Source organism: bacterium (assembly GCA_035559435.1).
Taxonomy (GTDB): Bacteria; Zixibacteria; MSB-5A5; order WJJR01; family WJJR01; genus JACQFV01.
In genome coordinates, this window is record DATMBC010000052.1 from 1 (window position 1) to 46,504 (window position 46,504).

Consider the following 46,504-nt stretch of genomic DNA (forward strand, 5'->3'; position numbering starts at 1 on the left):
CCGCCATACTGATCGCCACCGTCTATTACGCCATCCCCAATGCCTTCATCCCGCTGTGGTCCGATCCCTCGCGGCCGCGCGGCCAGGTGATTCGCGCCGCGCTGATCGTCACGGGTGCCGGCGCCCTGCTGGCAGTCGGCCTCGCGGTGCTGGCAATGCCGCTTTCCACGTTGCTGGTGAGCGGGTTTTCTCCGACCGATCAGCGGAGAACCGCCGATCTGCTGCAAATCGGGTCCGTCGCCGTCGTGTTCTGCGTCATCGAAGCCCTGCTGCGCGGGCGCTTGTTGGCCCGGAAAGTCTTCGGTTGGCCGAATTTCTCATCGGCTTGGCAGGGGATCGGGGTGATCGTCGCGGTCATCGGTTGGCCGCAGTCCGGCGCGATGGGAATGATGTGGGGCTTTGTGCTTGGCTCGGCGGTTTCCGCTCTCTGGAATGCGGCGATCCTCTTCGCGCGGTCGCGCCAACCCGTCGCCGCGACGGAGACGACACCCGCCGTGGTCCCGGCGGCCGCGGTCTGGGTCTGGATCGGCGTCGTCATCCTCACCGATTCGCTGGCGCAGCTCTACGGTGTCATCGACCGCCACTACGGTTCCTACCTCGATCCCGGCGCGCTCGCGGCGCTCAATTACGCTTCGCTTGTGGCCACGTTCCCCTCGGCCATCATCGGTGTCGCGCTCTCCACGGCGATCTTTCCTTTTCTCAGCGAGGCAATGGCCGCAGGAGACGCCGCGCGAACACGCTCCATCCTCGACCGCGCCACTTCGTGGTCGCTGATCATGGTCGTTCCACTCACGATTTGGTTGGCGGTTTTCAGCGGGGAGGTAACCGCGGTCCTTTTCCAACGCGGCGCCTTCGGCGACCGCGCCCGCGATCTGACCTCCGGCGCGCTCGCCGGTATCGCAGGCGGGATCTTGCCCGCGACGTTGGCGGCCGTCTGGTCGCGGCTGTTGTATGCCGCGCGTCAATGGCAGATCCTGCTGTTGACCGCGCTGGTGGTGCTCGTGATCAAATGGATCGCTGCCGCCTTCTGGGTCGGGCCGTTGGGGATCGTCGGGCTGGCGTTGGCGACCGTGGCCGCGCAAGTAAGCACCGGCGTCATGATCGCCATTGCCCAACGAACGTTGATCGCCGACCTGGCCGGGCACTGGCTGTTGTTGACACTGCGGCTAATCCTGCTGACCGGTGTGCCGGCTGTCGCGGCGGGTCTGATCGGACGGCTCTTGAGCCCTGAGGTGAGCATGCTTCGGCTGGTGTTGGCGGCAATCGGCGTGCTCTGCGGTGTTCTTCTGCCGCTTATGGCCACCGGCCGCTGGCGCATTGCGCCGCTGTCCGATCTGCTGGCGGGGTGGCCCTCCAAAGGCCGTTCGTCTTAGTGGTGAACTGATGCCAGTGCCCACCCACACCGTGATCCTCGTCCACTTGTCCGGACAGTGGCAGACATTCCACCGCCGGCCCATGCTGCTGGCGCTGGCCCGGGCTTTGCCGGATGGCGTCGCGCTCCTGGTGGTCGACCGCCCGATCACTCTGGATGTGGGCTGGTGGCGGCATCCGCGACGCTTCGTCCGTCACGTTTGGCGCTCCGGCCTCCGAGACGAAGACGGCAAGCTGCATGTGATCCAGACAAGAATACCATTCCATGATCACATCCTCTACCGATTGCCGGGACTGTCCAGTCTGAACGCCTGGCTTCTCGGAAGGCAGCTGCGTCATCATCTGCGCCGTCTGGGTCTCGCCGGCGCCCGTGTGATTCATTGGATATACCACCCGGTTCAGTTGTGGGTCACGCGGTCGCTTGCGGGACGGGCGCTGGTGTATGAATGCTACGATGAGTATGCGCACACGCCGGACGGTGAGTTCCTGCCCTGGATGTGGGAGTGTGACTTGCGCACGCTCGCCGCGGCCGACCTCTCCCTGGTCACCACGGCGGCGTTGTGTGAACGGCGCGCGCCCCATGCCCGCTCGATCCATGTTGTGCCCAATGGCATCCCTGACTCCTTCCTGAACGAGCCGGCGGACGTGCCCGATCCCGCTGACCGAATCCCGCATCCGCGCATCGGCTACGTGGGCGTGTTTCGCCGTCCGATCGATACAGAACTCCTGTGCGAGGTCTTTCGCGACAACCCGGAATGGCACTTGGTCATGATTGGTCCGGTCACAAGCGGCGCCGACGCAGCGCGGCTCCGGCGGTTGCCCAACGCGCACTTTCTCGGGGCGCGTCCCTTCGATGCGCTTCCGGCGATTTTGCGCAAACTCGATGTCGGGCTGATACCGCACCGCGTGACGGCGTTCACGGAAGGCATGCGCCCGCTGAAGCTGGCCGAGTACCTGTCGGCCGGGCTACCGGTGGCCGCGACACCATTGCCTGAATTGACCGCGCTACCCGACCTTGTGGCAATCGGCGAGAATGAGCCGTCATCGTTTACCGCCGCCATTGTGTTGGCCCTGTCCCGCCGCACGCCGGAATTTCGTCGGCGCGCTCAGCAGTGGGCGCAACTGCACACGTGGGACCACATCGTCGCTGACAGGGTCATGCCGCCGCTGCGGCGACTGTGGGAGAATGCGGACTAATGGCCGTCACGGACCAGTCATCCCCCCGCCGCCCCCGTGTCGCACTGGTGGCGCCCGACGATTCCGTGACTTTCATCGCGCAGGATCGGTCGCTCCTCAGCGACGAGTTTGAGGTCGAATTCGCTCCGGCGCGCGGGTTTTGGTCATTGAGGCATCTTCGCAGCGTGGTCTCACAAGCCGATATTGTCTTGATCTGGTTTATGGGACGTCATGCGCTCCCCGCGGTCATGGTCGCCGGCTTCCTTGGCCGACCGATCGTCGGTATCATTGGCGGTTTCGAAGTCGCCTGGGACGCCGACACCGGGCACGGGATCCGTCCGGGATCATTGAAGGAGAAAATTCTGCGCTGGATGCTGCGTCGCTGTCGCGCCATTGTGACGGTATCCGGCCACAGCCGTGCCGACACGCTGGCGCGTGTGCCGGAATTGGCCGAGCGAATCCGGCTGGTCCACAACGCCGTCGATACGAGCACATTTGCGCCCGATGCCAGTTGCGGTCGCGAAGGTGTCTTGTGTGTGGCGATGATTTCTGCGACCACCATCAAAGTGAAACGACTCGACCTCTATGCGGCGATTGCCGCCCGCATGCCGCAGACCCGGTTCACCCTTATCGGCCCCGCCTTGGATGGGACCGCCAGGAACTTTGTACGGGATCTTCCGCCCAACCTGATCTGGAGAGACGCCTTGCGCGGCGACCAGTTGGTCCGCGCCTATCAGTGCGCCTCGGTCTACTGTCAACTGTCCCGCTATGAGAGCTTTTCACTCGCCCTGGCCGAAGCAATGGCCTGTGGGTGCATACCGGTGATCTCCAAGGCGGCCGCCCTTCCCGAAGTGGGTGGACCGCACGCGATCATCGTCAATCCCCCGGAGCTCGAAACGGGAGTGCAAGCGGTCGCCGCGGCGCTCCAAGCGCCTGAGAGTCTGCGCGAGGACGTGCGCCGCCATATTGTCGAACGCTTTTCGACCGCCCGCCGCCAGGTCGCGCTGACGCAGATTCTGCGTGAAGCCCTTCGCAAGACTTAGTCCTGCGTCGTGCGCAGTCCCGCGCACCATTCCAGTCAGGGGATCAGTCTCCCGATAATCCTCTGGGGGAGTCCTGTATGCTTGGTCGTCCGTTGTATGTGAGGTCGGAATCCTGTCCGGGTCGCGCCCGGTCCGAAGCCCGACAGGATCCCGGGAGCCCGATTTGCAGTGGCCTTAATCTATCCAATTGACTATCATCATCCTGGGGGCGGAACTTGGCGCGGCAGGCAGCTCAATTCATGGCACGATACGTTTCCCGCTGGCGGTGGATTGTCTGGGACTTCATCGCCCTGCAGGGGGCGTTTGCCGTGGTGTTCTGGCTGCGGTTCCGTCTGGATTCCTCCGGCGCCGACTCGCTGATCACTCCGACGGAGTATCTGGGTCCGGCCTGGTGGATCACCGCCGGCTGGCTTGCGATCTTCATTGCCTTCGGCATGTACCGCGAAGGTGGATTCCCCACCCGCACCGCCGAACTGAGCCGAGTCACCTTTGCGGTCACCTTTGGCACGCTGATCCTCGCCATCGTCACCTTTGATCCTGCGCGTCCGCTGACCGATCGCACGTCGTTGGTGGGATATTGGGCGGCGTTGATGCTCTTTGTCGGCGGGTTTCGACTGCTGCCGGCTCTGACCGCGACGTCCAATGGCGCCGTGGAGGTGGGGGGGATCAATCGCCGCCGCATGGCGATCTTCGCCGCCGATGCGCTCGCCGTGGCGTCGTCGTACTACCTGGCGTTCTGGCTGCGGTTCGACGGCTCGATTCCCGCGGATGCCGTCGCCGCGTTCTGGAACACGCTGCCGCTGGTCTTCCTGGTGCGGCTCTCGTCGTTCACCTATTTCCGGCTGTATTCCGGGGTCTGGCGTTACGCGTCGATCAATGACCTGGTCTCCATTCTCAAGGCCGTATCGGTGGGCACCACGCTTCTGGTGCTGCCGTTTTTCTTCTTCGGCGTGCCGGGCTATCCGCGATCGGTTCTGATCATCGACTGGTTCCTGATGGTCTGCTTTCTCGGCGGCTCGCGCTTTGCCCTGCGCGCGCTGCGTGAAGCCACGCCCCGCTTTCTCCGCCGCGGACGTCGCATCCTGATCATCGGCGCCGGCGACGCGGGCGAAATGCTGGTGCGTGAGTTCGGCAAGGATCCCAGCGGACCGATGGTCCCCGTCGCCTTCCTCGACAGCGATTCCCGCAAGCATGGCTCGCGTCTGCATGGCCTGCCCGTGCTCGGCGATCTCGACCAGCTCGACGCCGCCATCAAGAAGTACAATGTGGCCGAAGTCCTGATTGCCATTCCCTCGGCAACCGGCGACCAGATGCGACGGATTGTCGCCGCCTGCAGTCAGACCGGCGTGCCCTTCCGCACCGCGCCCTCCTTGCGCGAGATGATCGAGGGCCACGCCAGCGTCCGTCAAATGCGCGCCGTCAAGGTGGAGGACATCCTGCGCCGCGCCCCGATCGACACCGCCCCGGTGCAGGTGGCCGAGTGGCTGCAGGGCCGCTCGGTGATGGTTACCGGCGGCGCCGGGTCGATCGGCTCTGAGCTGGTGCGACGCATCCTCCGCTTCGCGCCGCGGGAAGTGATCCTCGTCGACCGGGCCGAAAACGCCCTCCACGATCTGCTCGATGAAGTCTCGCGTCTGCCCAAACGCGCCCGCGTGGAAGGCGCCCTGGTCGACATCACCGACCGACCGCGCTTCCACCGCCTCTTCGGGCATCGTCCCCCCGACGTCATCTTCCACGCCGCCGCCTACAAGCAGGTGCCGCTGGCCGAGGAGTATCCCGACGCCGCGGTGCTCAACAACGTCGGCGGCTCGCGCTTCCTGATGGATTGGGCGCTTGAGCGCGGGGTGGAGACTTTCGTCAACATCTCAACCGACAAGGCGGTGCGTCCGTGCAGCGTGATGGGCGCGACCAAACGCGTCGCCGAATTGCTGGCGCTGCGCCGCGCCTCCGAAGGGCTGACCCGGTTTGTCTCCGTGCGATTCGGCAATGTGCTCGGCTCCGATGGATCGGTGGTGCCGTTGTTCGAGCGCCAGATTCGTTCCGGCGGACCGGTGACCGTCACCGATCCCAACGTCATCCGCTATTTCATGACCGCCGGCGAGGCGGCATCGCTGGTTTTGCATGCCGCCACCATCGGCGAAAACGGCCAACTGCTGGCGCTGGACATGGGCGATCCGGTGCGCATTTACGACTTGGCCCGCGATCTGATCCTTTTGTCCGGACTGCGTCCCGAAATCGACATCGCCATTAAGATCATCGGACTGCGGCCGGGAGAAAAACTCTCCGAGGATCTCTACGATCCCGGCGTGGTTCCGAAACCTTCCGGACACAACAAGATCTGGGTCATCGATGCGATCGACGATGCCGCCCCGGATTTCGAATCCCTGGTGACCGAACTTCTGGCCGTCGCCCGTGGCGGTGACCGCGAAAAGACACTGCAGATGTTGTTGCAGATCGTGCCGGGGTACCAGCCGGTGTCCGTCTACCGCCCCTTGGTGCGCCAGGAAGCGCCGGCAATCGAAAGTTACGGTCCGTTGTCCTGATTCTCACCGGGCGCGGACTCGGCTTGACCGGCCGGTTTTCCCGCTTACATTCCCAAGACCGTACGACACCCAGGACGGTGGAGAGGCATGCTGGATCTTAAGTTCATCCGTGACAATCCCGACCGTGTCCGCGAGGCGGTGCTCGCCAAAAACACGCCGGCCGCTTTGGTCGACGAATTTCTGGCCTGTGACGCCCGCCGGCGCGCCATCATCGCCGAAGTCGAAGCGCTCAAGCATGAACGCAACGTGATTTCGCAGCAGATCGCCGCCGCCAAGAAGTCGGGGCAGGACGCCGCCGCGGCGATGGCCCAGGGCAAAGCCATCTCCGACAAGGCGCAGGCGCTTGATGCCGAGCTGCGCGAGGTCGAGGAAAAGCAGCGCCAGATCCAACTGCGCATCCCGAACATCCCGCATGCCACCACTCCCATCGGCGATGAGTCGAAAAACCAGGTGGTGCGTTCCTGGGGCCAGCCGCCTTCGCTGGGTTTCAAACCCCTGCCGCATTGGGAAATCGGCCAGAAGCTGGGTATCTACGACGGCGAGGCCGGCGCATCGGTCTCCGGGTCCGGATTTTTTGTCCTGCGCGGCGACGGCGCCCGTCTCCAGCGCGCCCTGATCAACTTCATGCTCGACCGCCACATCGCGCACGGCTACATCGAGCACCGCCTGCCGTATCTGGTCAACTCAAAGACCATGCAGGGGACTGGCCAGCTGCCGAAACTGGCCGACGATATGTACCGCATTGAATCCGATGATCTCTGGCTGATTCCGACCGCCGAGGTGCCGTTGACCAATCTGGAAGCGGGCGCCATCCTGCCGCCCGGCACGCTGCCGCGGCGCTGGTGCGCCTACACCCCCTGCTTCCGCCGCGAGGCCGGCGCCGCCGGCAAAGACACCCGCGGCATGATCCGCGTGCACCAGTTCGACAAAGTCGAGCTGGTCAAGGTGGTCGAACCGGATACCTCCTACGACGAGCTGGAGTTGCTGACCGCCGATGCCGAGGCCATCCTGCAGGCGCTGGAAATTCCCTACCGGGTGAAACTCTTGGCCTCCGGCGATATCTCCTTCGCCGCCGCCAAGTGCTATGACCTGGAGGCCTACAGCGCCGGGATCGACGCCTGGCTGGAGGTCTCCTCCTGCTCGAACTTTGAGGACTTTCAGGCGCGGCGCATGGACCTGCGCGTACGTCCCGCCGCCGGCGGCAAACCGTACTTCCCGCACACGCTCAACGGTTCGGCGCTGGCGCTGCCGCGCACGATGATCGCCATCCTCGAAAACCGGCAGACCGAGAAGGGCACGATCCGTATTCCCGAGGCGCTGGTTCCGTACATGGGGGGCAGAACCGAGATCGGATGACCGTCCGGCTCGGAGGCACCGGCTTGCATGAAACGCCGTCTGTGGCGACTGATCCATGACCGGGCCGGATATTCCGGCCTCCCGCTGGCGTTCAAGGGTCTGATGATCCTGGGACTGGCGGCGATCGCGGCCATCCTGATCTATAGCACCCAAACCATGGTCGGCAAGCTGAAGGCCTCCGAGGCGCGGCTGGCCAACGCCTACGCCGGGCACTGGAAACGCGCCGCGGAGACCTCCGATCCGGCCGAAATCGCCTACCTGTTCGACCAGATCATCAGCCGCGGTGATTTCCCGATCGTTGTCGCCTCCCCCGACAGCCAGCCGCTCTATTGGCGCAGTCTGCCCGCAGTGGCCGACGATGACACCTCGCGTGCCGCGCGTGACCGTGTCATCCGGCTGATGCGGCGGATGGCCGACGAGTACCCGCCGGTGCCGATCCGCTACGAGGGACATCTGCTTTACAATCTGCACTACGGCAACATCGATCTGGTCGAGCAGGTCGAGCGGTTGCCCTACATCGGCGTGGCCGTGATGGTCCTGTTTCTGCTCATCGCCTACATCGGCTTCCGGAACATCAAGCGCGCCGAGCAGCGTTATATCTGGGTGGGGATGGCCAAAGAAACCGCGCACCAGCTCGGCACCCCGCTCATGTCGCTGATGGGCTGGTTAGAGCGGCTCGACGGCTTGTACGCGCCCGATCAGTCCACTCCGGTCGATCGGGCCAAGGTGGATGAGACGCTGCAGTACATGCGCAATGACATCGTCCGTCTCAACCGCGTCGCCCAGCGCTTCAGCCAGATCGGTTCGGAACCCGATCGCAAGCGGCAGCCGGTGGAGGCGGTGGTGCGCGAGGTTGTGGCTTATTTCCGCACCCGTCTGCCGCACAGCGGGCGCGGTGTGTCTTTGGTCGAAGAGTATCAGCCCGCGCCGGAAGTCCCGATCAATGCTGAATTGATCGCCTGGGTGCTGGAGAATCTGATCAAAAACGCCCTCGATTCGGTTGATCCCCGCACCGGTCGGGTGGACATCGCCGTGGCCCCACACCCCGAAGGCGGAGTTAAAATCGCCGTCAGCGACAACGGTCACGGGATTACTCCGGCGCAGGCGCGCAAGATTTTCAACGCCGGTTTCACCACCAAAAAGCGCGGCTGGGGACTCGGGCTGACGCTCGCCCGTCGCATCGTCATGGAGTACCACGACGGCGACCTGTATCTGGAAACCTCCATCCCCAACGTCGTCACCCGCTTTGTCGTGCACCTGCCGGACGCAAAGGGATAGGGGAGCGACCACGTACTCTTGCCACGGGGAGACTGATGCCGCCAGCCGCCAAACAAATCCTCTGGGTCGACGACGAGATCGATCTGCTCAAACCCCACTTCCTGCTTTTGCAGGAGCGCGGCTACGAGGTCACCGGCGTCCACTCCGGCGATGATGCGCTCGATCAGGTCCGTGACCGCCGCTTCGATCTGGTGCTGCTCGATGAGCAGATGCCCGGACGCGACGGCCTGAGCACCCTGGTCGAACTCAAGACGCTGGATCCCAACCTCCCGGTGGTCATGGTCACCAAAAGCGAGGAAGACCGGATCATGGACGAGGCGATCGGCAAGAAGATCGACGATTACCTCACCAAACCGGTCAATCCCTCACAGGTCCTCCTGGTGGTGAAAAAACACCTCGAGCGGCGCAAGATTCAGTCGGAGCATCTGGCCAAGCAGTACGTCGACGACTTCCGCCGTCTGCAGGAAGAGATTTCGCGCTCGTCGCATTGGTCGCAGTGGCTCGACGCGCACCATGTCATGTCGCGCTGGGACATCGAGCTCGACCGTTTCCCGGCATTGGGGCTCGATGAGACTCACCGCGAGCACAAGCGCGAACTGAACGCCGATTTCGGCAAGTGGATGGAACGCGAATACCCGCGCTGGCTGGCCGATCTGGAATCCCGCGACCGTCCGCCGCTGTCCATCGACATCGTGCCCCGCTGGCTGGCGCCGCACCTGCGCGAGGGCAAAAAGGTTTACTTCTTCGTCATCGATTGCATGCGGCTGGACCACTGGATCAACATCGAGCCCGAACTGGCCGAATCATTTCAGATCGAGCGCGAACATTACTTTTCCATCCTCCCGTCGGCGACGCCCTTCTCCCGCAACGCGATCTTCTCCGGGCTGTTTGCCGATGAGATTCAGCGGCTCTATCCCGAACTCTGGCAGATTGGCGACAAGGATGAGTTCTCGCGCAACCGGCTCGAGCGCCAACTGCTCGACCAGCAACTGGCCCGGCTCGGCATCCGCCTGCCCAGCGAGGCCAAGTACATCAAGGTCCTCGACTTCGCCGAGGGCGACAACCTGGCGCGCAAGTTTTCCAGTTACAAGACCACGCCGCTTCTGTCCGTGGTCTACAACTTCATCGACCATGTCTCCCACGGCCGCTCCGAGGACGAGATCCTGCATGAGCTGGCCGTCGACGAGGCCGCTTTCCGCGGGCTGATGAAGACCTGGTTTGTCAATTCCTCCTGGTCGAAGGTCCTGCGCAAGATCGCGCGCGATCCGAACGCCGTCTGCGTCATCACCACCGACCACGGCAGCATCCTCGGGATGCGCGGCGCGGTCGCGCATGGCCGCCGCGACACCTCGCCGTCGCTGCGCTACAAATTCGGCGACAATCTGAACGCCGACCCGCGCGAGGCGGTGGTCATCCCCGATCCCAAGGCCTGGCGGCTGCCGCGCTTCACCATGAGCACAAGTTATCTGCTGGCCAAGGAGGACTTCTTCTTCGTCTATCCGACCAATTTCAACGAGTTCCAGCGCAAGTTCGCCAACACCTTCCAGCACGGCGGCATCTCGCTGGCCGAGACCGTCCTGCCGATCGTCACCCTGCGTCCGAAGTGAGCCGCGCGATGCCTGCCGCCGATGTCCGTTACGAGCGCTATGTGGTTTGCGACAGCGTCGAAGAGACCGAGCGCGTCGCCGCCACCTTCGCCGCGCGTCTGGGCCCCGGCGATTTCGTCGCCCTCAGCGGTCCGCTGGGCGCCGGCAAATCGGTGATGGCTCGGGCCATCGGACGCGTCTTCGGCGTCGACGCACCGATGCCATCGCCGACGTACACATTGATGGCGGTGCACCAGGGACGTCTGCCCATCTACCACATGGACCTCTACCGGCTCAGCTCCATCGATGAACTCGAATTCGCCGGCTTGCGCGCCTACTTCGACTCCGATGGCCTCTGTCTGGTCGAGTGGGGCGAACGGGCCCGCGACGTCTGGCCGCCGAGCGGCTGGCAGATTCGCCTCGAGATGGGCGGAGGCGATCGCCGCGAGATCGCGATTGTGCCGTTCGGCTGATCCCCATGCGCGTGCTTGCCTTCGATACCTCCGGTCCGGTGCTCACCGTCGGCATTGCCGCCGATGGCCGCGCCGTGCTGCGGCGTGACTGCCCGGCGACCCGCGGCCGGGGCAATCTGCTGGAACGCGAAATCGAGGCGGCGCTGTCGCAATGCGACTGGCAGCGCGGCGATGTCGAGGGGCTCGCGCTGGTCACCGGTCCCGGTTCGCTCACCGCCATTCGCATCGCCTGGGCCACCGCCGCCGGCTGGGCGCAGGCGCAACAAATTCCCGTGACCGGGTGGACGGTGGCGCAAGCGCAAGCGCGCCGCGCCGCCCCCGACACGCACCATTGCTGGTGCGCCGTGCATTATCGCGGCAACGTCTTTCTTCTCTATCATTTGGATGATCCGACTCACACGCCGCGTCCGGTGGACCTTTCCGATGGTTCCGTCGCCGCGCACCCGCCGCGCGTGTTGACCGGCCCCGGCGTAATCGGCTATCGCGAACGCTGGCAGGCCTACATCGGACCGCAAACCGTCATCGCCGCTGATGCCGACGCCTTTGTCGGCGGCGACATCCTCGCGCTCTGGGGCGAGGCGGATCTCCGGACGGGGCATCGCCTGTCGTTGGCGCAGTCGCCGTTGGAATACGGCCTGCCGCCGGATTTCCGGAAATTGCATCAGCCGTGAGCGACGCCGGCACAATCCGCGACATGACCGCCGATGACATCGACGCGGTCGCCGCGCTCGAACGTGAGATCTTCAGCGATCCCTGGCCGCGCAGCGCCTTCCACGAAATCCTGACCGTCGCCAACCGCATCAATCTGGTTCTGATCGCGCCCGAGGGACACCTGGTCGGATATGTCCTCGGCCAGGTGGTGCTCGATGAACTGCAGGTGCAGAACATCGCCGTCGCGCCCGCGGCGCGACGGCGCGGGTGGGGCGCGCTGCTTTTGCGTGCGGTCGAACAACGGGCGAAGGACCGCGGCGCGCTCTGCGCAGTGTTGGATGTGCGCTCGCAGAACGCCCCGGCGTTGGGCTTGTATCAACGCTTCGGGTATCGTATGATTGGGCGGCGGAAGAACTACTATCGACGTCCCGTCGATGACGCGCTGGTGTTGTTCCGCCGCCTGGACCGGGACGACAAACTCCCGGCGGGGGAGGAGCCGGATCATGGAATGGTTCCGTAAGGCCAAAGCCGGTCTGACCGCCAAAGACAAACGCGAAATCCCCGATGGCCTCTGGACCAAGTGCGGCGGTTGCGGCGAAATCATCTACGCCCGCGAACTGGAGCGCCTCTACTGGGTCTGTCCCTCCTGCGATTACCACTTTCGCATCCGGCATTCCGACTACATCCGTCTTCTGCTCGACGACGGCGTGTTGGAGGAGTACGACCGCGGGCTGGTTTCGCGCGATCCGCTGAAGTTCCGCGACAAGAAACGCTATCCCGACCGGATCGCCGATTCGCAAAAAAAGACGGGCCTGGCCGACGCCATGGTCTGCGGCATCGGCAAGATCGGCGGACGCACCGTCTCGTTCGGCGTCATGGAATTCGCCTTCATCGGCGGCAGCATGGGATCGGTGGTCGGGGAGAAGACCGCGCGCGCCATCGAACGCGCGCTGGTGCGGCGCATCCCGCTCGTGCTGGTCTGTTGCTCCGGCGGCGCCCGCATGCAGGAGGGCATTCTCTCGCTGTTCCAGATGGCCAAGACCAGCTTCCTGCTGGCCGAATTGCACGAAGCCAAGATTCCTTACATTACGATCCTTACCAACCCGACCACCGCCGGCGTGATGGCCTCGTATGCCTCGCTGGGCGATGTGATCATCGCCGAGCCGCGCGCCCAATTGGGATTCGCCGGGCCGCGGGTGATCCGCGACACGATCCGCCAGGAACTGCCCGAAGGATTCCAGAGCTCCGAGTTTTTCCTGGAGCACGGGTTCCTCGACAAGATCGTCAAGCGCCGCGACCTGCGATCCACCGTGGATTCGCTGTTGACCTTCTTCTGCGGTCCGGGCTCCGGCGTCGCCGAGAAGACCGGCATGACCATCCCGCAACCGCCGGCCGAGTCGACGGGCGACAACGCTCCATTGCGCTGAACCGAAGAAGCGCCATGTCCCGCCCCGCGCTCTCCTACTCCGAGGCCCGGCGCCGGCTCTATGCCCTCGAACACTGGGGCATCAAGCTCGGGCTGGACAATATCCGCGAGTTCTGCGCCACGCTCGGCAATCCGCAGGACCGGTTTGTCTCCGTCCACATCGCCGGCACCAACGGCAAAGGGTCCACCAGCGCCTTTCTCGATTCCATTCTGCGCGCCGCCGGGTATCGGGTCGGGCGCTACACGTCGCCCCATCTGCGCGACTTTCGCGAGCGGATCCACATCAGTGGCCGCCCCGTGCCGATGTCCTGGGTGGCCGAGTTTGTCGGCGAGCACTGGGCGCGGATCGTTGAGAAACGTTACTCCTACTTCGAGGTGTCCACCGCCCTGGGATTCTGGGCTTTTGCGCGGGCGGGAATCGACATCGGCGTGATTGAAGTCGGCCTCGGCGGGCGTTTCGATGCGACCAACGTCATCCAGCCGGCACTTGCCGTCATTACCCGCATCGCGCGCGATCATGAACATGTCCTCGGCTACACGCCTGAGGCAATCGCCTTCGAAAAGGCCGGCATCATCAAGGAGGGGGTCCCGGTCGTCATTGGTCCGCTGGTGGCGGCCGCGGGCACCCGCATCCGGGAGATCGCCGACGCACGCGCGGCGCCTCTCTGGACGGCGGCGGAAATCCTCGCCGATCGAATAGCCTCCGGTTGCCTGCCGCCGGCACACGAATCCTGGCGCGTCCCTCTGCATGGGACCCATCAGTGCACGAATTTGTCCACCGCGCTGGCCTCCATCGCGGTATTGCGGACGCATGGGCTGGACATCCCCGCCCGGGCGGTCCGTGCAGGCATCGAGCAGGTCGCTTGGCCGGCGCGGTTTCAGATTGACCGCGGTCGGCCGACCGTCGTCTATGATGCCGCGCACAATCCCGACGGCATCCGCACCGTCGCGGATACCTGGCGGCGGATGTTCGGCCAACGCCGCTGTGTCTGTGTGTTCAACACCCGTCCCGACAAAGATCACGCCGAGATGCTGGAGGCGCTGGCGCCGATCGTCGGGCGCTGGGTCTTCACTCCGATGCCGGATTCACCGTACATCGCGCGGGAAGAACTGCTGTCACGCGCCGCCGGATCAGCACGGCCCGCCGAGTGGCGACCGTCGCCGTCCGATGCCCTGCGTCGCGCGCGTTCGTTGGCCGGCGCGTCCGGCGCCGTTCTGGTCACCGGGTCACACTATCTGGTCGGCGCGGTGATTCCCTCGCGCCTGGTGGCGAAGCCCACGGGACGGACCACGCAATCCCGGCCGATCACGCGTCGGCAACTCCTTGCGGCATCTCAGGATCGGGGCGCACCATTTTGACACGTTCCGGCGCATTTGACTCCGGATCGGGGAACGTTTGGACGATCTTCTTGTTAGGAGTCCGTGCGACGTCAAAGAATGGTTGACTGGGCACGACGCCGCCTGTAATCTCGCCCGGTGCGTAGAATGAAGAAGGAGACATGATGCAGACGACACACCCGGTAGAAGTCACCGACGCCACATTCAAGTCCGAAGTGCTCGACTCCAAGGTTCCCGTTCTGGTCGATTTCTGGGCCGAATGGTGCGGCCCGTGCAAGATGATCGCCCCGGTCGTGGCCGAACTGGCCGCCGATTATGAAGGCCGGCTGAAAGTCGCCAAGGTCGATGTCGACAAAAACAGCGACATCGCCGCCCAGTACCGGATCATGAGCATTCCCAGCTTGCTGTTTTTTAAGGGCGGTAAACAGGTCGATCAGGTGATCGGCGCGGTGCCCAAGCAGAGTCTGGTGAACAAGATTGAGACGATTCTCAGTTGATCGTTTCGCGCATCCGACACCGACAATCCGCGGCGGCCGGAACTTCTCCGGCCGCCGTTGCTGTTGCCGCGCCGAGACGCGAGAAGATGACCGAACAGATCGCCAAAAGCCGCGTACCATTCATGGCGCCGCAAGCCGCGGCGTTTTGAGCCGATAACAGGCAAGACGGACCATGCGACCATACACACCGCCACAGTGGGATGAGGAAGGCGCCGCACCGCAGAGCGCGCTGCCGCCGACGATCAAAGTCCTCCTGATCGCCAATGGTGTGTTCTATGTCGCCCAGGTCCTGTTGCAGGTGGCTGCCGGATTCAACCTGGTCGGCTATGGCGGACTGTCGCCGGCCATGGTGGCCAACGGGGCGGTCTGGCAGTTGGTCACCTATATGTTCCTCCATGGCAATCTCCTGCACCTGCTTTTCAATATGCTGGCGCTGTGGATGTTCGGACGCGACCTCGAGAATCTCTGGGGCGCGCGCGGCTTTCTCCGCTACTACTTCATTTGCGGCATCGGCGCGGGACTGGTGACGTTGCTGGCGCTGTGGGGCAAGCACACCTTTACCATCGGCGCCTCCGGCGCCATCTACGGCATCCTGCTCGCCTTCGGGATGACCTTCCCCAACCGTTACATTTTCCTCTGGTTCCTGGTGCCGATCAAGGCCAAGTATTTCGTGATCCTCTTCGGGGCGATCGAACTGTTGGCCTCGCTCTCCAGTCCCGGCGATGGGGTCGCGCATCTCACCCATCTCGGCGGTCTGGTGATCGGTTTCTTCTATCTGAGGTTCGCCGGCCAGCGCCTGCGCTTTCCCGCTCCGATGGCCTGGATCGGCCAATGGCGCGCGCGCCAGAAGGGACGCGCCCTTCGTCAGCGCTGGGATGAACACCGCGAACTGATGGAAGAGGTCGACCGCATCCTCGATCGCATCAATCAGGTCGGCTACGAGGGACTGACCGATGAGGAGCGCGCGACCCTCGAGCGCGCCTCGCGCCGTCTGTCGACCGAGCCGCGCCCATAATCCCCCCGATAAAAGGGTTGCATCACCGTCTCCGTCGCTGCACCCTACCGCTGTCACCCGTCGGCGGAGGCCCTTGATTGGCAGGAACTTCCCGCCGGATTGCGGGGTATGTGACACATACCGGAAACGGGAAAACCATCGCCATGCCCCAACCTCTGACGACTCGTCAACGCACCGCGCTGTTCTGCGCCCTGATCCTCCTCGGGATGGTCGCTCCGGCGGTGGCCGGCCTCGGCTTGCCGGAGAATAGCCCCTTTGGCGCCGAGTCCGGATCGATTCTGACGACCGCCACGTATGTGTCGAATGACACCGTGGCCGCCGGGGGGACTGTTTGGCTCGCGGTCCGCCTCGAGCTGGCCCCGGGCTGGCATGTCAACTCCGCCCACCCCCGTCAGGATTTCCTCATTCCCACCCGGTTGGAGATGACTTTTCCATCCGGTTTCGCCCTGGGCGGGTCGATCATCTATCCCGACGGCCATGATGTCCTGCTGATCGGCGACACGATGTCGGTCTATGAATCCGGCGACGTAATTCTTGTCCCCGTGCGTGCCGGCGCCGGATCGGGTCCGGCGACCATTACCGGAGTTCTGCACTATCAGGGCTGCGATGACAACTCCTGCATCGCTCCCGACAAGGCGTCGTTGACCTGGCGGGTCAATGTCGGCGCTGGCACCAGCGAGCTCAAGCACTCAGAGCTGTTTGGCGCCGTAGCGACCACGACCGGCGCGACGCCGGCGCCCAGTGTCGCACCGGATCTGTCTTCGGTTCAGGAGAAATCCGAACTTGAGGTCTTGGTCGAAAAGCACGGCTTCTGGGGATACATCCTCGCCTTCGGCCTGGCCTTTGGCACCGGATTCCTGTTGTCCTTTTCCCCCTGTACCTATCCGATGATCCCGATCACCGTGTCGATCTTCGCCGGACAGGCGCGCGGGCCGGGACGTGGCTTCTTCCTCTCGGTCATCTATGTCCTGACCATGGCCCTGATCTATGGGATCATGGGCGTGATCGTCGCCACCGTCGGCGGCGTCTTCGGCGCCTGGCTGGCGCACCCGGTGGTGGTGGCCGTCATCGTGGCGATCTTCGTCATCTTCGCGTTGTCGATGTTCGGACTCTACGAGTTGCAGGTTCCCGAGGGGATGCGCAACAAACTGGCGGCCAAGGGCGGGGGACAGGGAGTCGGCGGGGTGATTGTGCTCGGCGCCATCGCCGCGCTGGTGGTCTCTCCCTGTGTGGGACCGTTTGTCGCCGGCATCATGCTCTATGTCGCCACCAGCGGCTCGGCCTTCATGGGCTTTGCGATCCTGTTCACCTTCGCGCTGGGGCTGGGCACTCTGTTCGTCCTGATCGGGACATTCTCCTCGGCGATCCAGGCGCTGCCCAAGGCGGGGGTCTGGATGGAATCGGTCAAGCGCTTCTTCGGATTCGTTCTACTGTTGATGGCCTTGTATTTCCTGCGGACCCTGGTCTCGACCGAGCTGCTCGCGTTGCTGACCGGTCTGCTGTTTATCGGCGCCGGGGTCTTTGGCGGCGGTTTCGACCGTCTGACCGCCGAATCGGGCTTCTTTCCCCGCCTCAAGAAGGCCTTCGGGGTCCTCTGCACCGTGGTCGGCATCTACCTCCTGCTTGGCTATTTCATCTCCACCGGCCTGATCTGGCCGCCGGTCCGACTGGCCGGCGGGCCGATGGGCGCCGGCGCCGCCCATGCCGAGAAGATCCCGTGGAAGACCGATCTGAACGGCGCCCTCAGGCTGGCCCAAAGCGAGGGCAAGCCAGTGGTGATCGACACCTGGGCCACTTGGTGCGCCAACTGCCGCAAACTGGACCAGCACACCTGGTCCGATGACGCGGTGGCCGCCGAGGCGGCGCGGTTTGTGCCGGTCAAACTGCAGCTGGAAACCAACGATGCCCCGCAGACACGGGAATTCCTGCAACGGTTCGCCCTGAAGCAGTATTCGCTGCCCACCATTATCCTGATGGACTCCGGGGGACGTGTCCAGGACATCATCTTCGGCTTCGTTGACGCCAAAGAGATGCTGGCGCGTATGCGCACGGTCAGTTAGAATCCCTGTGTCACCAGTGGCGGAGGGCCCTCGGGGCTGTCCGGATTGACCATGCCGGAGCGCGCGCGACCACGGATTTTCCTCATCGACGGCACGGCGCTGGCCTACCGTAGCTACTTCGCCTTCATCCGCAATCCTCTGCGCGACAAGTCAGGCAAGAACACGTCGGCCATCTACGGCGTTGCCAATTCGCTTTTGAAGATCCGTCGCGAGGAGAATCCCGACTACTGGCTCTTCGTTTTCGACCGTCCCGAGCCGACCTTCCGCGATGAGCTCTTCGCCGCCTACAAGGCCACCCGTCCCCCGACGCCCGATGAACTGGTTGACCAACTGCCCCAGGTAAAGGATGTGGCCCGGGCTCTCGGCTGCGCGTTGATCGAGAAACCGGGCTACGAAGCCGATGACCTGATCGCCACACTGGCGCGGCGCGCCGTGAACGAGAATCTGGACGTTGTCATTGTCTCCGGCGACAAGGACCTGATGCAGTTGGTCAACGACCGCATCTCGATTTACAACCCGCGCAAGGCCGGGGCGGAGATCGAATGGCTCGATCCCGCCGGCGTCAAAGAGAAGTTTGGCGTGCCGCCCGCCCAGGTCCGCGATGTCCTCGCGCTTATGGGGGACACCTCCGATAACGTCCCTGGCATTCCCGGCATCGGCCCGAAGACCGCGGTCGAGCTGATTTCCCAGTTTGGCGATCTCGAATCGACGCTGGCCGCCGCGCCGAAGATCCCGCGCGCGGCGCTCAAGGAAAAACTCGAAAAATTCGCCGACCAGGCGCGTCTGTCGATGAAACTGGTGACGTTGCACGATAACTGCGATGTCGAGTGGACTCCGGAGCAGTGGCGCGCCGACACCCTCGACGAGAAGGCCGCCGCCCGGCTGCTTGCCGGGTTGGGGTTCAAATCGCTGGTCAAATGGCTCGCGCCCGACCTGACAGCCCCCGCGTCTCCCGCCGCCGCCGAAGGCGAATCGCCCGCGTCGGCTGCTCCCGACACGCCCGGCCAGTACCATCGCATTCGCAGCGTGGCCGAACTGCGCGAGCTGGCGCAGCGCATGGCCCGCGTCGACTGGCTGGCGGTCGACACCGAGACCACCTCGCTGTCGATTGTCGATGCCGAGTTGGTTGGCGTCTCGCTGTCCTTCGAACGCGGCATCGCCTACTACGTTCCGGTGGGACACGCCGACCCCGCGGTCAACCTGCCATTGGACGAAACGCTGTCGATCCTCCGTCCGATCTTGGAAGGAGAGAGGCCGCGGCTGATTGCGCAGAATGTCAAGTATGACGCGATGGTCTTCGCGCGGCATGGCATCACGCTGGGCGGAATCGGATTCGACCCGATGCTGGCCTCATACTGCCTTGACCCGGGCGCGCGCGCCCACGGCCTCGATGCGCTCGCCGAGCAGTACTGCGGCCACACCATGCAGCCGATCTCCGAATTGATCGGCTCCGGCGCGCGACAGCAGAGCTTCAGTCTCGTGGATGTCGACGCCGCCACCCGCTACTCCGCCGAAGACGCCGACTACACTTTTCGCCTCTTTGAGATTCTCGCGCCGAAACTCAAGCCCGCGGGGGTGGACCGTCTTTTCGAGGAGATTGAACTGCCGCTGGCGCCGGTCCTCGGACGGATGGAGCTCGCGGGCGTGAACATCGACCGCGACTATCTGCGCCGTTTGTCGGCGGAGATGGAGACACGCATCCAGGCGCTGGTGGTGCGCATCTACGACGCCGCCGGTGAGGAGTTCAATCTCAATTCCCCGGCGCAACTGGGGCACATCCTCTTTGACATCCTCAAACTGGCCCCGCAGCGCAAGACCGCCAAGACCGCCCAGCGCGCCACCGATGTCGCCGTGCTCGAAAAACTGGCCGACGCGCACCCCTTGCCGCGCCTGATGCTCGACTACCGCCAGCTGGCCAAGCTGAAGTCGACCTATGTCGACGCGCTATTGGAGTTGGTAAATCCCCGCACCGGCCGGGTGCACACCTCGTTCCAGCAGACCGTGGCGGCGACCGGACGACTCTCCTCCACCGATCCGAATCTGCAGAACATTCCGATCCGCACCGAAGAGGGCCGCCAGATCCGCAAGGCCTTCATCGCTCGCGACGCCGATCACATCCTGATCGGAGCCGACTATTCGCAGATTGAGCTGAGGCTGATGGCGCATTTCTCCGGCGATGCCGCGTTGGTGTCCGCCTTCCGCGACGCCGCCGATGTCCACGCCCGCACCGCCGCCGAAATCTTCGGGATTCCCGAGTCGTCGGTCACGCCCGAGCAGCGCCGCCTGGCCAAGACCGCCAACTTTGGCATCATTTACGGTGTTTCGGCGTATGGACTGTCGCAGCAATCGGATATGTCGGTGGGGGAGGCAAAGACCTTCATCGACACCTACTTCAAGCGCTATCCGGGGGTCAAACGTTTTATCGAGGCGACCATCGCCCAGGCGCGCCAGGACGGCATGGTGCGGACGCTCTTCGGGCGGCGTCGCTTCCTGCCCGACATCAATTCCTCCAATCGCCAGCGCCGGGAATTCGCCGAACGTAACGCCGTCAACACGCCGATGCAGGGCACTGCCGCCGATATCATCAAGAAGGCGATGATCGCCATCGACCGTCGATTGTATCAGGAAATGAGACGGACCGTCATGACCCTGCAAGTGCACGATGAATTGGTCTTTGATGCCCACCGCGGCGAGGCCGAGGCGGTCGCCGCGATGGTCAAAGACGAAATGGAGAACGCGGTCCAGTTGTCGGTGCCCCTGCTGGTGGATGTCGGCATGGGCGACAACTGGCTCGCCGCCAAGTAGGCCCTGTCCATGAAGACCGATACCTCTCGCCGCCGGCGCACGCGCGCGGTCCTATTCGTTCCGGTCCTGTTGTTCTGCTTGTTCCCGACCGCATCGCCGGCCTCACCGGCCGACGATCTGCATTGGCGCGCCTGGGACCAATGCCTCGACAGCGCCGCGGTTCTGCCCGCCGCGCGTCTGGCGTTCTATGTCCATCGCACCGTGGCGGTGCCGCATCCGGAAATCTACCTGCAGGCGGACGAGCTGATTTCCGGCATTCTCGAAAACCTCCCCGGCAGCCGCCTGGCCTACCGCTCGCGCGATGCGCGCGACATCGAGATGTACCTGCGCATTGCCCGCCGCGAAATGAAGGGCGGCGCGTTCGGTTGGGGGATGATGACGGTCACTCCCGACAGCGTCTACGACGCCCGGCGCCTCGACGAACCGCGGCAGTGGCTGGATCTGCGTGCTCCATCGGCTGCCGTCCTGCTCAAGTCGGCGGCCGAGAGATTGACCACCTTTGAATCCGCGCTCCTGCGCTACAACCAGCTGACCCGGACCGGGCGCTTCGGTGATGACTTATTCGTCGTCGTTGATAGAGATGGCCGCGGCTATCTGGCATCCGACTCGATCCTGTGGGAGGCCGGATTCTCCGACCGTTCCGTCAAGAAGCCGGAATCAGTCGCGCCTGTCTTGGTCTTTAACCGTCGCGCGGTCTTCTCCGCCCTGGTCAACCGGGATGATCGCTCCGCCGATTCGGCCTTGGCGCGGGTCATGGCGCGGCTGGGAACGCCGCGCAAGATATCGTTCGACGAGGCCGACGCGGCCCGAATCGAGCGGCTCAAGCAGGTGGGCGCGCTCACCGATCCGATGCTGGCCCGCGCCGCCATTCTGCATGCCGCCGGGCCGGTCGATCGCGCGCAGCCGCAGGTCGACTCCGCCTGGGCGGCGATCGGCGCCCCCGGCGACACGCTGCCGTCCTGCGCCACGCTGACGCTGTTAGAGACGCTTTACTGGGCCAATCATCTGAGCCCGTGGGCGGCGAAGCTGGCGGTGATCGCCGGCGCCGACTCGCTGGCAACGGCGCTGCCCGCCGTTCAAGCCGAATACCTGCGACAGGCCGGACGACCGATCGCGCCGCAGGACACGGCCGACCCGGTCCGAGAGGCGTGGGGCTGTCTCTGGTCCTATGACCTCATCATCACGACCATCGACGACATCGCGCTGACCCGAGCCGGGTCCTCGTATTCGCAGGCCGCCGCCATGTCCGCCGTTCTCGATCTGGCGGGGCTGCCATCCTTCCAGCTGTCGGTGCGCTTGGGGGACAAGCAGATTCCCGATCAGGAATGGGTCTTTGCCGGTGAAGGAAGATTCCAGTTCAATCTGGGGGTTTGGACCAGCGTCCCGCTCTCGCTGCCGTCCGGGGCCCGCCCGGCCGTGGTGTTGGTCTCGGGATTCGCCGCGCGCGGACGTCCGGTGCGCATCGGGCTTGGCGCCTTCTGCTCGGCGCTGGATGATCTGGGTGTGGGGCAGGAGATCGGACGCATCGCGCGCCAGATGCCGCTGGCGAGTCTGATGGTCCAGCCGCCGACCGGCGAAGTCTGCTCCATGCAACGATTCATTGCGGAACTCACCGAAGGCCGGCACCGCTCGCGCCATCCGATGTGGCCCGGTGCCACCGTGCCGTAGGCCGGACGCGTCGCTTTGCGCTTCCCTCACGGCATCCGTGGCGTTTCCTTCGCAGTGTGTCGAGTCGGTCTCCCAAACGCGCCATTCCGGTGATCGGTGTCACCGGGCCGATCGGCTCGGGCAAGAGCGCCGTGTCCGCTTGCTTTGCCGCCTGGGGCGGCGCCATTGTCTCCGGCGATGAGATCGGACATCGGGTCGTGGACCGCTCCCCGCAACTTCGCAATCGACTGGCGCGCGCCTTCGGCCACGACATCCTCACGGGGGGACAGATCGATCGCGGCCTGCTGGCCCGACGCGCCTTCGCCGGGCCGCGTCAGACCGCCACGTTGAACCGCATCGTCCATCCCGCGCTGGTGGCTGAGCTGAATCGCGAGGTTGCCCGTCTGCGTCGCCGACGCGGCGTGCGCGCCGTCGTCATCGACGCCGCCCTCTTGGTCGAGTGGGGTATTGGCCGGATTCACTGGGATTTCCTCGTCGGCGTCAACGCCCCCTACGAATTGCGGCTCCGTCGGTTGCGCAAGCGCGGGATGTCGCTGGCGCAAATCCGCCGTTTCTCCCGGGCGCAAATGCCGTGGAATCGCAAGCGCGCGTATTGCGATTTCATTGTCAAAAACGGTTCTTCCTGGGCGAATCTGCGCCGCGAAGCGAGACTTTGCTGGGAAAAAATGTTATCATAAAGTCCGACAACATTTTCGGAGATTCGCTCCACCCGATCTCCGGAGAAGGAGCCGATGACCAGACAAAATCCCTACCGATTTAGCGTCGAACGATTGGCCGACAAAGCGCTGGAGATTCGACGCGACATCATCACGATGCTGGTGGAAGCCAAGTCGGGACACACCGGCGGGCCGCTGGGGTTTGCCGATGTGGCCACCGCATTGTTTTTCCACGAATTGGTGTTCGATCCGAAGAACCCGAAGTGGCCCGATCGCGACATGTGGTTCTACTCGTTCGGGCATGTGACCCCGATCCACTACAGCGCATTGGCCGAAGCCGGGTTCTTCCCGCTGAAGGACCTGATGAAATTCCGCAAGTTCGATGGCCATCTGCAAGGGCACCCCTCCAACCTGGACTCGCCCGGCATCGAGGTGTCCTCCGGCTCGCTGGGGCAGGGGCTTTCGATCGCCTTCGGCGCCGCCTACGGCTCGCGTATGGATGGGCACCCGCGCCGGGTTTATGCGCTCATGTCCGACGGCGAGCAGCAGGAGGGATCGATCTGGGAGGCGGTGATGTCGGCCGGTCATTACCAGCTCGACAACCTCTGCGGCATCATCGATTACAACAACATCCAGATCGACGGCTGCGTCGAGGACATCATGGGTCTGGCGCCTCTGGCCGACAAGTACCGCGCCTTCCGCTGGCATGTGATCGAAATCGACGGCCACGATTTCCGTCAAATCCTCGCCGCCCTCGATGAGGCACGCGCCACTAAGGGCAAGCCCACCGTCATCCTGGCGCGCACCGTCATGGGACGGCCCGTGAGTTTCATGAGCGACAATTACGAGTGGCACGGCAAACCGCCGACCCGCGAACAAGGTGAAAAGGCCCTGGCCGAACTGGGAACCTCGTTGGCCGAATGGTCCGCGCGCCTGTTGAACAACTGACGCCAACGGAGACTCTCGCACATGCCGGAACTGAAGAAAACACGCGAAGGCTTTGGCCGCGCCCTTGTTGAACTTGGAAAGGCCAACCCCGACGTGGTCGTGCTGGTCGGGGACCTGTCGGAATCGACGATGGTCAGTTTCTTCGCGAAGGAGTTCCCCGAACGGTTCATCCAGATGGGTGTGGCCGAGCAGAACATCATGAACACCGCCGCCGGACTCTCGCTGGTCGGCAAGATTCCATTTCTGTCGACCTACGGCGCTTTCGCCACCTGCCGTTGCATGGACCAGATTCGCGTCACCGTCTGCTACTCCGATCTGAACGTCAAGATCGGCGGCGCCCACGGCGGCATCTCGGTCGGGCCTGACGGCGCCACGCACCAGGCGATGGAAGAAATCTCGATGTTGCGCGCCCTGCCGCGCATGAAAGTCGTCGTTCCCTGCGACTTTGAGGAGACGCGCAAGGCCACCCACGCCGCCGCCGAACTCTGGGGGCCGGTGTACATCCGCTTCGGCCGTGAAAATGTGCCGGTGGTGACCACGCCCGAGACACCGTTTGTCTTCGGCAAAGGACTGCCGCTGCGCGACGGCGGCGATCTGGCCATCATCGCCTGCGGGGTGATGGTCTACGAGGCCCTGGAGGCCGCCGATGCCCTCGCCAAGCGCGGCATCGAGGCGCGGGTGATCAACCTGCACACGATCAAGCCGATTGACCGCGAGATCATCCGGCAGGCGGCCGCTGACTGCGGCGCCATCGTCACCGCCGAGGAACACCAGATCAACGGCGGGCTGGGCGGCGCGGTTGCCGAGGTGGTGGTCCGTGGCAACCCCGTTCCCATGGAGTTTGTGGCCGTCGATGATCGCTTCGGGCAGTCGGGGACACCGGATGAGTTGATGACGGCCTTCGGGTTGAAGTCGCGCGACATCATCGCGGCCGGCGAGAAGGTCTTGAAACGCAAGACGGCCCGTGTCTTTTGACCCGCCGCTTGCCAACGAAGGAAGTGTGTGATCATGGCGACAGTCGTATCGACCCCCGTCCGGCCAAAACCCATGGCGGAGCGGCTGCGGAATCTCGGCACCGAGAGCGCCTTCGAGGTTCTGGCCCGCGCCCGTGAGATCGAACGGACCGGCCGGAGCGTCATTCATCTGGAAATCGGCGAGCCCGATTTTGACACCCCCAGGCATATCGTGGAGGAAGCCGTCAATGCGCTCCGCAGCGGCATGACCCACTATGGCCCCTCGGCCGGACTGCCCGAAGCGCGCGAGGCCATCGCCCGCTATGTCCGCGAGTCCCGCGGCGTCGATGTCACCCCCGACTGGGTCGTCGTCACCCCCGGCGCCAAGCCGATCATCTTCTTTACGATCTTCGCCCTCGTCGACCCCGGCGATGAGGTCATCTATCCCAATCCCGGATTCCCGATCTATGAATCGGTGATCCGCTTTGTCGGCGCCAAACCGGTCCCGATCGTTCTGCGCGAGGAGAACGGCTTCCGCGTCGACATCGACGAGCTGGCCTCCCTGGTCACCGACAAGACCAAACTGATCATCATCAATTCGCCGCAGAATCCCACCGGCGGCATGCTGACGCCCGGGGATCTGGCGACCGTGGCCCAGATTGCGCTGGAGCGCGGCATCTACGTCCTCGCCGATGAAATCTATTCCGAGATCGTCTACGACGGCAAGTTCACCAGCATCCTGCACGTGGCCCCCGAGGCGCGTGAGAATGTCATCCTGCTGGATGGCATGTCCAAAACCTTCGCCATGACCGGCTGGCGGCTTGGGTGGGGTGTCATGCCACCGACGATTGCCATCGCGGTCTCGCGCCTGCAAACCAACAGCAATTCCTGCACCGCCTCCTTCTCGCAGAAGGTGATCGGCCCGGCTCTGTTTGGCCGCCGCGATGAAGTGGTTGCCATGTGTCGTGAGTTCAGGGTGCGGCGGGACCTGGTGGTCGACGGCCTCAATCGGATTCCCGGCATCTCCTGTCTGAAGCCCGCCGGCGCCTTCTACGTCTTCCCGAACATCTCCCGTCTGGGGATGAAGGCCAAGGAAGTGGAGAGGGGGTTGCTGGAAGAGGCCGGTGTCGCCGCCTTGGCGGGCACATCCTTCGGGTCGGGCGGCGAGGGGTACCTCCGACTGTCATACGCCAACTCGCAGGACAACCTCCGCGAAGGATTGCGCCGCATGGAAGAGTGGGTCAAAAACCATACTCACTAAGTCGCCTTTCCCCTCTGAGAGAATGCCCCCCACGGATAGTAGTCGGGGGCATTTTTTTTCTTGACAGGGAACCGGATTGTCCGACCTTGAGTTACGTACGATGGAGGTCTGCAGTCTGGGACCGCCCATCGAGGGGGACAGGTACAGATGGGCGGGTTCCATGGCAGGCGACCCGATCCTCACACTCGTTGCCGCAGGCAGCGCCCCCAGTCGCGTCAGTACGAGTTGTCGTGTCCGCCGTTCTTTGCGGACCTGATTGTTTGTTTTGACAGCATCCGGCGCCGGCTTCATCATGGACCGATGCCCCCAAAGGGGGTGGCGTGCAAAGCTCAATCAAGAGTAACTGGTTCGGCGGGCGATTCTTGTAACCGTCTCGGACGCATCGAGTTGCGTATGAGGCGGGGTGTGCAGTTTTTGCACACCGCTGAGGGAATCGCCAAACCTGACGATAATCACAACGAGTTATGTGCGCACACAAGGAGGGACCCTTGCGCAAATTCGTGAACACACTCTGGGTGCTCAGCTTCGCGGCCTTGTTGCTGGCCGTGAGTGCCTGGGCCGGCACCACGGGCAAAATTGCCGGCGTGGTGACAGACAAGACCAACGGCCAGCCGATCCCCGGCGCGGCCATCTCTATCGTCGGAACGACATGGGGAGCCCTGACCGACGAAGAAGGCCGCTTCGTCATTCTCAACGTCCCCGTTGGCACCTATACCCTCAAAGCGACGATCGTCGGCTTCGCGCCGATGGAAGTCACCAACGTCGGGGTCAACGTGGACCTCACCACCATCCAGGACTTCGCGCTCTCGTCGGAGGCGGTGGAACTGGGCACCGTCTCGGTGACCGCCGAGCGGCCGCTGGTCAAGCAGGACCGCACATCCTCGCTGCGCATTGTCGGCGCCGAAGACGTGCAAAATCTCCCGACCCGCGGCTATCAGGATGTCGTCGGGCTGCAGGCGGGCGCGATCCGCTTCTCCGACAACGTCGGCGTCCGCCAGCGTGGCGGCCGTGAGAACAGCACCACCGGCACGCTCAACGTGCGCGGCGGCCGCTCCTCGGAAGTCGCCTACTACGTTGACGGCTTCTCGCAGCAGGATCCACTCACCGGGTTGTCGACCACTCAGATCAACAACAACTCGATCCAGGAAGTCTCGATCGTCACCGGCGGATTCAATGCCGAGTATGGCCTGATCATGTCGGGTGCCGTCAACGTCATCACCCGGGCGGGCACCGACAAGTTCCATGGGACTTTCGAGACGGTGACCGACAACTTCCACGGCGAGAATTATGACTTTAACGTCTACTCCGGCGTGCTCTCCGGCCCGATTACTCCGGGTTCGGACAAGCTGACCTTTTACGTCGCCGGGGAGCGCCGCTGGGCGGGCGACCGCGAGCCGCACGCCACCGCCGGTGGGATGCTCCCGAACAACGAGTCCGGCCTCTGGAACTGGCAGGGCAAGTTGAACTGGCGCCCCTCGGGGAATGTCTCGGCCCTCGTCGGCACCAACGGATCGGTGGAAAAGTGGCAGGAGTACCGCCACGACTACCTCTTCAACATCCAGCACACGCCGAAGTATGATGACCGCAACTACAGCGTCTTCGGCGAGCTGACCCACACGGTCAACTCGAAGACCTTCCACACGCTCAAGGCCAACTGGTTCTCGACCGAGCGCATTCGCGGCGACGGCGTGCACTTTGACGACCTGTGGGCCTACGGTCGTCCGAGCGGCAATCCCAACTTCGATCAGACGCAGTTGTACACGGCTTGGGATGACATGAATCTGGACCCCGACAGTCTGGAGCATGGCAGCGAGGAGAACAAGTACTTCCCGCTCGTCACCCCGCACGAAGACAGCGTCTTCGAAGTGTTGATGCCCGACGGCAGCACGCGCGAGCAGTCCTTTGTGGTTCGTGGCGACGAAGCGACCGTCTGGGACGACCTGCTGAAGCGGAAGTCATCGTACGTCGGCGCCGATTGGGACCTGGTCAGCCAGGTGCACCCGAACCACGAGGTCAAGGCCGGACTCGAATTCCAGCGCCACGCGCTGCGCCGCTACCAGCACCTGTTCCCGGTCAATGTCTACCAGGGCGCCAACGGCGGTTTCGACGACATCGACCACTTTGGCTACAATGAGTTGGGCGAGGAGTCCGACGAGGGAGGTCTCAACTCGGTGAAAAATCCGATCAACATGGCCGCCTACCTGCAAGACAAGTTCGAATGGGAGGGGCTGGTCGTGAACGCCGGGTTGCGGTTCGATTACTTCGATTACAAGACCGAACGGCTGGTTGATCCCGAGCAGCCGCTGGATCCGTTCGACCGGGCCACCTACGCGGACACGGCGACCGGTCTTTCCGATGAGGAGCGCAACGCCCTGCGCCAGGGAGCTCAGGAACTCTCCGAGGACGAACTCACCAGTTCGGAGTCCGTCTCGCGGCTCTCGCCGCGGCTTGGGGTTGCCTTCCCGGTGGCCGACGGCTCCGTGTTTCACTTCTCCTACGGGAAGTTCTTCCAGCGGCCCGACCTGCAAAACCTGTATGTGAACTACGACTACCTCGAGTACAAGATCCGCACCGGCGGATACTTCTTCGCGTTCGGCAACCCGAATCTGGAGCCGGAAGAGACCACCGCCTATGAGGCCGGGTGGCAGCGCCGTGTGAGCGATAACGCCTCCATCGACATCACGGCCTTCTACAAGGACGTGAAGAACCTGACCGAGGTCGTGACCCAACCGGCGATCCCGAATTCGTTTTCGACCTACCGCAACGTCGACTACGGCACGGTGAAGGGCGTTGAATTCTCGCTGGATGTGCGCCGCTCGCGCAATATCTCGGCGCAGTTCAACTACGCGCTGGCCTACGCCGACGGCACCGGTTCCTTTGCCAACACCCAGTCCAACATCGCCTGGACCGTGGCCGAGCCGCCCAAACACGCCACGCCCTTGGAGTTCGACCAGCGTCACAAGATCACTGGCGTGCTCGACATCCGCACCGGCCCCGGCGAAGGTCCCAAGCTCGGCGATTTCTACCCGCTGGAGCGCGCAGGCGTCAATTTCGTGCTGGGCGCCGGGTCGGGCTTCCCGTATTCGCCGGTCTTCGTCTATAACGAAGTCACGCTCGGCGCGATCTCGCCGCGACCTTCCGGCCCGATCAATTCGCGCCGTCAGCCGTGGCAGTACCGTGTGGACATGAAGGCCAACCGCGAAATCACCATCGCTGGCAAGATGAATCTCGATCTGTATGTCTGGGTCATCAATCTCTTCGACCGCGACAACGTTGTCGACGTGTACGAGTCGACGGGCCTGCCGAACGAGACCGGCTGGCTGGAGACGCCCGATGGTCAGCAGTTCATCGTCGACAACTCGATGATCCACGATACATCGCGCCTGACCGGAGAGGAGAAGTATCAGGTCAGACAGGCCGATCCGCGCAACTACGACACGCCGCGGCAGATTCGATTCGGCGCGCGGTGGACATTCTAAGGGCGTAATCACAGGACGTGGACGCCCGTTGGTACGCCAGGCGCGCCCGGGCGATGCGAAGGAGGACATGGATGAAACGCTGGACTTGGGTGATTTCCGGACTGGCAATGCCGCTGGCGGCCGTGATGGTGATCGCGGCCGGACCGCGGCAGTCGCCCGCGCCGGCCTCGCCCCAAATCATCGACAACACCACGTTTTTCGACGCGAACAATCTGTTGATGTTCGTGGGCAATACCGGTTCGTTCGCCTATGACCGCACTGCGCTCCTGGGCAAGAACGATGGCCTGTATTATCCCAAAGGTACCAACACGTCGGTGATCTATGCCGCCGGCGTCTGGATGGGTGCCAAGGTGAATGGCGGCGTCCGTACCGCCGCCGCCGAGTACGCTAATGACTACGTGCCCGGACCGATGGCCAACGGCACGTTTCAGAGTGACCGCGGCAGTTATCGTGTCTATGTGATCAACAAAGGCGATACCCGCGAGACCAGCGAGGACTACCGGACCTGGCCGTTCGACGACGGCGCTCCGGCGCTGAAAGCCGCCGACGGCTCTGATTCTCTGGACAGCGAAGGCAACCGGATCCCGCTGTTGCTTGGCGACCAGGCGCTTTGGAGCGTTTACAACGACGCCAGCGTCGCCGGACGCGAGTCCGATCCGGGAAGTGGCTCCGCCGGACCTTTGGGCGTGGAGATCCAACACTATGTGTTCGGCTACGCACGTGCCGGCGCCCTCGGTAACACGATCTTCATGCAGTTCAAGATCATCAATAAGGGCGGCAACCTCCTCGAGGACACCTACATCTCGCTGTGGGCCGATCCCGATCTGGGCGACGCGGGCGACGACTTCGTCGGATGCGACACGACCCTCTCGATCGGCTTTTGCTACAACGCCGATGCGGACGATGCTTCCTATGGAGACAAGCCACCGGCTGTGGGCTTCGACTTCTTCCAGGGACCGATTATCCCCGCGCCGGGCGTCACAGACACCATTCTGGTGGACGGCAAGGTCAAAGTCGTCACTGGCTACGAGGAACTGCCGATGACCTCGTTTAATAAGTACATCAATGGCACCGACCCGTCGAACAACATTGAGACCTACAACTACATGCAAGGTCTGGAGATCAACGGCACCCCCCACGTGTACAACGGCGACACCGTCAAGTTCTTCATGAGCGGCGACCCCGTCACCGGCACCGGTGAGTTGGACAACAACGCCGCCGACCGCCGCTACATGATGACCTCGGGGCCATTTACGATGAATCCGGGCGACACCCAGGTGGTGGTGGCCGCGGTCATTGTGGCACAGGGCGACAATCACCTCTCGTCCGTGCAGCGCCTGCGCGAGACCGACCGGATCGCGCAGAACGTGTTCGATGCCAACTTCGACATCCCCGGCCCGCCGCCCCCGCCGACCGTCTGGCAGATTCCACATGACAACGCGGTGCGCCTGTTCTGGGGAGTGGAGGCCGACGGCGACGTACAGGAGTCTTACGGGCCCCCGGTCGAGCCAGGCGGCGAGCCGGTCTTATTGCAGCGCTTTGTGCATGAGGGGTTCAACGTGTACCAAGGCGCGTCCAGCTCGGGACCCTGGACCAAGATCGCAACGTTCGATCTCAACAACGATGTCGAACGCATTTACAATGATGTCGACAACCCGGAGGGCAGGGAGCGTGTCGTTGTCCAGCACGGTTCCAACACCGGGTTGCAACATGAATTGCTGGTCGTGCAGGACCGGATCCGCGGCGGCGGGATAGTAAACAACCGACCATACTACTTCGCCGTCACCGCCTACAACTATGACGAACTTAACGCGGTGCCTTTCACCGATGAATTGGGAAACCCCTTCGGAATCATCGCGGAGTCGTTCGAAACGCTGCCCTCGGCGCCTTCCGATGGTGTGGTGCCGCTGTCCATGACCGGCATCCTGGCAGACACCGCCGAACACCTGTCCGGAATCAGCGACGGTACCGTGTTGATCGACTTCTACGATCCGACGGCAGTGACCGGTCACACGTACAACGTCACGTTTAACGAAGACTTGTCTTGGAACCTATTGGACGTTGACGATGACGAGTTCCTGCTGCAAAACGAGACTTTTCCGATCAGTTCCGAAGGCACGGATGGCTTCATTCTCCGTGTGCTGGGGCCGTCAGCTGGCATCAAGTCCATCGTGGAGGTCGCCAACGCCAACGGTCCGGTTGATCCGCCCGACAACGTCGCATTCTCTCGTAATTCGACCGGTGACTGGTATATCTCCTCCGACGATGGAAACAACTGGGCGCGTTTGAACTGGCGCGGTCTGATTGGCGTCAGCGACTGGGAGTTCCGCTTCACCAGCGAGGGCTCCGAGTACTACGACTGGAGCACGGACGAAAAGTGGCCGAATCGGGCGCCGTTTGAGGTCTGGAACATCGGTCCCGGCACGATCAACAATACCGCCGATGATAGACGCGTGCAATTCGCCGTCCTCGACGACGATGAGTCGGGCGGCTGGAGCATGGGTGACCGCATCTACGTCATCGAGCGGGAGTACGTTGAGCCGCTACCGGCCACAGCCGTCTACGATTTCCCGGCCGATTTCCACATTGGGCGCATCATCATTAACGACCTTTCCGGGAACGGGCCGTGCGCCGAGGGCACCATCATTCGGTTCACGACCAACAAGCCGAATGCCCCGGAAGATCTCTTTGAGTTCGTCACCCACGTGCCCGGCGATGGCGACGGGACCGTCATTAAGAACGCTGTCGACAACGTCTACCCGGTGCCGAATCCGTACTACAACCTGACCTCCCTGGAACTGGATCAGTTCCGCCGTCAGATCAAATTTGTCAATCTGCCGCCGGCGCTCACCACCATCCGCATCTTCAACCTCGCGGGTGACTGTGTGCGGGTGCTGACGAAGGACAATCCCGGCTCCGCCGAATTGGTCTGGGATGTCTTGACCGAAACCGGCCTGCCCGTCGCCTCCGGCATGTACATCTACCATGTCGAGGCCGAGGGGATCGGCACCAAGATCGGCAAATTGGCGGTGTTCACCGAGGTGGAGCAGCTCAACACCTATTGATCATGCGACGGCCCAGGGAACGGGCCTTTCCATGGAGGCAGGAACGATGAAAACCAGAACAATTCTCGCAGCGGCGTTGGTGATGCTACTGATCGCCTCGGCCGCCTATGCGGGTGACGACCTGAAAATCGGCTCCGCCGGGGGGCAGCAGTTGCGCATCCCGGTCGGTTCCCGCGGCACCGCGATGGGCGGCTCCACCGTCGCCAACTCCTATGGCCTCGATGCGCTGTACTGGAATCCGGCCGGCGCGTCGTCCATCGAAGGCACTGAATTCATGTGGTCCAATCGGCAGTACATCGCCGACATCGACATCAACTACTTTGCCGGCGCCCGCCGCGTCGGCGACTTTGGCGTGATCGGCTTCAATGCCAAGATCACCTCAATGGACGATGAGATCGTGCGCACCGTCGACTTCCCCGAAGGCACCGGCGCCACCTTCTCCTCGTCGTTCGCCGTCATCGGCGCCACCTACGCCCGCACCCTCACCGACCGCGTCTCGCTGGGCATCAACAGCAACGTGATCTATGAAAAGATCGCCGAACAGACCGCGATGGGGCTGGGCTTTGACATCGGCTTCCACTACAACCCGGGCTGGCAGAACGTCACCTTCGGCGCCGTGATCAAAAACCTCGGACCGAAGATGCGCTACGACGGCCCCGGCTTCGACTGGGACACCGAGACCGGCGACGATCCCAACAGTCTGCCGCACACCACGCGCTCGCGCTCGGCGGCGTTTGAAATCCCGTCCTACGTGCAACTGGGCGCGGCCTACAAGCTCTTCGAGCAGCAAAAGAACGTGGTCAATGTCTCCGGCGCCTTCCAGTCGAACAACTTCTCCGAAGACGAGTGGCGCTTCGGCGGCGAGTACGCCTGGGACAACAAGTTCTTCCTGCGCGGCGGCTACACCGCCTCCAACCAGGATGACTACCTCTTTGGCGCCTCGTTCGGCGCCGGACTGCGGTTCAACGTCGGCGACTCGCGCTGGCAGTTCGACTACGCCTGGTCGGCCAGCGAGTTCTTCGATGACAACCAGTACTTCACTTTCCAGGTCGGATTCTGACCTGTCCTGATGGCCACAAGCGCCGGTCCCGGATCCATCCGGGACCGGCGTTTTCTTGTTGTGGAATCGCCCGAATCGTGGGATCGTAGAACCGTGATGCGACCGACGCTGCCGACCAGATTCGCCGCCGTCGCGCTGCTGCTCGGGGCGGCTGCGCCGGCGTTTACGCAGGAGCCGCCGCGCGCCCGTTCCCCGCAGGATTCCGCCCCGGTCATCAACATCGTCTACCCGCCGCGCGATCAGGTGATCGCCCCGGTCGACTCGACCTTTGTCATTGGCTCGGTGACGCCGGGCGCCAAGCTCACGATCAACGGCCAGCCGATCGACGTCTACCGCACCGGTGGCTTCCTGGCCTGGGTGAATGTGGAGCCGGGCGACTTCGTTTTTCGTCTGCGGGCCCGCAACAAGTTTGGCGCCGATTCGCTCGACTTGCCGGTCCGAATCACCGACAACCGACCCATCCCGCCCGAAGAAGGCGCGCGCATCCGCGACGGCTCGGCGCGTCCGATCTGGAACCGCACCATTCGTCCCGGCGATGAAGTCCCCGTCAGTTTTGACGGCACCATGGGCGGGACCGCCCGGTTCTGGATCATCGCCAAACGCGACACCACCGGCCCGTTTCCCATGACCGAGCTGCGCGCCCGGTCGCTGTCGAGTTTCGAGGCCTACCGGCGCGACGAGATCGCCAACCAAAGCCCGCTTCTGACCGGCGGTCCGACCCCATCGCGGGGGCGATACCACGGCATCTGGACGGCGCCGGAAAAACTGGACAACGACACGCTCGCGGTGATGTTCGAACTGCTGGTCGCCTCGCCGAAAGCGGGATCGGCACGCGCCACCGCCACCGGATTGCTCATCCCGGTGCACCATCTCCCGCCGCGCGTGGTCGAACTGATCGACTCCATCCAGATTCTCCGAACCGGCCCGCGTATGGGCTACTTCGCCATCAATCAGCCCTATGGCGTGCGCGCCCGCTGGTGGGGCACAAACGGCCCCTGGACCATCGTCCAGCCCGCCCCTGGTCTGGAGGCCTGGATCGAGACGGAGAAGATGCGCCTGCTTCCGGAGGGCACTCCGATCCCCGAAGCCGTCATTCCCCGCCTGAACACCGTCGCGACCGACTCTTCGGTGCGACTTGAGGTCGGGATGTCGGAACGGCTCCCGTTCAAGGTTGCCGTCGACGATGACCTCCGGGGCGCATCGATCACGCTCTATGGCGCGATCTCGAACACCGACTGGATCGAGCGCGATTCGGTCGATGACCTCTTCGCCGATATCGCCTGGGCCCAGCCGGAGCCGAAGATCTATCGCATCGATGTCGAACTCACCGAGCCGCTCTGGGGCTATGACACACGCTATGAGGATAGCCGTTTTGTCTTCGAAGTCTACCGCTCGCCGTTGCGCGACTCAACGCTCGACGGCCTGACCATCTGTGTCGATCCGGGCCACTCGGCCGATCCCGGTTCGGTCGGGCCCACCGGGCTGGTTGAAAAGGACGCCAATTTGAAGATTGCGCGCGCGCTGGTGGCGCAGTTGCAGGCCATGGGCGCGCAGGTCATCATGACCCGCACCGGCAATGAGGATGTTCCCTTGGCGCAACGGCCCGGGATCGCCTTCAACGGCGGCGCCGACATCTATGTCTCGGTGCACAACAACGCCGTCCCCGACGGGGTCGATCCCCGCCGTCGCAACGGCACCAGCGTCTACTACCATCATCCGCACAGCCGCGCCCTCGCGACGGCCGTCCACCGCCGGACGCGCGCGGCCACCGGGTTGGCCGACTATGGCCTCACGCAGGCCAACTTCGCGGTCATCCGTCCGCCGCAGTATCCGTCCGTCCTGGTCGAGTGCGCCTTCATCATCCTCCCCGAGCAGGAGGAAATGCTCGACAACGACGCCTTCACCACGCGCACCGCGCATGGCATCGCCGATGGCATCCTCGAGTTTGTGCGCGAACGCTTTCGCGTGCGCCGCTCCGATTAACCCTACCGCTTGACCGCGCCCGCGGTCAGTCCGGCGATGATCTGCCGCTGGAAAAACAGAAAGACGAGAATCACCGGAATGGTGGCCAGCGTCGCCGCCGCGAACAGATGCGGACGGTCCACTCCCTGGTAGCCACGGAACATCGCCAGCGCCACGGGCAGCGTGCGCGCCTTGTCCCCGGTGAGGATGAAGGGGAAGAGGAAGGAATTCCAGGTCAGCCAGAAGATCTGCACCGCCAGCACCGCCAGCGTCGGACGGCACAGCGGCATCACAATCCGGTAGACAATTCGCCACGGTCCGGCGCCATCGAGCCGCGCCGCCTCCTCCAACTCGATCGGCACGCCCGAGACCGCGCTTTTGACCAACAACACCCCCAGCGGATGCACCAGCGCCGGCACCGTAATCGCCCAGAGCGTGTCGTACCAACCGAGTTGGTGAATAAGCGCGAACATCGGCACGATCAGCACATACGGCGGCACCATCAACACCACCACCGCCGCCCAATCCAGCGCGCCCCGCCCCCAGAAGCGGCGCCGCGCCAGCGCATACCCGACCGGAAAGCAAAGCAGGACATTGCCGATGGTGACAATCACGGCGACCAGCGCCGAGTTCCACAGGTAGGTCCCGAACGGCATCGAACGGAACAGGTCCGCGTAATTCGACCAACGGGCCCCCTCGCCAAACGGGTTGGCCCAGCGGGCATCGAAATGCGGCGACACCGACCCAACCACCATCCAGGCCAGCGGGAAGAGCATTCCCGCCAACAAGAGCAGGAGCGCGCCGGTCAGAATCCAGTCGCCGCGGCAGCGGCGGCCCGATGGCGGTGTCGCGGGCATCATCAGTCCTCCGCCCCCCGTCCGAAGGACAAAAGTCGAAACTGGATGAGGGCAAAGACGGCAATCAAGGCGAAGACGATAAACGCCGCGGCCGAAGCGTATCCGAGTTTGAAGCGCTCAAAGCCCATCATGTACACATAGTAGACCGCTGTCGAGGTCGACCCCAGCGGTCCGCCCTGCGTCATCACGAAGATTTCCGTGAACACCTGGAAACTCTTGATCAGGTTGATCACCACGGCGTAAAGCAAGGTCGGGCGCAGATACGGCCAGGTGATTGCCCAGAACCGCTGCCAGGCGGATGCCCCGTGCATTCGCGCATCCTCCACCAGATCGGCGGGAATCGACTGCAATCCGGCCAGGAAGAGGAGCGCATAGTATCCGACCGACACCCACACATCCATCACCATGACCGACGCCAGCGCCGTCGATTCGGCGAACAGAAATCCGCGGTCGGGGACCGGCAGTCCGATGACGTCGGCCAGGCGGTAGAGGTAGCCGCCCTGCGAGTACAGGTGCGTGAAGACCAGCGCGATCACCACCGTAGCGGTCAGGGTCGGCGCGAAGAACCCGGCGCGAAACAGACTGCGGCCCCACAGCCGGCGGTTGAGCGCCAGCGCCAGCAGGATCGCCAGCGCGGTCGTCACCGGGACCGTCCCCGCGGTGAAGATCACCGTGTGCCAGATCGACGACCAGAACTCGCCGCTGCCCAGCACCGCCGCGAAATTCTCCAGCCCCACCCAGCGCCAGCCGCCACGGAAGATGTCGTAGTCGGCAAACGCGAGCGCCAGCGCGTAGCCGAACGGATAGACCCAGAAGCCGAGGAGGATGACCGCCCAGGGCGAGGCCAAAAGCCAGCCCTGACGGGAGAGTTCACCGGAACGCGTGCGGCTCACTGCGCTTTCTGTTTCTCGTATTCCTGAATGATCGCGTTGATCTCCCCGCACATCTCCGCGAGGACTTGATCGACGGCGACTTTCTGGAAGAGCGCTTTCTCCACACCCCGTTCGATGGCCGCTTCGATCTCAACCCAGCGCGGATGCGCCGGCGGCGATTTGGAGTACGCCAACTGCTGGATGAAGACACTGCGAACAGAGTCCTCGATAAAGTAGGGGTTCTGCGCCACCTCGGCATGGACCGGGGTCGCGCAACCGGTGGCGATGCAGAGATTGAAGATGTGCTTGGGCTGCAGCAGATGCCGCGCCAGATTCAGCGCCGCCACCGGCTCGGCCGCCTTCCGCGGCACCGCCAGGTACTCACCGCCGGCGAACCCCGCCTGCGACCCCTTGTTCGGACCGGGGAAGGGCATGATAAAGGCGGAAAACTTCAACGAAATCCCCGCGCGCTTGATCCGCTCGTATAGCCAGTCGCCGGAAAAGTGGTACATGAGCTTGCCGTCCATGAACATGTCGTCGAGAGCCGACTGCTTGTCGACATACTGATGCTGACTCATGTTCACCACAAACTGCAACGCCTCGCGTCCCGCCTCGGTCTCCAGCGCGCAGACCGACATGTCCTCGGTCAGCACATCGCCGCCCGCCGCCCACAGGAAGGGGAGAAAGCGTTTGTACAGACGGTGTGGCTCGGCGGCGTTCACCCCGAATCCCCACATCTTCGGCTTTTCCAGTGTGGCGTCTTTGATGTTTTGCAGCAGTTGGCTCCAGACAAACGGTTGCGGCCGCGCGCTCCCGTACACCAGCGCCGCCGCCTCGTCGTTTTGATAGAAGACCCGTGTCGACAGATACCAGGGCAGGGCATAGCAATTGTCCTGGTAAATCGCCGACGGCCACCCGGCCATCGACTCCCGGAGACGCATGCACTCGTCGGTCATCTGCAACAACGCCCCCCGGTCGGCAAACTCGGCGATCCAGTCGGACCCCAGTTCGATCAGGTCGGGCACATTGTCGGTGGCAAAGGCCGCCACGATCTTTTGATAGCCGTTGTCCCAGGTCAGGTCGGTGACTTCGACCTTGTAGAGCGGGTTTTGCGCCTCGAATTCCTCGATCGCCTTGGTGATCACCGCCTTGACCCGCGGCTCGGTCCAAAACTGCCAGAAACGGATGATCTTGCGGCCATCTTCGGTGACCGTTTCCTTCCTGCCGCAGCCGATGGAGAAAGCCAGTCCGCAGATCAGCAAGCCGGAAAGCAGGAGTCTGAGCGTCTTCATCGTTGGGAAACTCGTTGTCCCGCCTACAGATGTCAAGATGGAACCGCGTGGGACGAACTGCGCTGGGCAGTGGGGGCCCGGTTTTACTTGTGTAGCCAATGAGATTGGTTATATTTAATGTCTGCCCGGAGGGGCTGGAAGGGAAACTCCAATGTCGAAAGTCTGTGCCATTACCGGAAAGCGTCCGCGCGCCGGACATACCGTCTCCCACGCCAACAAGAAGGCGAACCGCCGCTTCAATCCCAATCTTGTGACCAAGAAGATCTGGGATCCGGAGAAGAAGCGCTGGGTGCGCGTGCGTCTCTCCACCAAGGCGCTCAAGACGCTCGACAAGCGCGGCCTGGTTCTCTAACCGGCGCGATCAGATCCGCTCCAAACCCCGCCGTCAGGCGGGGTTTTTGTTTTCCGGTGAGGTCAGGACGTCGCCCGGCATCAATGAATGCGGGGCGTCAAAACTGGGCGATGGCAGTTTGAGAAACAGTCCCGGCAGGAGAGTATTGACGATCGTGTAGATCATCAGACCGCCGACCAGCGCCGGCGCGGCGTCAAAGCGGTCGCGCAGAATTCCGGCGATGACCAGCGTGAACACCAGGGTCGGAATCATCATCAGACTGATCCGCATCCCGGTGCGAAGACTCTCGCCGAGGGCCCACCTGCGGTGCAGCGCCACAAGGAGCAGCCGCAGCGGGATTCCGAGGGCGAGGAACGCGCCGCCGATGGCCAACGCGCCGATTCCGAAGTCGCTGCGCTGCAGCTGGAGTCCGGCATGAAAGAAATAGAATGGCACAAACAACGACGCGAATGACTCGACCGCGTGTAACATCTGCTCCGAGCCCACCGCCGGCAGACGCTCGCGAAACCGCTGCGCCGCCACACCCACCACAAAGGCGCCGAGCAGGTAATAGACACCCAGCTTCAGCGTGATCATGGCGCACACCACCGCCACCATCACCAAAAAGGCGAACTCCGACCTGGGCGCATAGGGCACAATCACCGCCGCGAAAAAGCGAAAGGCCATCGGCACGAGGATGATCATCCCGATCAGGACCAGCGATGATGTCGCCAATCGGCTGAGTGATTCGGCCTGCAGGATGACAAACAGCAACACCAGTGCCACCATCTCGGTGGCGATCACCTTCGATTTAATCCAGAACCGCTCGCGGTCGCTGGCGCCAAAGCCCTTCAGCGAATCGAGGATGAATCCGCCCGACGGAGTCAGGAGCGCCAGCGCGACCAGCGCCGCGGCCCGCCAGCCCAGTTCCAGAAGTGGACTGAGCGCCGCCATCGCCGCGGCCACCAAGCCCAACCGGATGACGACGTGCTGTGCCACCACCGCGGCCCCATGACGCAACTCATCGAAGTCAACGTCCAACCCGGCAAAGAGAAACAGCGCGACAATCCCGAAGGTCGACAGAAGCTCGATCGTGTGATCATGGGGGAAGAGCCCAAACCCCATCCCGGCCAGCGCCCCAAGCCCGAAACTGGTGATCGCCGTGGGGATGCGAAACCGCAACAGGATGCGAGGCAGGACAAACAGCGCGAACAGGAGGATGACATACATCACCTCCCGGGTGAGAAACGTGGGCAGCGACACACTCATGCTATCCGCGGCCGGCCTTCCTCAGCTGGCGCAGGAACTCATCCTCGTCCCAGACCGTCACGCCCAGTTCCCGCGCCTTGTCCAGTTTTGAGCCGGCTTCGGCTCCGGCCACGACCACACTTGTCTTCTTGGACACCGACCCGGCGACCCGTCCCCCCAGCGCCTCGATGCGCGCCTGCGCCTCCTCGCGACGCATCGCCTCCAGCGTTCCGGTCAGCACGAAGGTCAGCCCCGTAAACGGCAGCGGTCCGGATTCCTGGGTTGTCATCGTCGGGAAGACCACACCGCCCCGCCGGAGCTTGTCGAGAAGCTTGGCGGTCTGCGGCATGGCGAAGAACCGGTGAATCGACTCGGCGACAATCGGCCCGATCTCGCGCACCTGTTGCAGCTCCTCGACACTGGCCTTGGCAATGGCGTCGATCGAGCCGAAGGCCCGCGCCAGTACCCGCGCGATGTGCTCGCCGACGCCATCGATGCCCAATGCCGCCAGCAGGTGCGGCAGGTCGGGGTGACGCGCCCGATCGATCGCCGCCAGCAGGTTCTCGGCCAGTTTCGGGCCCATCCGGTCCAGCTGGTGCAACTTCTCCGCATCGAGAAAGTAGATGTCGGCCACATCGTGGATGATCTTGCGGTCCACTAACTGCTCGATATAGCGATACCCCATGCCCTCAACATCCACGCCGGATTTCGAGACAAAGTGCGCCAGCCGCTCCTTGATCTGCGCCGGACAGCCGAGGTTTGTGCAACGGTAGAACGCCGAGTCCTCCGCGCGGACAATCTGCGCGCCGCAGGCCGGGCATTTGGTTGGGAAGACAAACGGCTTGGAGCGCGGCGACTTCCCGCCCGGCACGACCTTCACGACCTCCGGGATGACATCGCCGGCCCGCCGCACAATCACCTTGTCGCCGACGCGAACATCCTTGCGCCGTATTTCGTCCTCGTTGTGCAGTGTGGCGCGGCGCACTTCGACACCCCCCACCCGCACCGGTTTGAGCGCCGCCACCGGGCTGATGATGCCGGTACGGCCCACCTGCAGAAGGATGTCCTCGACGATCGTGGTCTCCTCCTGCGCCGGAAACTTCCACGCCACCGCCCAACGCGGGTGATGCGATACCGCCCCGAGCTTCCGTTGCATCGCCAGATCGTCAACCTTGATCACCGTCCCGTCGGTGTCCATCTCCAGACGGTCACGTTCCGCGCCGATCCGTTCATGAGCGGCGACCACCGCGTCGACCGTCTCGCAGCGGGTGATCAGGTGATGCACCTTGAATCCCGCCTCGCGCAGAAGCGCCAGAACCTCCCATTGGCTGCCAGGGGTCCGTCCTTCGCAGCGCCCGATGCCGTAGGCATAGAAGACCAACGGCCTTGCGGCCGTGACTTTGGGGTCCAGTTGCCGGAGTGATCCGGCCGCCCCGTTGCGCGGGTTGGCCATCGGCTCCTCGCCCGCGGCCAGCCGCTCGCGATTGAGACGCTCAAAGTCGTCGCGCCGCAGGATGACCTCGCCGCGGACATCGAGCAGACGCGGCGCATTGCCCAGCAGCGCCAGCGGCACCGAGCGCACCGTGCGCAGGTTGGCGGTCACATCCTCGCCGATTTCCCCGTCGCCGCGGGTCGAGCCGATCCGCAATTGCCCGTCCTCGTAAGTCAGTTCGACCGCCAGACCGTCCAGTTTCGGCTCGATGACATAGGCGGGCGACTCGCCGCCCAGGAGCTTGCGGACACGGGTGTCGAATTCGCGGAATTCCGCCTCGCTGGTCACCTTCTGCAGGGAGAGCATCGGGACATGGTGGCGCACCGTTCGGAAGGCCGCCGCCGGCTCGCCGCCGACCTTCTGGGTCGGCGAATCGGGCGTGACCGCCTGCGGGTACTCGGCTTCCAGCGCGCTTAAGCGATCAAACAGCCGATCGTATTCGGCGTCCGATATCTCCGGGCGATCCAGGACGTAGTAGGCATGGGCATGGTGGCGCAGCTGCCGCCGCAGATCGTCGATCTCCCGCTGGATCGCCGGGGGAATGTCGCTGGATTTGGGTCGGTTGGATGTCATCGTGGTCTGCCTATCGCCTTGGGGCTGCGATAATTCCGGTGAACGATTCTCTGGCGCCCAAGTAAAAACGCGGTGGGGGCCGGAACCGTCAAGCCGCGACCTTTGGCCAGGGCATCATTTACTGACCGGCCTATGGGCCGGTCCGGTTCGTTTACCCTTGACTGATTTGGCGTCCCGAGGGATATACGCTTGATTGTGTGCGTCCCGGTGGACACCCACCACGGGGCGACGAACAACCTACAGGGAGGGCGCGCTTGTTGGGCCTATCATCAATTCCGGGGATCCCGACCCCGGCCATCATCGGGGGCAGCATCTGGGACATTCTGGCCGGATCCAGCGGGTTTTCACTCCTGATTCTATCCGTGTTGCTGGTGCTCTCGATTGTCTCGTGGGCGGTCATCTTCCTCAAATGGCGCAGCTTCAAGCGCGTGACCGCCGACAGCGCCCGTTTCCGACTGCTGTTTCGCAAGGGGCGCCGTCTCAGCGACCGCATGACCGCGCTGTCGGCCCTGCAACACATGCCGCACTGGCGCGTGATCGATGCCGGTTATGCCGAAGCGGTCGCCTTCACCGAGCAGAACCGCGGCGTGCGCTCCGGTGACGCCGCCGGCTTCGATCTGACGCCCGAACAGAAAAAGGCGGTCTCCGACACGCTCGAGCGCGTGGCGCAGGAGGAGATCGGCCGTCTGGAAGAGTGGACGATCTTTCTGGCAACCACCGCCAACGCGTCTCCGTTCCTCGGTCTTCTGGGCACCTGCTGGGGCATCATGAATTCCTTCATGGGCATCGGCGCCACGGGGTCGGCTTCGCTGGTCGTCGTCGCCCCCGGCATCGCCGAGGCGCTGATCGCCACGGTCGTTGGGTTGGCCGCCGCCATACCCGCGGTCATCGCCTACAACTGGTGTGTCCGCCGGCTGCGGGTCATTTCCGATGACCTCTCGAATCTGTCGCTGGAATTTCTGACCGAATTGACGCGGGAGAATGTCCGTGAAACGTCAGAGCTATCACGCTCTCTCTGAGATCAACGTCACCAACCTGGTCGACGTGGTCCTGGTGCTGCTGATCATCTTCATGGTGACCGCGCCGCTCCTGCAAAGCGGCATCGATGTCCGTCTGCCGCAGACCGCCACCGCCGCCGATGAGCCGTCGGAGGGGATTGTCGTCACCATCACCAAGGAGGGCGGCGTCTTCGTCAATGATGTCTACCGCACCGCCCAGCAATGGGAGGAGGAACTCGGCCGCCTGATCCGCAACAAACCCGGATCGAAGGCCTATATCCGCGCCGATGCCGAGGTCAATTACGGCCTGGTGGTTGAAATCCTCGGCATCATGAAGAAATTGGGACTCAATGACGTCGGTCTGGTCACCCAGCCGTCCCTGAAGGAGATGCCCCCGCCGGTAAAGTGGGGATAGGGGGCACTGTGCGACGCTACCTCCTCTGGTCTGTGGCCTTCCACGCGGTCTTCCTGTTCGTCGGAGCCGTGATCGCGCCGTTGCGCGGTTTGTCCGGACCTTCGCACACGATGCAGGTGGTGAGCGTGGGGCTGGTCGACTTTGCCGAACCGGGACGTGTGAAGGGCGGCCCGGCGGCCAAACCGGCGGCGCCGGCGCCGGCCGAGGACGAATTGATTCCGAAAAACCCGGCGGTCAAGGAAGAACTGGCGGACGTGAAAGCGCCGGAGAAGCCCAAGAAGGACGACGACAAGGACAAGAAGACCGAAAAACCGAAGACCGCCGACAAACCGGCCAAGAAAGACACCGCCCGGGCCGGCGGCCCGGCGCTCGCCGCAATCGACACCGGCGGCGTTGTCGGGTCGTTGACCGAAGGCGGCGGAGGCGGGGACATCTGGGGAGTCGAGACCGGCGCCAACGTCAACCCCTACCACCGCCAGGGTTTTGCTGCCATTCGCAGCAACTGGCGCAATCCGAGTTTCGGCCGTGAGCGCCGGGTATGTGTCGTGAAGTTCGTCGTCAAACGCTCAGGCGAGATCACCGACATCGAATTGGAGCAAAAATCCGGCTCCGACCTGTTCGATCGCGCCGCCTTGCGCGCGGTGCAAGTGACCGGCTCCTGGCCGGCGTTCCCGAATCACTGGGAGGAAGATGAACAGATCATTCACCTCGAATTTGAGTACCGCCCCTAGCCGCCTCCGGATTTGGCCCGGGCTCGTGGCGGCCCTGCTGTTGCTGGGCGCGGCGACGGCGGCCGCGCGTCCCGTGCCGGAGATTTATGGCCGCGTCTTCAAGTCCGGCGGCGAATTCGAGCCCTTCCGCATCGGCGTCGAAGATTTCCGCATGAAATCCCCCGACCGCGCCACCTCCGAAGACTGGGCCGCCCTGGAGTTGATCGAGGAAGTCGTCTACGCCGACCTCGATTTCTCCTACCTGTTCGAGGCGGTCCGTCCCGACACCCTCTACCTGCGCATCATGGGCCTGTCGGCGGTCGATCGCCGCGGCTGGCATCACCTCGGCGCCAACGACATCATTTCCGCCGAGCTTGAGGTGAACGGCGAGGAACTCGTGGTGACCTACTCCCTGACCGATGTGCAGTCCGGCAACGAGTACTACAGCCGCGAACTCAAGGCGGCCCGTTCTTCCGCCCGGCTTTTGGCCCACACCCTGGCGGATGAGGTTTACCGCGAACTGGCGCGCGCCGACGGCATCTTCCGCACCCAGCTGGTCTACCTGCATGAGGGCGACGGCCAGAAAGAAGTGCACATTTGCGACTACGACGGCGCCAACGACTACCGGCTCACCGCCGATCGCGCCGTGGTGCTTTCCCCGCGCTGGGCCGGCAAGGACGCGGTCAGCTACACGTCGTTTCGCGACGGCAACCCCGATGTCTGGATATATGACCTGGTCAGCGGCCGGGCGACGAAGTTTTCGTCGATGAAGGGGCTGAACACCGGCTGCTCGTGGTCGCGCGACGGCAAACGCTATGTGCTGTCGCTGTCGATGGAGGGCGACCCGGAAATCTACATCGGCACCCGCGGCGGCGGCGCGCCCCAGCGGCTGACCTTCCACCGCAGCATCGACACCTCCCCCTGCCTGTCCCCCGACGGCAAGAAGGTGGTGTTCACCTCCGATCGCAGCGGCACCCCTCAGCTGTACATCATGGATGCCGACGGCGCCAACGTCGAACGGCTCACCTTCGAGGGCAAATACAATGACTCCCCCGACTGGTCGCCGACTTTGGATATGATCTGCTTTGTTTCGCGCGAGGAGGGGGTCTTTCAGGTCTGCACGATCAACCCCGACGGCAGCGGCTTCCGCCGATTGACCGAGGTCGGCTCCAACGAGAATCCGCACTGGTCGCCGGATGGTTTGCACATTGCCTTCGCCTCCAACCGGACCGGGCGGTATGAAATCTACACCATGAACTACGATGGCTCCGGGGTACGTCGAGTCACCCAGACCGGCGGGAATTCCAACCCGTCATGGTCGCCGTAATCGGTGGCAGACGCGGATTTCCGGATTCCGCGCCAGAATGCGGGTTTTCGTGCCGATTGCTGTTGACGTTTTGTCCGCCGAGGTGTATATGGCATGGAGAGTGGCTCGTAAGAGCATGGAATTGATACCTTTAGGTAGGATAGGAGGGGACATGAAAAAACTCTCGCTGATGGCGGTTCTCGTGCTGGCAATGGCCATCGGGCTGGGATGCCCGAAACAGCCAACGACCGGCGGCCCGGGCTCGGGTCGCGAAGGCGCGGGCCCCGCGGGCGGTGAGCAGGGGGGAGCCGGCGGTGGCGCCGGTGACCGCGGCGATGTCACGTCCGGTGACGCCCGCGGGTTGAAGACGATCTACTTCGATTTTGACAAGTACAACCTGCGCGATGACGCGCGTCGGGTGCTCGATGCCAACGCCGAGATCCTGCGCAACAACCCCGAGATGAACATCCTGATCGAGGGGCACTGCGACGAACGCGGCACCGACGAATACAATCTCGCGCTCGGTGAACGCCGCGCGCAGGCGGCGCGCGAGTACTTGATCCGTCTGGGGATCGACCCCTCGCGCATCAACGTCATCTCGTATGGCGAGGAGCGTCCGGTGGCGCCCGGTCACGACGAGGAGTCGTGGGCGCTCAACCGCCGCGGTGAGTTTGTTCCGCGCTAATCCTCTCCGCGCGCCACAGCAACCCACGGACGGGGCGGGAGTTATCTCCCGCCCC

At 63.6% G+C, this 46,504-nt stretch carries 36 protein-coding genes; 31 read left to right on the forward strand and 5 right to left on the reverse strand.

The genetic code is table 11. From position 1 onward, the window contains the following. From VNN55_05800 to VNN55_05920, 25 genes are all read left to right on the forward strand, one after another. The coding region (locus tag VNN55_05800; GenBank protein HWO57060.1) for a lipid II flippase MurJ at window positions 1-1,373 on the forward strand (1,373 nt) is incomplete at its 5' end. Window positions 1,374-1,383: 10 nt separating this feature from the next. Then, window positions 1,384-2,568, forward strand: a complete 1,185-nt coding sequence (locus VNN55_05805; GenBank protein HWO57061.1) for a glycosyltransferase — start codon at window positions 1,384-1,386, stop codon at window positions 2,566-2,568. Beyond that, window positions 2,568-3,590, forward strand: coding sequence for a glycosyltransferase family 4 protein (locus tag VNN55_05810; GenBank protein HWO57062.1), 1,023 nt, complete (start codon window positions 2,568-2,570; stop codon window positions 3,588-3,590). Before VNN55_05805 ends, VNN55_05810 begins: the two co-directional genes overlap by 1 nt. Window positions 3,591-3,829: 239 nt before the next feature. Continuing rightward, window positions 3,830-6,133, forward strand: coding sequence for a nucleoside-diphosphate sugar epimerase/dehydratase (locus VNN55_05815; protein HWO57063.1), 2,304 nt, complete (start codon window positions 3,830-3,832; stop codon window positions 6,131-6,133). An 87-nt stretch (window positions 6,134-6,220) separates the two neighbouring features. Further along, window positions 6,221-7,489: a serine--tRNA ligase gene (serS, locus tag VNN55_05820; protein HWO57064.1), complete on the forward strand. Its 1,269-nt coding sequence runs from the start codon at window positions 6,221-6,223 to the stop codon at window positions 7,487-7,489. Between the two features lie 27 nt (window positions 7,490-7,516). Then, entirely contained in the window at window positions 7,517-8,767 is a 1,251-nt protein-coding gene (locus tag VNN55_05825) for a HAMP domain-containing sensor histidine kinase (GenBank protein ID HWO57065.1), read from the forward strand. Between the two features lie 35 nt (window positions 8,768-8,802). Then, complete coding sequence (locus VNN55_05830) at window positions 8,803-10,374, forward strand: bifunctional response regulator/alkaline phosphatase family protein (protein HWO57066.1); 1,572 nt, start codon at window positions 8,803-8,805, stop codon at window positions 10,372-10,374. Between the two features lie 8 nt (window positions 10,375-10,382). Then, window positions 10,383-10,826 carry a tRNA (adenosine(37)-N6)-threonylcarbamoyltransferase complex ATPase subunit type 1 TsaE gene (gene tsaE, locus VNN55_05835; GenBank protein HWO57067.1) on the forward strand — a complete coding sequence of 148 codons (444 nt, stop codon included), beginning with the start codon at window positions 10,383-10,385 and terminating at the stop codon, window positions 10,824-10,826. A gap of 5 nt (window positions 10,827-10,831) precedes the next feature. Next, entirely contained in the window at window positions 10,832-11,497 is a 666-nt protein-coding gene (gene tsaB, locus VNN55_05840; GenBank protein HWO57068.1) for a tRNA (adenosine(37)-N6)-threonylcarbamoyltransferase complex dimerization subunit type 1 TsaB, read from the forward strand. Next, window positions 11,494-11,997 carry a ribosomal protein S18-alanine N-acetyltransferase gene (gene rimI / locus VNN55_05845; protein ID HWO57069.1) on the forward strand — a complete coding sequence of 168 codons (504 nt, stop codon included), beginning with the start codon at window positions 11,494-11,496 and terminating at the stop codon, window positions 11,995-11,997. The genes tsaB and rimI overlap by 4 nt, the downstream gene beginning before the upstream one ends. Beyond that, window positions 11,981-12,904, forward strand: a complete 924-nt coding sequence (gene accD / locus VNN55_05850; GenBank protein HWO57070.1) for an acetyl-CoA carboxylase, carboxyltransferase subunit beta — start codon at window positions 11,981-11,983, stop codon at window positions 12,902-12,904. Before rimI ends, accD begins: the two co-directional genes overlap by 17 nt. 14 nt (window positions 12,905-12,918) lie before the next feature. Continuing rightward, window positions 12,919-14,262: a folylpolyglutamate synthase/dihydrofolate synthase family protein gene (locus tag VNN55_05855; protein ID HWO57071.1), complete on the forward strand. Its 1,344-nt coding sequence runs from the start codon at window positions 12,919-12,921 to the stop codon at window positions 14,260-14,262. 143 nt (window positions 14,263-14,405) lie between these two features. Beyond that, a complete protein-coding gene (trxA, locus tag VNN55_05860; protein HWO57072.1) occupies window positions 14,406-14,738 on the forward strand; it encodes a thioredoxin in 333 nt (110 codons plus the stop codon). A 172-nt stretch (window positions 14,739-14,910) separates the two neighbouring features. Beyond that, on the forward strand, window positions 14,911-15,753 hold the full coding sequence (locus VNN55_05865) for a rhomboid family intramembrane serine protease (protein HWO57073.1): 843 nt from the start codon (window positions 14,911-14,913) through the stop codon (window positions 15,751-15,753). A gap of 143 nt (window positions 15,754-15,896) precedes the next feature. Then, the gene (locus VNN55_05870) at window positions 15,897-17,813 is read left to right on the forward strand and encodes a cytochrome c biogenesis protein CcdA (GenBank protein HWO57074.1); all 1,917 of its coding nucleotides are present in this window, start codon (window positions 15,897-15,899) and stop codon (window positions 17,811-17,813) included. 51 nt (window positions 17,814-17,864) lie between these two features. Then, the gene (gene polA / locus VNN55_05875) at window positions 17,865-20,618 is read left to right on the forward strand and encodes a DNA polymerase I (protein HWO57075.1); all 2,754 of its coding nucleotides are present in this window, start codon (window positions 17,865-17,867) and stop codon (window positions 20,616-20,618) included. A gap of 9 nt (window positions 20,619-20,627) precedes the next feature. Further along, window positions 20,628-22,286, forward strand: a complete 1,659-nt coding sequence (locus VNN55_05880) for a hypothetical protein (GenBank protein ID HWO57076.1) — start codon at window positions 20,628-20,630, stop codon at window positions 22,284-22,286. A gap of 56 nt (window positions 22,287-22,342) precedes the next feature. After that, window positions 22,343-22,963: a dephospho-CoA kinase gene (gene coaE / locus VNN55_05885; GenBank protein ID HWO57077.1), complete on the forward strand. Its 621-nt coding sequence runs from the start codon at window positions 22,343-22,345 to the stop codon at window positions 22,961-22,963. Window positions 22,964-23,017: 54 nt separating this feature from the next. Continuing rightward, a complete protein-coding gene (locus VNN55_05890) occupies window positions 23,018-23,890 on the forward strand; it encodes a transketolase (protein HWO57078.1) in 873 nt (290 codons plus the stop codon). 21 nt (window positions 23,891-23,911) lie between these two features. Then, the gene (locus VNN55_05895; protein HWO57079.1) at window positions 23,912-24,865 is read left to right on the forward strand and encodes a transketolase C-terminal domain-containing protein; all 954 of its coding nucleotides are present in this window, start codon (window positions 23,912-23,914) and stop codon (window positions 24,863-24,865) included. A 33-nt stretch (window positions 24,866-24,898) separates the two neighbouring features. After that, complete coding sequence (locus VNN55_05900; GenBank protein ID HWO57080.1) at window positions 24,899-26,104, forward strand: pyridoxal phosphate-dependent aminotransferase; 1,206 nt, start codon at window positions 24,899-24,901, stop codon at window positions 26,102-26,104. 488 nt (window positions 26,105-26,592) lie between these two features. After that, entirely contained in the window at window positions 26,593-29,583 is a 2,991-nt protein-coding gene (locus tag VNN55_05905) for a TonB-dependent receptor (protein HWO57081.1), read from the forward strand. 71 nt (window positions 29,584-29,654) lie between these two features. Further along, window positions 29,655-32,648 carry a hypothetical protein gene (locus VNN55_05910; GenBank protein HWO57082.1) on the forward strand — a complete coding sequence of 998 codons (2,994 nt, stop codon included), beginning with the start codon at window positions 29,655-29,657 and terminating at the stop codon, window positions 32,646-32,648. A 46-nt stretch (window positions 32,649-32,694) separates the two neighbouring features. After that, window positions 32,695-33,708, forward strand: a complete 1,014-nt coding sequence (locus VNN55_05915) for a PorV/PorQ family protein (protein HWO57083.1) — start codon at window positions 32,695-32,697, stop codon at window positions 33,706-33,708. Window positions 33,709-33,804: 96 nt separating this feature from the next. Next, window positions 33,805-35,691 carry an N-acetylmuramoyl-L-alanine amidase gene (locus VNN55_05920; protein HWO57084.1) on the forward strand — a complete coding sequence of 629 codons (1,887 nt, stop codon included), beginning with the start codon at window positions 33,805-33,807 and terminating at the stop codon, window positions 35,689-35,691. Between the two features lie 2 nt (window positions 35,692-35,693). Here VNN55_05920 and VNN55_05925 read toward each other — a convergent pair whose 3' ends face one another. The 3 genes from VNN55_05925 to VNN55_05935 are packed head-to-tail and all read right to left on the reverse strand — an operon-like array spanning window position 35,694 to window position 38,691. Further along, window positions 35,694-36,530 carry a carbohydrate ABC transporter permease gene (locus VNN55_05925; protein HWO57085.1) on the reverse strand — a complete coding sequence of 279 codons (837 nt, stop codon included), beginning with the start codon at window positions 36,528-36,530 and terminating at the stop codon, window positions 35,694-35,696. Further along, entirely contained in the window at window positions 36,530-37,420 is an 891-nt protein-coding gene (locus VNN55_05930; protein ID HWO57086.1) for a sugar ABC transporter permease, read from the reverse strand. Before VNN55_05930 ends, VNN55_05925 begins: the two co-directional genes overlap by 1 nt. Further along, entirely contained in the window at window positions 37,417-38,691 is a 1,275-nt protein-coding gene (locus VNN55_05935) for an extracellular solute-binding protein (GenBank protein ID HWO57087.1), read from the reverse strand. Before VNN55_05935 ends, VNN55_05930 begins: the two co-directional genes overlap by 4 nt. 151 nt (window positions 38,692-38,842) lie before the next feature. Here VNN55_05935 and rpmB point away from each other — a divergent pair, with 151 nt between their 5' ends. Beyond that, window positions 38,843-39,043, forward strand: a complete 201-nt coding sequence (rpmB, locus tag VNN55_05940) for a 50S ribosomal protein L28 (GenBank protein HWO57088.1) — start codon at window positions 38,843-38,845, stop codon at window positions 39,041-39,043. A gap of 33 nt (window positions 39,044-39,076) precedes the next feature. Here rpmB and VNN55_05945 read toward each other — a convergent pair whose 3' ends face one another. Both VNN55_05945 and ligA read right to left on the reverse strand, forming a co-directional pair. Beyond that, window positions 39,077-40,291 carry a cation:proton antiporter gene (locus tag VNN55_05945; GenBank protein HWO57089.1) on the reverse strand — a complete coding sequence of 405 codons (1,215 nt, stop codon included), beginning with the start codon at window positions 40,289-40,291 and terminating at the stop codon, window positions 39,077-39,079. Between the two features lies 1 nt (window position 40,292). After that, window positions 40,293-42,335: an NAD-dependent DNA ligase LigA gene (ligA, locus tag VNN55_05950; GenBank protein HWO57090.1), complete on the reverse strand. Its 2,043-nt coding sequence runs from the start codon at window positions 42,333-42,335 to the stop codon at window positions 40,293-40,295. Between the two features lie 257 nt (window positions 42,336-42,592). Here ligA and VNN55_05955 point away from each other — a divergent pair, with 257 nt between their 5' ends. From VNN55_05955 to pal, 5 genes are all read left to right on the forward strand, one after another. Next, window positions 42,593-43,354, forward strand: coding sequence for a MotA/TolQ/ExbB proton channel family protein (locus VNN55_05955; GenBank protein HWO57091.1), 762 nt, complete (start codon window positions 42,593-42,595; stop codon window positions 43,352-43,354). Continuing rightward, on the forward strand, window positions 43,323-43,748 hold the full coding sequence (locus tag VNN55_05960; protein ID HWO57092.1) for a biopolymer transporter ExbD: 426 nt from the start codon (window positions 43,323-43,325) through the stop codon (window positions 43,746-43,748). The genes VNN55_05955 and VNN55_05960 overlap by 32 nt, the downstream gene beginning before the upstream one ends. Window positions 43,749-43,756: 8 nt before the next feature. After that, window positions 43,757-44,479 (forward strand): cell envelope integrity protein TolA, encoded by a 723-nt coding sequence (locus VNN55_05965; GenBank protein ID HWO57093.1) that lies wholly within the window; start codon window positions 43,757-43,759, stop codon window positions 44,477-44,479. A 25-nt stretch (window positions 44,480-44,504) separates the two neighbouring features. Beyond that, the gene (tolB, locus tag VNN55_05970; GenBank protein HWO57094.1) at window positions 44,505-45,785 is read left to right on the forward strand and encodes a Tol-Pal system beta propeller repeat protein TolB; all 1,281 of its coding nucleotides are present in this window, start codon (window positions 44,505-44,507) and stop codon (window positions 45,783-45,785) included. A gap of 151 nt (window positions 45,786-45,936) precedes the next feature. Next, a complete protein-coding gene (gene pal / locus VNN55_05975; GenBank protein ID HWO57095.1) occupies window positions 45,937-46,449 on the forward strand; it encodes a peptidoglycan-associated lipoprotein Pal in 513 nt (170 codons plus the stop codon). Window positions 46,450-46,504: the final 55 nt, after the last annotated feature.

Excerpts from the sequence above, each read along its gene's own strand:
- VNN55_05805 (HWO57061.1), top strand. The coding sequence starts at position 1,384 with ATGCCAGTGCCCACCCACACCGTGATCCTCGTCCACTTGTCCGGACAG.
- VNN55_05810 (HWO57062.1), top strand. The coding sequence starts at position 2,568 with ATGGCCGTCACGGACCAGTCATCCCCCCGCCGCCCCCGTGTCGCACTG.
- VNN55_05815 (HWO57063.1), top strand. The coding sequence starts at position 3,830 with ATGGCACGATACGTTTCCCGCTGGCGGTGGATTGTCTGGGACTTCATC.
- serS (HWO57064.1), top strand. The coding sequence starts at position 6,221 with ATGCTGGATCTTAAGTTCATCCGTGACAATCCCGACCGTGTCCGCGAG.
- VNN55_05825 (HWO57065.1), top strand. The coding sequence starts at position 7,517 with ATGAAACGCCGTCTGTGGCGACTGATCCATGACCGGGCCGGATATTCC.
- VNN55_05830 (HWO57066.1), top strand. The coding sequence starts at position 8,803 with ATGCCGCCAGCCGCCAAACAAATCCTCTGGGTCGACGACGAGATCGAT.
- tsaE (HWO57067.1), top strand. The coding sequence starts at position 10,383 with ATGCCTGCCGCCGATGTCCGTTACGAGCGCTATGTGGTTTGCGACAGC.
- tsaB (HWO57068.1), top strand. The coding sequence starts at position 10,832 with ATGCGCGTGCTTGCCTTCGATACCTCCGGTCCGGTGCTCACCGTCGGC.
- accD (HWO57070.1), top strand. The coding sequence starts at position 11,981 with ATGGAATGGTTCCGTAAGGCCAAAGCCGGTCTGACCGCCAAAGACAAA.
- VNN55_05855 (HWO57071.1), top strand. The coding sequence starts at position 12,919 with ATGTCCCGCCCCGCGCTCTCCTACTCCGAGGCCCGGCGCCGGCTCTAT.
- trxA (HWO57072.1), top strand. The coding sequence starts at position 14,406 with ATGCAGACGACACACCCGGTAGAAGTCACCGACGCCACATTCAAGTCC.
- VNN55_05865 (HWO57073.1), top strand. The coding sequence starts at position 14,911 with ATGCGACCATACACACCGCCACAGTGGGATGAGGAAGGCGCCGCACCG.
- VNN55_05870 (HWO57074.1), top strand. The coding sequence starts at position 15,897 with ATGCCCCAACCTCTGACGACTCGTCAACGCACCGCGCTGTTCTGCGCC.
- polA (HWO57075.1), top strand. The coding sequence starts at position 17,865 with ATGCCGGAGCGCGCGCGACCACGGATTTTCCTCATCGACGGCACGGCG.
- VNN55_05880 (HWO57076.1), top strand. The coding sequence starts at position 20,628 with ATGAAGACCGATACCTCTCGCCGCCGGCGCACGCGCGCGGTCCTATTC.
- VNN55_05890 (HWO57078.1), top strand. The coding sequence starts at position 23,018 with ATGACCAGACAAAATCCCTACCGATTTAGCGTCGAACGATTGGCCGAC.
- VNN55_05895 (HWO57079.1), top strand. The coding sequence starts at position 23,912 with ATGCCGGAACTGAAGAAAACACGCGAAGGCTTTGGCCGCGCCCTTGTT.
- VNN55_05900 (HWO57080.1), top strand. The coding sequence starts at position 24,899 with ATGGCGACAGTCGTATCGACCCCCGTCCGGCCAAAACCCATGGCGGAG.
- VNN55_05910 (HWO57082.1), top strand. The coding sequence starts at position 29,655 with ATGAAACGCTGGACTTGGGTGATTTCCGGACTGGCAATGCCGCTGGCG.
- VNN55_05915 (HWO57083.1), top strand. The coding sequence starts at position 32,695 with ATGAAAACCAGAACAATTCTCGCAGCGGCGTTGGTGATGCTACTGATC.
- VNN55_05920 (HWO57084.1), top strand. The coding sequence starts at position 33,805 with ATGCGACCGACGCTGCCGACCAGATTCGCCGCCGTCGCGCTGCTGCTC.
- VNN55_05925 (HWO57085.1), bottom strand. The coding sequence starts at position 36,530 with ATGATGCCCGCGACACCGCCATCGGGCCGCCGCTGCCGCGGCGACTGG.
- VNN55_05935 (HWO57087.1), bottom strand. The coding sequence starts at position 38,691 with ATGAAGACGCTCAGACTCCTGCTTTCCGGCTTGCTGATCTGCGGACTG.
- rpmB (HWO57088.1), top strand. The coding sequence starts at position 38,843 with ATGTCGAAAGTCTGTGCCATTACCGGAAAGCGTCCGCGCGCCGGACAT.
- VNN55_05945 (HWO57089.1), bottom strand. The coding sequence starts at position 40,291 with ATGAGTGTGTCGCTGCCCACGTTTCTCACCCGGGAGGTGATGTATGTC.
- ligA (HWO57090.1), bottom strand. The coding sequence starts at position 42,335 with ATGACATCCAACCGACCCAAATCCAGCGACATTCCCCCGGCGATCCAG.
- pal (HWO57095.1), top strand. The coding sequence starts at position 45,937 with ATGAAAAAACTCTCGCTGATGGCGGTTCTCGTGCTGGCAATGGCCATC.